The sequence below is a fragment of the Nocardia sp. MH4 genome (genome assembly GCF_019266065.1).
GTDB classification, from domain to species: domain Bacteria; phylum Actinomycetota; class Actinomycetes; order Mycobacteriales; family Mycobacteriaceae; genus Nocardia; species Nocardia canadensis.
On sequence record NZ_LPNR01000123.1, the window covers coordinates 247 to 44,200 of the forward strand.

At 68.9% G+C, this 43,954-nt stretch carries 39 protein-coding genes and 3 tRNA genes; 14 read left to right on the forward strand and 28 right to left on the reverse strand.

What is annotated here, in order from left to right; all coding sequences use genetic code 11:
* Positions 1-191: 191 nt before the first annotated feature.
* The 23 genes from murA to argS form a co-directional block, all read right to left on the reverse strand.
* Entirely contained in the window at positions 192-1,472 is a 1,281-nt protein-coding gene (murA, locus tag ATM97_RS27905; protein WP_218721179.1) for a UDP-N-acetylglucosamine 1-carboxyvinyltransferase, read from the reverse strand.
* Between the two features lie 79 nt (positions 1,473-1,551).
* The gene (locus tag ATM97_RS27910; protein WP_218721180.1) at positions 1,552-2,130 is read right to left on the reverse strand and encodes a cob(I)yrinic acid a,c-diamide adenosyltransferase; all 579 of its coding nucleotides are present in this window, start codon (positions 2,128-2,130) and stop codon (positions 1,552-1,554) included.
* The gene (locus tag ATM97_RS27915) at positions 2,127-2,555 is read right to left on the reverse strand and encodes a DUF2550 domain-containing protein (protein ID WP_218721181.1); all 429 of its coding nucleotides are present in this window, start codon (positions 2,553-2,555) and stop codon (positions 2,127-2,129) included. Before ATM97_RS27915 ends, ATM97_RS27910 begins: the two co-directional genes overlap by 4 nt.
* Positions 2,556-2,729: 174 nt before the next feature.
* Complete coding sequence (locus tag ATM97_RS27920; protein WP_218721182.1) at positions 2,730-3,107, reverse strand: F0F1 ATP synthase subunit epsilon; 378 nt, start codon at positions 3,105-3,107, stop codon at positions 2,730-2,732.
* 6 nt (positions 3,108-3,113) lie between these two features.
* On the reverse strand, positions 3,114-4,562 hold the full coding sequence (gene atpD, locus ATM97_RS27925; RefSeq protein WP_218721183.1) for a F0F1 ATP synthase subunit beta: 1,449 nt from the start codon (positions 4,560-4,562) through the stop codon (positions 3,114-3,116).
* Positions 4,563-4,586: 24 nt separating this feature from the next.
* Entirely contained in the window at positions 4,587-5,558 is a 972-nt protein-coding gene (locus ATM97_RS27930) for a F0F1 ATP synthase subunit gamma (protein ID WP_218721184.1), read from the reverse strand.
* A gap of 62 nt (positions 5,559-5,620) precedes the next feature.
* Positions 5,621-7,261 carry a F0F1 ATP synthase subunit alpha gene (gene atpA / locus ATM97_RS27935; protein WP_218721185.1) on the reverse strand — a complete coding sequence of 547 codons (1,641 nt, stop codon included), beginning with the start codon at positions 7,259-7,261 and terminating at the stop codon, positions 5,621-5,623.
* A gap of 69 nt (positions 7,262-7,330) precedes the next feature.
* Positions 7,331-8,143: a F0F1 ATP synthase subunit delta gene (locus ATM97_RS27940; RefSeq protein ID WP_218721186.1), complete on the reverse strand. Its 813-nt coding sequence runs from the start codon at positions 8,141-8,143 to the stop codon at positions 7,331-7,333.
* A gap of 19 nt (positions 8,144-8,162) precedes the next feature.
* Positions 8,163-8,720, reverse strand: coding sequence for a F0F1 ATP synthase subunit B (locus ATM97_RS27945; RefSeq protein ID WP_218721187.1), 558 nt, complete (start codon positions 8,718-8,720; stop codon positions 8,163-8,165).
* Between the two features lie 5 nt (positions 8,721-8,725).
* Entirely contained in the window at positions 8,726-8,974 is a 249-nt protein-coding gene (locus tag ATM97_RS27950; RefSeq protein ID WP_019045404.1) for an ATP synthase F0 subunit C, read from the reverse strand.
* 78 nt (positions 8,975-9,052) lie between these two features.
* On the reverse strand, positions 9,053-9,907 hold the full coding sequence (gene atpB, locus ATM97_RS27955; protein WP_255588549.1) for a F0F1 ATP synthase subunit A: 855 nt from the start codon (positions 9,905-9,907) through the stop codon (positions 9,053-9,055).
* A gap of 287 nt (positions 9,908-10,194) precedes the next feature.
* Positions 10,195-10,653, reverse strand: a complete 459-nt coding sequence (locus ATM97_RS27960) for a hypothetical protein (RefSeq protein ID WP_218721188.1) — start codon at positions 10,651-10,653, stop codon at positions 10,195-10,197.
* A gap of 27 nt (positions 10,654-10,680) precedes the next feature.
* Positions 10,681-11,811: an MraY family glycosyltransferase gene (locus tag ATM97_RS27965; protein ID WP_218721189.1), complete on the reverse strand. Its 1,131-nt coding sequence runs from the start codon at positions 11,809-11,811 to the stop codon at positions 10,681-10,683.
* 13 nt (positions 11,812-11,824) lie between these two features.
* The gene (locus tag ATM97_RS27970; RefSeq protein WP_218721190.1) at positions 11,825-12,490 is read right to left on the reverse strand and encodes an L-threonylcarbamoyladenylate synthase; all 666 of its coding nucleotides are present in this window, start codon (positions 12,488-12,490) and stop codon (positions 11,825-11,827) included.
* Between the two features lie 211 nt (positions 12,491-12,701).
* Complete coding sequence (gene prmC / locus ATM97_RS27975) at positions 12,702-13,598, reverse strand: peptide chain release factor N(5)-glutamine methyltransferase (RefSeq protein WP_218721191.1); 897 nt, start codon at positions 13,596-13,598, stop codon at positions 12,702-12,704.
* A 70-nt stretch (positions 13,599-13,668) separates the two neighbouring features.
* Positions 13,669-14,748 (reverse strand): peptide chain release factor 1, encoded by a 1,080-nt coding sequence (prfA, locus tag ATM97_RS27980; protein WP_218721192.1) that lies wholly within the window; start codon positions 14,746-14,748, stop codon positions 13,669-13,671.
* 219 nt (positions 14,749-14,967) lie between these two features.
* Positions 14,968-15,198: a 50S ribosomal protein L31 gene (gene rpmE / locus ATM97_RS27985; protein ID WP_022567395.1), complete on the reverse strand. Its 231-nt coding sequence runs from the start codon at positions 15,196-15,198 to the stop codon at positions 14,968-14,970.
* Between the two features lie 213 nt (positions 15,199-15,411).
* Positions 15,412-17,493, reverse strand: coding sequence for a transcription termination factor Rho (gene rho / locus ATM97_RS27990; RefSeq protein WP_218721193.1), 2,082 nt, complete (start codon positions 17,491-17,493; stop codon positions 15,412-15,414).
* Between the two features lie 340 nt (positions 17,494-17,833).
* Positions 17,834-18,760, reverse strand: a complete 927-nt coding sequence (gene thrB, locus ATM97_RS27995) for a homoserine kinase (RefSeq protein ID WP_218721213.1) — start codon at positions 18,758-18,760, stop codon at positions 17,834-17,836.
* 25 nt (positions 18,761-18,785) lie between these two features.
* On the reverse strand, positions 18,786-19,880 hold the full coding sequence (thrC, locus tag ATM97_RS28000) for a threonine synthase (RefSeq protein WP_218721194.1): 1,095 nt from the start codon (positions 19,878-19,880) through the stop codon (positions 18,786-18,788).
* Positions 19,877-21,229, reverse strand: coding sequence for a homoserine dehydrogenase (locus ATM97_RS28005; RefSeq protein ID WP_218721195.1), 1,353 nt, complete (start codon positions 21,227-21,229; stop codon positions 19,877-19,879). The genes thrC and ATM97_RS28005 overlap by 4 nt, the downstream gene beginning before the upstream one ends.
* Positions 21,226-22,650, reverse strand: coding sequence for a diaminopimelate decarboxylase (lysA, locus tag ATM97_RS28010; protein WP_218721196.1), 1,425 nt, complete (start codon positions 22,648-22,650; stop codon positions 21,226-21,228). Before lysA ends, ATM97_RS28005 begins: the two co-directional genes overlap by 4 nt.
* A 34-nt stretch (positions 22,651-22,684) precedes the next feature.
* A complete protein-coding gene (gene argS, locus ATM97_RS28015) occupies positions 22,685-24,346 on the reverse strand; it encodes an arginine--tRNA ligase (protein ID WP_218721197.1) in 1,662 nt (553 codons plus the stop codon).
* A gap of 89 nt (positions 24,347-24,435) precedes the next feature.
* Here argS and ATM97_RS28020 point away from each other — a divergent pair, with 89 nt between their 5' ends.
* The 8 genes from ATM97_RS28020 (at position 24,436) to ATM97_RS28055 (ending at position 31,416) form a co-directional block, all read left to right on the forward strand.
* Positions 24,436-25,335: a DUF3105 domain-containing protein gene (locus ATM97_RS28020; protein ID WP_218721198.1), complete on the forward strand. Its 900-nt coding sequence runs from the start codon at positions 24,436-24,438 to the stop codon at positions 25,333-25,335.
* Positions 25,335-26,078, forward strand: coding sequence for a DUF305 domain-containing protein (locus ATM97_RS28025; protein ID WP_218721199.1), 744 nt, complete (start codon positions 25,335-25,337; stop codon positions 26,076-26,078). The genes ATM97_RS28020 and ATM97_RS28025 overlap by 1 nt, the downstream gene beginning before the upstream one ends.
* 111 nt (positions 26,079-26,189) lie before the next feature.
* Positions 26,190-26,262, forward strand: a tRNA-Arg gene (locus ATM97_RS28030).
* A gap of 514 nt (positions 26,263-26,776) precedes the next feature.
* Positions 26,777-26,839: transfer RNA gene (locus tag ATM97_RS28035), tRNA-Ser, on the forward strand.
* Between the two features lie 110 nt (positions 26,840-26,949).
* Complete coding sequence (locus ATM97_RS28040) at positions 26,950-27,567, forward strand: hypothetical protein (RefSeq protein ID WP_218721200.1); 618 nt, start codon at positions 26,950-26,952, stop codon at positions 27,565-27,567.
* 214 nt (positions 27,568-27,781) lie between these two features.
* Entirely contained in the window at positions 27,782-28,804 is a 1,023-nt protein-coding gene (locus ATM97_RS28045; RefSeq protein WP_218721201.1) for an iron ABC transporter substrate-binding protein, read from the forward strand.
* Positions 28,805-30,361 (forward strand): ABC transporter permease, encoded by a 1,557-nt coding sequence (locus ATM97_RS28050; RefSeq protein WP_374104914.1) that lies wholly within the window; start codon positions 28,805-28,807, stop codon positions 30,359-30,361.
* Entirely contained in the window at positions 30,358-31,416 is a 1,059-nt protein-coding gene (locus tag ATM97_RS28055; protein ID WP_218721202.1) for an ABC transporter ATP-binding protein, read from the forward strand. The genes ATM97_RS28050 and ATM97_RS28055 overlap by 4 nt, the downstream gene beginning before the upstream one ends.
* Before the next feature lie 39 nt (positions 31,417-31,455).
* Here ATM97_RS28055 and ATM97_RS28060 read toward each other — a convergent pair.
* Positions 31,456-31,527: transfer RNA gene (locus ATM97_RS28060), tRNA-Cys, on the reverse strand.
* A 117-nt stretch (positions 31,528-31,644) separates the two neighbouring features.
* Between ATM97_RS28060 and ATM97_RS28065 the strand changes: the two genes are divergently transcribed.
* Positions 31,645-32,232 (forward strand): MarR family winged helix-turn-helix transcriptional regulator, encoded by a 588-nt coding sequence (locus ATM97_RS28065; protein ID WP_255588551.1) that lies wholly within the window; start codon positions 31,645-31,647, stop codon positions 32,230-32,232.
* Between the two features lie 25 nt (positions 32,233-32,257).
* On the forward strand, positions 32,258-33,319 hold the full coding sequence (locus ATM97_RS28070; RefSeq protein ID WP_218721204.1) for a hypothetical protein: 1,062 nt from the start codon (positions 32,258-32,260) through the stop codon (positions 33,317-33,319).
* On the opposite strand, the gene ATM97_RS28075 is transcribed toward ATM97_RS28070, so the two are convergent.
* Entirely contained in the window at positions 33,316-34,110 is a 795-nt protein-coding gene (locus ATM97_RS28075) for an enoyl-CoA hydratase (RefSeq protein ID WP_218721205.1), read from the reverse strand. The genes ATM97_RS28070 and ATM97_RS28075 overlap by 4 nt on opposite strands.
* A 141-nt stretch (positions 34,111-34,251) precedes the next feature.
* Here ATM97_RS28075 and ATM97_RS28080 point away from each other — a divergent pair, with 141 nt between their 5' ends.
* Positions 34,252-34,803, forward strand: a complete 552-nt coding sequence (locus ATM97_RS28080) for a hypothetical protein (RefSeq protein WP_218721206.1) — start codon at positions 34,252-34,254, stop codon at positions 34,801-34,803.
* 1 nt (position 34,804) lies between these two features.
* Here the strand turns inward: ATM97_RS28080 and ATM97_RS28085 are convergent, their stop codons facing one another.
* Positions 34,805-35,761 (reverse strand): DUF2157 domain-containing protein, encoded by a 957-nt coding sequence (locus ATM97_RS28085; protein WP_218721207.1) that lies wholly within the window; start codon positions 35,759-35,761, stop codon positions 34,805-34,807.
* A gap of 135 nt (positions 35,762-35,896) precedes the next feature.
* On the opposite strand from ATM97_RS28085, the gene icmF reads away from it, so the two are divergent.
* The 3 genes from icmF to ATM97_RS28100 all read left to right on the forward strand — a co-directional run bounded on the left by icmF (position 35,897) and on the right by ATM97_RS28100 (position 40,730).
* The gene (icmF, locus tag ATM97_RS28090; RefSeq protein ID WP_218721208.1) at positions 35,897-39,118 is read left to right on the forward strand and encodes a fused isobutyryl-CoA mutase/GTPase IcmF; all 3,222 of its coding nucleotides are present in this window, start codon (positions 35,897-35,899) and stop codon (positions 39,116-39,118) included.
* An 81-nt stretch (positions 39,119-39,199) separates the two neighbouring features.
* Positions 39,200-40,288, forward strand: a complete 1,089-nt coding sequence (locus ATM97_RS28095; RefSeq protein WP_255588552.1) for an amidohydrolase — start codon at positions 39,200-39,202, stop codon at positions 40,286-40,288.
* 34 nt (positions 40,289-40,322) lie between these two features.
* A complete protein-coding gene (locus ATM97_RS28100; RefSeq protein WP_218721209.1) occupies positions 40,323-40,730 on the forward strand; it encodes a DUF3224 domain-containing protein in 408 nt (135 codons plus the stop codon).
* 1 nt (position 40,731) lies between these two features.
* On the opposite strand, the gene ATM97_RS28105 is transcribed toward ATM97_RS28100, so the two are convergent.
* Both ATM97_RS28105 and ATM97_RS28110 read right to left on the reverse strand, forming a co-directional pair.
* Positions 40,732-41,481: an SWIM zinc finger family protein gene (locus ATM97_RS28105; protein WP_218721210.1), complete on the reverse strand. Its 750-nt coding sequence runs from the start codon at positions 41,479-41,481 to the stop codon at positions 40,732-40,734.
* A partial coding sequence (locus tag ATM97_RS28110; RefSeq protein ID WP_218721211.1) for a DEAD/DEAH box helicase occupies positions 41,481-43,954 on the reverse strand: 2,474 nt, incomplete at its 5' end. The genes ATM97_RS28110 and ATM97_RS28105, both read right to left, overlap by 1 nt.

The window sequence follows — 43,954 nt, forward strand, 5'->3', positions numbered from 1 at the left end:
ACCCGCAACATTTCGTAGGGGCTTCCGCAGGGCAACTGTTCCAACCTAGCGCAGACAACCCGACCGAAGCAAATTCGGAAGGAGTGAGTCTGGCTAGATGATCAATCAGGCGCTCAGCGTCACCGCGTCGCTCTGACTCGAATAAAGTTACGCACCGACGAACGCGAAGTCAAATCGCCTGGTCAGACAGGCTATTTCGGCGTATCGACGCGCTCGACCTGTCCACCCAGCGCCTGCATCTGCTCGACGAACTTCGGGTAGCCGCGGTCGATGTGGAAGACATCGTGGACTTCGGTGACGCCGTCGGCGACCAGACCGGCCAGTACGAGACCGGCGCCGGCGCGAATGTCGGAGGACCACACCGGCGCGCTGGACAGCCGCGGGATACCGCGGACCACCGCGTGATGACCGTCGGTGCGGGCATCGGCGCCGAGCCGGATCATCTCCTCGACGAAGCGGAACCGCGCCTCGAAGACGTTCTCGGTGATCATCGACGTGCCGTCGGCGATGGCGGCCAGGCCGATCGCCATCGGCTGCAGGTCGGTCGGGAAGCCCGGGAACGGCAGCGTCGCGAAGTTCACCGCGCGCGGGCGCTCGGCCTGCACGACACGGAAACCGTTGGGCTCGTAGGAGATCCGCGCGCCGGCCGAGCGCAGCTTGTCCAGCACCAGCGCCAAGTGCTTGGGGTTGACCCCGGTCACCCGGACATCGCCGGTGGTCATCGCCGCGGCGATACCCCAGGTGGCGGCGACGATACGGTCGCCGATCACCCGATGCGTGGTCGGTGACAGGCTCTTGACGCCCTGCACGGTCAGCACCGAGGAACCGGCACCGTCGATCCGCGCACCCATCTGCACGAGCATGGTGCACAGGTCGACGATGTCGGGCTCGCGCGCCGCGTTGTCGATGACCGTCTCCCCCTCGGCCAGCACCGCGGCCATCAGGATGTTCTCGGTCGCGCCGACGGACGGGAAGTCGAGGCGGATGCGCGCGCCCTGCAGCTCGTCGGCGCGGGCGACCACGCATCCGTGCTCGATCTCGCTGGTCGCGCCGAGCAGCCGCAGGCCCTGCTGGTGCATGTCCAGTGGCCGCGAGCCGATCGCGTCACCGCCCGGGAGCGCGACGACCGCGCGCTTACAGCGCGCCATCAGCGGACCGAGCACACACACCGAGGCGCGGAACTGGGTCACCGCCGGGAAGTCGGCGTGATACTTCGGCTCCGGCGGGGTGACGATCGTGCAGACCGAGCGGTCTCCGCTCTCGTCGTCGGAGATCGTGACGTCGCAGCCGAGACCACGCAGCACCTCGGCCATCAGCGGGACATCGAGGATGTCCGGGCAGTTGGTGATGGTGGTCGTACCCTCGGCCAGCAAAGCGGCGGCCATCAGCTTCAGCACGCTGTTCTTCGCGCCGCCGACCGCGACCTCGCCGACGAGCTGATTACCGCCGGAGACCAGAAACCGTTCGCTCACCCCGCCAGCTTATCGACCGTTGCCCGACGACACGCCCCCCGACGCCAAACCGACCGATCCTGGCGCCACCGAGTGGCTTTCAGCGCTCGGCTCCGCCACCCGGCTGCCACAGCACGTCGCCCTCGGGATTGGTCGCACGGCTGAGGATGAACAGCAGGTCCGACAGGCGATTGAGGTATTTGGCGGGCAACACGCTGGTGTCGTCGGGGTGGGCCTCGACCGCCGCCCACGCCGCACGCTCGGCGCGCCGGACCACGGTGCGTGCCGTGTGCAACAGTGCGGCAATCGGCGTGCCGCCGGGCAGGATGAACGAATTCAGCGGTGCCAGGCCCTCGTTGAACTCGTCACACCACTTCTCCAGCCGATCGATGTAGGGCTGGGTGATGCGCAACGGCGGGTACTTCGGCTCGGCCACCACGGGGGTCGACAGATCCGCGCCCGCGTCGAAAAGGTCGTTCTGGACCTGGCGCAGCACCGCGAGCACCGCGGGCTCCGGCGCGCCGAGCGCGACCGCGACGCCGAGTGCCGCGTTGGCCTCGTCGCAGTCGGCGTAGGCCACCAGCCGGGGATCGGTCTTGGGGACGCGCGAGAAATCGCTCAGACCGGTGGTGCCGTCGTCGCCGGTCCTGGTGTAGATCCGGGTGAGATGGACGCTCATGCCTGGCCTCCCCTGGTCCGGCGGGCGCGATCGGACGGCCGCGACTCCACCCACGACAGAAAAGCCGCCATCGATCCGCGGTCGAGCGCGAGCTCGAAGCTGCTGTGCGGATCGGTGACGGCTACCACCACGATGTCCTCGCTCATGATGTCGAATTCGTCGCCCTGTGGCGCGCGGCGTTCGACGATCTCGAGGCCCTGCCGGTGCACGGTGGAGTCCGGACCGAACTTGAGGCTGGTCAATTTGAAGAAGACGAGGCGATCCTCGTCGTAGCGGATGAGACCGTGCCGCCAGCCCTGGCCGCCGCGCGCGGGCAATACCCGCAGGAGCGCGGCCGTGCCGCCCCGGCGCAGCATCACCAGCCGGTAAGTCGAAGCACCTGCTACGAACACGAGCGTCAGCACCAGAATGATCAGGAGAACCATCCCGGTTTGCAATGCCGTACGCCCTTTCGCTCAGCTGGTGTCGAAGACACCCCCGCCGTCATTCAATCACGCCCGTTGTGGGCCACTCCGGCGGGATCGGTAATACGGCCGGAAACAGCACTGTCGGCGACGAACCGGAGTTCGTCGCCGACAGTGTGTCGTTCGGTGAACAGATCAGGCAGTCACGGTCGCCTCGACCGCGCGCACCTGGCCCTGAGCGACCCGCAGCTCCACCTCGGTGGCGCTCGCGTCGGCCAGCACCTTGCGCGCCGCGTCGACGTCGACCTCACCCGCGAGTTCCGCGGACTCGGCCAGCACCCGCACGGTGTCGGCGGTGACCGAGAAGAAACCGCCGTGCACCGCGGCCACGATCCGATCGCCGTCGGTCGACACGATGGTCACCGTGCCGCCCTCGACGAGCTGACCGAGCAGCGGCTCGTGGCCCGCCATGATGCCGATCTGACCTTCGGTGGTCTGCGCGCTGACGAACGTCGCCTGGCCGGACCAGAGCTTGCGTTCGACGGCGACGAGATCAACTGTCATTTCCGCCATGGTGGACTACTTCCCGGCGATCTTCTTCGCAGCGGCCTCGACGTCGTCGAGACCACCGCAGGAGTTGAACGCCTGCTCCGGGAAGTGGTCGAACTCGCCCTTGCAGACGCGATCGAAGTCGTCGATGGTCTGCTCCAGCGGCACGACCGAACCCGGCTGACCGGTGAACTTCTCGGCCACGATGAAGTTCTGGCCGAGGAACTTCTCCAGACGACGGGCGCGGCCGACGAGGACCTTGTCCTCTTCGGAGAGCTCGTCCATACCGAGGATGGCGATGATGTCCTGCAGCTCCTTGTACTTCTGCAGGATCCGCTTGACCTCGTTGGCGACCCGGAAGTGGCGCTCACCGACGATCGACGCCTCGAGGATACGAGAGGTCGAGGTCAGCGGGTCGACGGCCGGGTAGATGCCCTTCTGCGAGATCGGGCGCGAAAGCTCGGTCGTCGCATCGAGGTGGGCGAAGGTGGTCGCCGGCGCCGGGTCGGTGTAGTCGTCGGCGGGGACGTAGATCGCCTGCAGCGAGGTGATCGAGCGACCACGGGTCGAGGTGATGCGCTCCTGGAGCTCACCCATCTCGTCCGCCAGCGTCGGCTGGTAACCCACGGCGGAGGGCATACGACCCAGCAGGGTCGAGACCTCGGAACCGGCCTGGGTGAAACGGAAGATGTTGTCGATGAAGAGCAGCACGTCCTGGTGCTGGACATCGCGGAAGTACTCCGCCATGGTCAGCGCGGACAGGGCCACGCGCATACGCGTGCCCGGCGGCTCGTCCATCTGGCCGAAGACGAGGGCGGTGTCCTGGAGGACGCCCATCTCTTCCATTTCCAGGTGGAGGTCGGTGCCCTCACGGGTACGCTCACCGACGCCCGCGAACACCGAGGTGCCGGAGAACTCGCGAGCGATACGGGTGATCATCTCCTGGATCAGAACGGTCTTGCCGACACCGGCACCACCGAACAGACCGATCTTGCCGCCCTTGACGTACGGGGTCAGCAGGTCGATGACCTTGACGCCGGTCTCGAGCATCTCGGTCTTACCCTCGAGCTGGTCGAAGCTCGGGGGCTTGCGGTGGATGCCCCACTGCTCGCCGTCGCGGCCGAGGCCCGGCGAGTCGAGGCAGTCACCGAGGGCGTTGAACACGTGGCCCTTGACGATGTCGCCGACGGGCACCGAGATCGGCTTGCCCGAGTCGGTGACGCTCGCGCCACGGACCAGGCCGTCGGTCGGCTGCATCGAGATGGTGCGCACGATGTTGTCGCCGAGGTGCTGCGCGACCTCGAGGGTCAGGGTCTTGGCCACCGACGGGAGCTTGATGTCGGCGTGCAGAGCGTTGAACAGCTCGGGGATGGCGCCACGCGGGAACTCGACGTCCACGACGGGGCCGATGACACGGACGACGCGGCCGGCGGTTGCGCCCGCCTTGGTCGCGTTGTCCTGAGTGACAGCTGCGGTCATTAGATTGGTTCTCTTCCTGCGCTTCTAGTCGCGGTCCGAGCTCGACGCCAGCGCGTTCACGCCGCCGACGATTTCGCTGATTTCCTGCGTGATCTGGGCCTGACGCACCGAGTTCGCCTCGCGCTGGAGCACACTGGCCAGCTCGTTGGCGTTATCGGTCGCCGCCTTCATTGCGGTGCGCCGAGCCGCGGACTCGGATGCCGCTGCCTCGAGCAACGATGCGTAGATACGCGTGTTGACGTACTTGGGCAGCAGAGCGCCCAGCAGCACATCGGCGTCCGGCTCGAATTCGTACTGCGCCGTGACCACCGCGTTCGGCGAATCCGAGACGATGTCCTCGCCGAGCTCGTACTTCTCGTCGACGAAGCTCACCTGGATCGGCGCCAAGCGGCGCACCTCCGGGGTCTGGGTCAGCATCGAGACGAACTTGGTGTACACGATGTGCAGTTCGTCGACGCCCGCGATGGTCCCGGTGCCGTCCAGCGAGGGAACCTCGTTGTCGGAGCCGGCCATGAAGGCCTCGACCAGGTGCTGGCACGCGGCCGAGGCATCGGTGTACTTCGGCTGCTGGGAGAAGCCGGTCCACGACGCCTGGAACGGACGGTTGCGGAACTTGTAGTACGTGAGGCCCTTGTTGCCCATCACGTACAGCACCGGCTCCTTGCCGTCGCCACGCAGCGTGGTCATGAGCTCCTCGGCGCGCTTGAGCACGTTCGAGTTGTAGCCACCGCACATACCGCTGTCACTGGTGATCACCAGGACAGCGGCCCGACGAGCGTTGGGACGCTCGGTCAGCAGCGGGTGCGACAGGTTCTTCGAGGCGCTCGCCAGCTCACCGAGGACCTTGGTGATCTCCTCGGCGTACGGCTTGGCCGCCGCAACCCTGGCCTGGGCCTTGGAAATTCGCGAGGTCGCGATCAGTTCCTGAGCCTTGGTGATCTTCTTGATCGAATTCACACCACGAATGCGGGAGCGCAATTCACGCAAACTTGCCACTAGCGGTTCACACTCCCTTCATTCGCCAGATCGGAATATGCCGACATCAGTCCTGACCCGGCTTACTTGTCGACGTGCTTGCGGGTGACCGACAGCGACTCGACCTCTTCGTGGTCCAGATCGCCGGCAGCGGCCTCGTTCACGACACGGCTGCCGTCGGAAGCCAGGAAGCCTTCCTTGAACTTGTCGGTCTCCGACTTGATCGCGTCGGCGGCCTCGCCGTCGAGCGGCTTGCGGCCACCCTCGAGCGCGTCGAAGGACGACTGGGTCGCGCTGTGCAGGTGCTCCAGCAGCTCGGCGGTGAAGCGACGCACGTCGCCGACCGGCACCGAGTCGTAGTAGCCGGCGTCGACCAGGTAGATCGAGACGACCTGATCCTCGACGGCGACCGGGGAGTACTGGTTCTGCTTGAGCAGCTCCACCCAGCGGGCACCGCGCTCCAGCTGCGCCAGCGAGGCGGCGTCCAGGTCGGAAGCGAAGGCGGAGAACGCCTCCAGCTCGCGGTACTGCGCCATTTCCAGACGCAGCGAACCGGCGACCTTCTTCATGGCCTTGGTCTGGGCGGCGCCACCGACACGGGAGACCGAGGTACCGACGTTGATCGCCGGGCGGACGCCCTTGTTGAACAGGTCGGACTCGAGGAAGACCTGGCCGTCGGTGATGGAGATGACGTTGGTCGGGATGAACGCCGAGACGTCGTTGGCCTTGGTCTCGATGATCGGCAGACCGGTCATCGAGCCGCCGCCCATCTCGTCGGACAGCTTCGCGCAACGCTCCAGCAGGCGGGAGTGCAGGTAGAAGACGTCACCGGGGTACGCCTCGCGGCCCGGCGGACGACGCAGCAGCAGCGAGATGGCGCGGTACGCCTCGGCCTGCTTGGTCAGGTCGTCGAACACGATCAGGACGTGCTTGCCCTGGTACATCCAGTGCTGGCCGATGGCCGAACCGGTGTACGGAGCCAGCCACTTGAAGCCGGCGGAGTCGGAGGCCGGGGCCGCGACGATGGTGGTGTACTCCATCGCGCCGTGCTCCTCGAGCGCGGTCTTGACGCCCGCGATGGTGGAGCCCTTCTGGCCGATCGCGACGTAGATGCAGCGAACCTGCTTGCTGGGGTCGCCCGACTCCCAGTTCGCCTTCTGGTTCAGGATCGCGTCGACGGCGACGGCGGTCTTGCCGGTCTTACGGTCGCCGATGATCAGCTGACGCTGGCCGCGGCCGATGGCGGTCAGCGCGTCGATCGCGGTGATACCGGTGGCCAGCGGCTCTTCGACCGGCTGGCGCTCCAGCACGGTCGCGGCCTGCAGCTCCAGCACGCGGCGGTCGTCGGCCTCGATCTCGCCCAGGCCGTCGATCGGCTGGCCGAGCGGGTTGACGACGCGACCGAGGAACTTGTCGCCGACGGGAACCGACAGCACGTCGCCGGTGCGGCGGACCTGCTGGCCCTCTTCCAGCGAGGCGTACTCGCCGAGGATGACGGCACCGATCTCGGTGTCCTCGAGGTTCAGCGCGACGCCCAGGACGCCGCCCGGGAACTCGAGCAGCTCGTTGGCCATCGCCGAAGGCAGACCGCTGACGTGCGCGATGCCGTCGCCGGTGTCGGTCACGAGGCCGACTTCTTCGATGGAGGTTTCCGGGGTGTAGCTCTGGGTGTAGCTCTCGATCGCGCTACGGATCTCGTCGGAGGAGATCGTCAGCTCCGCCATGTTGTTCCTGCTCTCGCTGTGGTCTCGAATGTCGGGGGTTGGAGAATTACTGCGGTGAGCTGTCCTTGATCAGGACAGCGCCCGGCGCAGCTTCTCCAGTCGGCCGGTGGCGCTGCCGTCGATGACGTCGTCTCCGACGCGCACGACGACGCCGCTCAGCAGCGTCGGGTCGACCTGCACGTGCACGGTGACCGCCTTGCCGTAGATCCGCTGCAGGGAAGCCGAGAGCTTCTCCTTCTGCTGATCGGACAGCTCGACCGCGGCGTGCGCGTGGGCGACGATCTGGTCACGACGGGCCGCCGCCAGATCGGACAGGGCGCCGAAGGCGACGCCGATGTTGTTGGTCCGCAGTCGGGTCACCGCCTGCTCGGCCAGCGTCAGGGTGATCGGCTCGGCCTTGCCGGTCAGCAGCCGCTCGATCAGCTCACGCCGCGCCGCGGCCGGCTTGCCCTGATCGGACAGTGCCTGCTCCAGCTGCGGGTTGTCGGCGATGATGCGACCGAGCCGGAACAGCTCGTCCTCCACCGCGTCCAGCCGGCCGCCGTCGGCAGCGGACTCCAGCAGAGCCTCCTGCCCGAGCAGCACCAGGGTGTCGACCAGATCGCGGGTGCGCGACCAGTTCTGGGCCACCGCGGTGGTCAGCACTGCCTGCGTGGCAGCGCTGACCTTGCCGCCGAAGATCCGCTCACTGAGTTCAGCGCGCGCCGAACCCGGCACCGACACGTCCGCGAGCGCCACACGCAGCGAACGCTGGTCGTCCAGCACGGCGACAACGGCGAACAGTTCCGACCCCGTTGTGGCCGCAACAGTTTCGCTTCCGGTCAGAGCGGCCCGAAGCGCCTCCCGGGACCGGGAGCTGGCCTCGCGGCTCGCTGCGTACATGCTTCTCACTTTCGCGTCGTTACCTTCCGACCCCGATGGCGTCGGTGTCGTCGAGTTCGCTGAGGAACTTGTCGATCGACGCCGCCTGCTTGGCCTCGTCCGAGACAGACTGGCCGATGATCTTCTCGGCCAGGTCGACGGCCGTGCGGCCGACCTCGGAGCGCAGCTCGGTCAGGATCTGCTGGCGCTGGGCTTCCAGCTGGGAGTGACCGGCGGCGACGATACGGTCGCTTTCGGCCTGGGCATCCGCGCGCATCTGCGCGAGGATCTGCTGACCCTGGGTGCGCGCATCCTCGCGGATACGTGCGGCCTCGAGCCGGGCGTCGGCAAGCTGCTGCTGGTACTGCTGCAGCGTCTGCTGTGCCTCTTCCTGCGCGGCTGCGGCCCTGGCGATACCGCCTTCGATCTTGTCGGCACGCTCATCGAGTGTCTTGGTCACACGCGGGATCACGTATTTCCAGAAGAGCACGCCGATGATGGCGACGCAGACGATCGACCAGACGATGTCGTACGTTTCGGGAATGAGAGGATTCACATCCTCTCCCCCTTCGGCAGCGAGCGTGATGAGTTCGCGCATCGGAATCAGAAGATGAAGCCGGCGACGAGGCCGATCAGCGCCAGGGCCTCGGTGAACGCGATACCGAGGAACATGTTGGTACGGATCTGGCCGGCCAGCTCGGGCTGACGGGCGAAGCCCTCGATGGCCTTACCGACGACGATACCCACGCCGATGCCGGGGCCGATCGCGGCGAGACCGTAGCCGATGGCGCCGAAGCCCTTGAAGGTGCTCTCGGTGGTCGCGGCTTCCTGGGCCAGGTAAGCGAGGCTCATGAGTCTTCTTTCCCTTTCTGTTGCTCACCCGCCGGTCGGCGTGTGTAGCAGGTTTGGCAGTACTGGTGTGGATTCAGGTCAGTGGTCGGCGGCGTGCTGCGCGAGGCTGATGTACACCGCGGTCAGCAGGGCGAACACATACGCCTGCAGGAAGATGACCAGCAGCTCGAACAGCGTGAAGCCGATGCCTGCCAGCAGCGAGAAGGGCGTGAAGACCTTCATCCACGCGGTGGCATCGAAGAGGAAGAACCAGGTGGCGCTGAAGAACAGCACCAGCATGATGTGGCCGGCCAGCATGTTCGCCATGAGTCGGACGGTCAGCGTGAACGGGCGCAGGATGAACGTCGAGACGAACTCGATCGGGATCAGCAGCACGTGCAGGGCGGGCGGCACATCCGGAACGACGATGCTGGAGCGCATGTACTTGAAGAAGCCGTACTTGCGGATGCCCACGTAGTTGAACGCGATGTACGCGATCGCGGCGAGCACCAGCGGCATGCCGACTCGCGCATTCGACGAGATGTTCAGGAACGGAACAATGCTGGAGAAGTTCAGGAACAGAACCGTGAAGAAGATCGTCGCGATCAGCGGGAGGAACCGCTTACCGGTTTCCTTACCGAGTACCTCGTCGGCGATCTGCTCCTTGACGAAAACCACCGCGGTTTCCATCACGTTCTGCAGGCCGCGCGGCACGATCTTCGGCGAGCGGAAAGCCAGCACGAAGACGAGCACCACAACGGCGGTCATCAGCAGCCGGATCAGCATCAGGCGGTCGAGTTCGAACGGCGTACCCTCGAACAGCACTGCTGGAGGGAAGAAGTCGGACAGCGATGGCGCGTGGAACTCGCCCGCCGCCAAAGTGATGACGCTCAGCGTTCTCTCCCGTGTTCGGGCCGCGGGTACGACGGTCATTCCCGCGGTTCGATCGGACATTGACGATCAATGGGGTCGACTCTGGTCGGCTCGAAATTCGACAGTTGCTCGTACGGTGTAACCCCGTAAAGCTTCTGTTCGGGCGTCGGCGACATCGTCGACATGCTTCAACCGGGCACATTCCACCCGGATCGGCAGTAAGCATAGCGGCACCGGGCAGGATCTTGGCGATCCCCCCTGGTAACCCGAGGCAATGCCCCGAGTCATCCTGGGCAGCGCCTCCAGCTTGGGTGCTTGCTTACCAACACTTTACCAAGCTATCTACGACAGTGTGTAGCTGGGTGGGATTATTCCTGCTCGGAAGCCGTTTCGTCGTCTCCCGCGCGTGTCGTGACATACGGAACCTTCACGCTCACAACGCCATACGTCTCCGCCCCCAGCACGATGAGCAGGGCTCCGACCACGGTGAAGAACAGCGTGGGCCTGCTGTAGAAGTCGAACTGGTTCAGCACGCCGACGATCACCAGCGCGATCAGCAGCTTGCCGACCCAGCTGACCAGCATGACCAGGCCCGCCGTGCTCGGCGGCAGCTTGGCGCCCAGCAGCACGGCCACCACGGTGGTGAGGATGAACCCGCCGCCGATCGCCGCGCCCAGCAGCGCGCCCCACAGACCCGGCATACCCGCGACGAGGGTGCCGATCACCACCGAGACGACCACGAGGACACCGAGCCCGATCAGGCCGTAGCGCAGCGCGGTGCGCAGGGGGGCGTCGGGTCCGGGCACGGGGGTGGGTGTAAAGCTCACGGGCCGTACTTTACCTTCGGCCGCTTCTCAGCGATTGGCCGACTCCATCCGGCGCATCGACGGGATCGCGGTCACTACCAGGGCGAACACCAATCCACCCGCCACCAGCAGCACCACCAGGCGCCGATCCATCAGCGAGGTCCCCACCGCGCCGAAGGCGAGCACGCCGACCCACAAATAGATCAACAGCACAACGCGTCGCTGTGAATGTCCGATCTGCAGCAATCGGTGATGAAGATGCATTTTGTCCGGTGTGGAGAAACTCACGCCGGCGCGCACGCGGCGCACGATCGCCAGCAACAGATCGAGCACCGGAATGAACATCACCGCACCCACCAGCAACAGCGGCGAGAGCAAACCCACAATGTCGCGCGGGCCGTAGCCCTGCAGCGGAATTCGACCCGAGGCACCAGTGGAAACCGCGGCCAGCATCAATCCGATCATCATCGAGCCGGAATCACCCATGAAGATTCGGGCGGGCGAGAAATTGTGCGGCAGAAATCCCAGGCAGGCACCGGCCAGCGCGGCGGCCAGCAACGCGGGCGGATAGGTGTCGACCGAACCGCCCTGGTCATAGAGCAAACCGACGGAGAACACGAAAACCGCGCCGGCGCAGATCAAGCCGAGGCCCGCGGCGAGACCGTCCAGGCCGTCGACGAAGTTCATCGCGTTCACAAGGGTGACGGTGATTCCCACCGTCACCAGGCCGCCCTGCAGCGCGTCCAGGACGACGGTGGTGTCGTTGAACGGGTCGTAGATCACGTACCAGCTCAAGCCCATCACGGCCATCACGCCCGCGGCGGTCACCTGCCCGGCGAATTTGGTGAGCGCGTCCAGGCCCCACCGGTCGTCGACGATGCCGACCAGCACGATGATCGTCGCCGCGACCAGGACCGCCGGAATATCGGGGGCGTAATCGAAACCCCGCCGCAGTGCGGGCAATTGGTGTGCGAACAACACCGCGGCGACCACGCCGACATACATGCCGACACCGCCCATCCGCGGAATCGGCGTGACGTGCACATCGCGCTCACGCGGAATCGCGACCGCGCCGAACGCGATGGCGAGCACCCGGATGCCGCCGGTGGCCAGGAACGTCACCGTGGCGGAGACGAGCAGCACGAGCACCAGCTCGCGCAGGGGAACGACCGTGCTCATCGGATGCGTGCGATCACCGCTGCGCGGGGCTGATCAGGGCATCCGGCGCCATACCGAGAACCTCCGCGACATCGGCCACCGCCACCGCACCTTCCCGCAACACCCGCGGCTGATCCGCGGTCAGATCGACGATCGTCGACGCCACCGCGTGCTCGGCGGGACCGCCGTCGAGATACACACTCGCCAGCGAACCCAGCTGCTCGCGCGCCTGCTCGACGGTGCTGGCCGGGGGCTGCCCCGACACATTGGCACTCGACACGGCCAGCGGACCGACCTCGCGCAGCAGTTCCAGCGCTACCGGATGCAGCGGCATCCGCAGCATCACCGTGCCCCGGGTATCGCCCAGGTCCCACGCCAGCGAGGGCGCGGCCTGCACGACCAGGCTCAGCGCGCCCGGCCAGAACGCCCGGATCAGCTCGCGCGCCTGCGGGCGCACCGAGAACACCAGTCCATCGATGGTGTGCCACGACCCGACGAGCACCGGGACGGGCATATCGCGACCGCGCCGCTTGGCGGCCAGCAGCGCGCCCACCGCGTCGGCGTCGAACGCGTCGGCCGCCAGGCCGTACAGCGTGTCCGTCGGCATGACCACGAGCCGCCCCGACTTCAGCGCGCTGGTCGCCGCGGTCAGCCCAGCGGCCCGCGAATCCTGCTCGGCACAGTCATAGACGGTACTCACGGCTTGTCCGCCTCTCCGCGTTTCTTGCTGGTCTGTGGATGCGGCAAGAGTCTAGCTGTCGGGCCGACGGCGGAATGTGGGGGGACTTTTGGGCGTCCCCGGGATACGCCCGCGGCGCATGCGCGAGCACGGAATTCGTTTCCTGCTGGAAGTGTGCTGCCGGGACTCGGGGGCCGACCTCGTCGGCCCTGGCACGTCGTTCGATCAGGACTCAGGATTTGCTGGGCATTGTCGCGACGACGAAGCGGGGCTTGTCGGCGAGGTCGGCGTGTTCGACGATGCCGGTGAAATCGGCCGCGGCGAGCAGGGCCGCCACTCCCCCGCCGTTGGTGTCGTCGTGTTCGATCGCGGTGGCGCCGCCGGGGCGCAGCAGGCGGGCGATGGTGGGGACCATCCGGCGGATGACATCGAGGCCGTCGGGGCCGCCGAAGAGGGCGCGGTGCGGATCGTGGTCGGCGACCTCGGGGTCGAGGACCGCCGCCTCCGGGATGTAGGGCGGGTTCGACACGACCAGGTCGACGCGGCCGGACAGGGCCGTGAGCAGGGCCGGGTCGGTGACGTCGTCGGCGTGCAGGGTGATCGGGGTGTCGCCGTCGGCGATGCGGTCGTCGACGTTGCGGCGGGCCCAGGTCAGGGCGTCGGGGTCGAGTTCGACGGCGTGGACCTCGGCATCCGGGCGGGCGTGCGCGATGGCCAGGGCCAGCGCGCCCGACCCGGTGCACAGGTCGACGACGAGCGGCGCGTGGTCGTGGGGCAGCGTCTCCAGCCAGGCCAGTGCCCAGGCGAACAGCAGCTCGGTCTCCGGGCGCGGCACGAACACCCCGGGACCCACGGCCAGGTCGATCTCGCCCATCGCGGCCGTGCCGGTCAAGTGCTGCAACGGGATTCGCGTGGCCCGCCGATCGACCAGCGCGGCGAATCGCGCGGCCTCGTCCGGCTCGACCATCGGATGCAGCGCCAACCGCATCCGGTCGATCCCGAGCACGTGCGCGGCCAGGTTCTCCGCATCGGGCAGGGGCGAGGCCACGCCCGCCGCGGCCAGTCGCTCGGCGGCCGCGACGATCAGCGGACGCAACCGGACCCGCTCGGTCACCGTGTCGTCCGGCATGCGCGAGCGTCCTCCCTGGTGGCGAGCGTGGCGCGCGTTGCCCGGTCCGGGCGCTGAGCGCTCATCCCGGCTACTCGGCTGCCATCCGGGCGTCGCGGTCGGCCTTGCCGAGCGCGTCGAGTAGCGCGTCCATGTCACCGTCGAGCACGGCGTCGAGGTTGTGCGCCTTGAAACCGATGCGGTGATCGGCGATCCGGTTCTCCGGGAAGTTGTAGGTGCGGATCCGCTCGGAACGGTCCACCGTGCGGATCTGGCTGGCCCGACCGGCCGCCGCCTCCTGCTCGGCCTGCTCCTCGGCCAGCGCCTGCAGCCGAGCCCCGAGCACCTGCATCGCGCGCGCCTTGTTCTGCAGCTGCGACCGCTCGTTCTGGCAGGTCACCACGATGCCGGAGGGCAGGTGGGTGATGCGGACCGCGGAATCGGTGGTGTTGACGCCCTGGCCGCCCTTGCCGGAGGACCGGTAGACGTCGATGCGCAGGTCGGTCTCGTCGATCTGCACCTGCTCGACCTCGTCGGGCTCGGGGTAGATCAGCACGCCGGCGGCCGAGGTGTGGATGCGGCCCTGCGACTCGGTCACGGGCACGCGCTGCACGCGGTGCACCCCGCCCTCGAACTTGAAGCGCGACCACACGCCGTCGCGGGCCGCGTCCTTGCTCTTGATCGACAGCGTCGCGTCCTTGTAGCCGCCCAGGTCGGAGTAGGTGACGTCGAGCGTCTCCACCTTCCAGCCGTGCCGCTCGGCGTAGCGGATGTACATGCGGGCCAGGTCGGCGGCGAACAGCGCCGATTCCTCGCCGCCCTCACCGGACTTCACCTCGAGCACCACGTCGTCGCCGTCGTGCGGGTCGCGCGGAGCGAGCAGATCGGCCAGTGCCTGCTCGAGCTCCACCAGCTGGGTTTCCAGGCCGGGCACCTCGGCGGCGAACGTGGCGTCGTCGGCGGCCAGCTCACGGGCCGCCTCGAGATCGTCGCGCACCGACTCGAGCTTGCGGTAGGTCGACATCACCGGCGCCAGCTCGGCGAATCGCTTGCCCACCCGCCGGGCCGCACCGGCGTCGTTGTGCAACGACGGATCGGCCAGCTGCGTCTCCAGGCCGGCGTACTCGGCCAGAATGTCGTCGATGGCGGAAGGGGCCGTCTGATCGGCCATGTCGGTGAACTCCTACTGGGGAGGTAGCGGCTGCGGAGTCTGGTGGGCCGAAGGCCCGTCTCGGCCGCCTCGATTCTGGACTGACGGAGCGAAGGAGCGAAGCGACTGAGCGGAGGAGGGAAGAATCGAGGCCGAAAGGCCGAGACCCCGCGGCGCCCGCGCCGCCGAAAATACCGACGCCCGGCCTGCGAAAGCAGAACCGGGCGTCGGGTGAGGCAACTAGCTGGCGTCGGCCTTCTTGCCCGCGCGCTTGCCGTAGCGAGCCTCGAAGCGAGCGACGCGGCCGCCGGTGTCGAGGATCTTCTGCTTGCCGGTGTAGAACGGGTGGCACTGCGAGCAGACCTCGACGGTGATCTGGCCGGACTCCTTGGTGGAGCGAGTCTGGAAGGTGTTGCCGCAACCACACACAACGGTGGTGTCGACATACGTGGGGTGGATTCCTGCCTTCATGGGCGTCCTCTCGATAATGGTCGCCGGGTCGTACACCGCTGGAGCGCGGGATACGTGAACCGGAACCGACTAGGCGGGATGTCTGCGAACTCGCAGACACACAGCGATCCAGTATGCCAGACCTGGCCGCACCCTCCGAAAACACCCCCGGCCACAGGTTTGTTCCCGGCCGGGAAACGCAGCGGGGGCCCGCCGTAGCGGGCCCCCGTCGCGTCACTCGTCGAGTGCGCCCGGTGCGGTCTTGGAGACCGTCATCAGGAACTCGAGGTTGTTCTTGGACTTGCGCAGCCGATCCATCAGCAGATCGATCGCCTGGTGCGAGTCCAGGCCCGAGAGCACGCGCCGCAGCTTGTGCACCACGGCCATCTCGTCGGGCGACATCAGCAACTCGTCGTGGCGGGTGCTGGACGGGTTGATGTCCACCGCCGGGAACACGCGCCGCTCGGCGATCTTGCGATCGAGCTTGAGCTCGGCGTTGCCGGTGCCCTTGAACTCCTCGAAGATCACCGTGTCACCGGTGGAGCCGGTCTCGACCATCGCCGTGGCGATGATGGTGAGCGAGCCACCGTTCTCGATGTTGCGCGCCGCGCCGAGGAACCGCTTGGGCGGGTACAGCGCGGTCGAGTCGACACCACCGGAGAGGATGCGGCCCGAGGCGGGCGAGGAGTTGTTGTACGCGCGGCCCAATCGGGTGATCGAGTCGAGCAGCACGACAACGTCTTTGCCCATCTCCACCAGGCGCTTCGCCCGCTCGATGGCGAGCTCGGCGACCGAGGTGTGGTCGGCCGGCGGCCGGTCGAAGGTGGAGGCGATGACCTCACCCTTCACCGAACGCTGCATGTCGGTGACCTCTTCGGGACGCTCGTCGACCAGCACGACCATGAGGTAGCACTCGGGGTTGTTGATCGCGATCGCGTTGGCGATGTCCTGCATGATCGTGGTCTTACCCGCCTTGGGCGGGGACACGATCAGCGCGCGCTGGCCCTTGCCGATCGGCATGATCAGGTCGATCACACGCGTGGTCAGCTTGTTCTGGGTGGTTTCCAGACGCAGACGCTGGTTCGGGTACAGCGGCGTCAGCTTCTGGAAGTCGGGACGACGCTTGGCCGCCTCCACCTCGCCGCCGTTGACGGTGTCCAGGCGGACCAGCGGGTCGAACTTCTGGCGCTGGTTGCTCTGCTCGCCGTCGCGCGGGGCGCGCACCGCACCGGTGATCGCGTCACCGCGGCGCAGGCCGTTCTTGCGCACCAGGTTCATCGAGACGTACACGTCGTTCGGGCCGGCCAGGTAGCCGGAGGTCCGCACGAACGCGTAGTTGTCCAGCACGTCCAGGATGCCGGCGACCGGCTGCAGGACGTCGTCCTCGCGGATCTCGAAGTCGCGGGCCTCGCCGCCACCGCCACCGGCGCCACCGTCGCGGTCACGACCACGACGACGCTCACGGAACCGGCGACCCCGGCGACCGCGGCCGCCTTCCTCGTCGTCGCCACCGCGGTCGTCGCGGGGACCGCGATTCCCGGCGTTGTTGCCGTTCTGGCTCTGGTTGCGCTCGTTCTGGTTGCGCTCACCACGGTCGCCACCGGTGCGCTCACCACGGTCGCCACCGGCGCGTTCGCCCCGGTCGCCGCCGTTGCGCTCGCCACGCTCACGCCTGCGCTCGCCCTGCTCGCCACCGTCGGCCTTGTCGGCCTGCTTGGTCTCCTCGGCGCGGTTCTCGGCCTGGGCGTTCTCGCCACCGCCGGAACGGGCCTGGTCACGGCCACGACGCTGCCTGCCACGGCCACGCTGACCGCCCTCTCGACCGGAATCCTCGGTCGACTCGGCGGTCTTGGTCTCGGCCGTCCCCTGCTCGGCCGGGGCCTGCTCGGTCACGACCGCGGCGGCCTGCTTCTCGGCGGGCTCGGCCTTGTCGGCCTTGGCCGGCTTGTCGGCCTTGGCGGGCGCCTCGGTCTTGGCGGGCGCTTCCGCCTTGGCGGGCGCTTCGCTCTTGGCGGCGGGCGCGTCGGCCGTCACGGCGGCGGCCTCGGCGGGCTTACCCGCCTTCGCAGGCGCTCCGGCCTGGTTTTCCTTGATAGCGGCGATGAGATCGCCCTTGCGCATACCGGAGGTGCCTCGGATACCGAGCTCCCCCGCCAATGCGCGCAACTGCGGCAACAGCATTCCAGTCAGCCCCGATCGTGCGACGTCGGTGTGTTCGCTCATTTTCGAAATCTGTCCGGATTCACTTTCGCGGCCGCCCGAGTTCGTAGGGTTGGATTCCACCCCGGGTGTCGCGAGCAGGTCCGTATCTGTCACGGAAATCCTTTCCTTCCCTCGAATGCCGTGTGCTGAATCGAGGGTTCGTTCCGTAGACCCGGCACCCTGTGCCGAGCTCGGATTATGCGTCCGACCGGACGCCTGTGCCGTACTACCCGCCCCGCCGGACCGGAGGCTTCGCCACCAGAAGACAGTGGTGAGGAGAGATCATTCCAGTTGAGCGGCTTCTCGGCGTCGCAGCACCTCCATGGTGTGGAGGCTCGAGCCTGGAGCCTGCTGGAGCGATTGCCCTGATGAAGCACCGGCGTCTGATGCGCACGATGTACGGACTTGCACAGAATAGCTGCCAATTGCGAACAACGGCAAGGCAGGCACGCCGTCAGTCGATCGCGACGCCGTCGGCGATGCCGGGTTCGACCACTCGCAGCCCGTCCGCTTCCGCCTGTTTGCGCAGGTCATCAGGGAAATCCTCGGTGGCGAGCGCCAAAATCGTCGGACCGGCGCCGGAAACGGTGGCCGGAATTCCCGCGGCCCGCAGTCGCTCGATCCAGGTCGTGGTGAGCGGTAGCGCGGGAGCACGCTGAGTCTGGTGCAGCCGGTCGGCGGTGGCGGGCATCAGCAGATCGGGGCGCTCGGTGAGCGCGACGACGGCCAGCGCGGCCCGGCTGACGTTGAACGCGGCGTCACCGTGCGGCACCTGCTCGGGCAGCAGCCCGCGGGTGTGCGCGGTGGACGAGCGTTCCTGCGGGATCAGCACCACCGGGCGCAGCGCCGCGGCGGGGGTCAGCCGCACGGCCCGATAAGCGCGATTCTGCTCGGCATCGGATTCGGTCCACGACACGACGATTCCACCGAGCACGCTGGCCGCGGCGTTGTCGGGATGACCCTCGAACTCCGAGGCCAGCTGCACCAGCTGAGCGCCGTCCAGCCGCAGGTCGGGATCGAACTTGGCGGCCAGCCCGGCGCCGGCGGCCAGGCCGCCGACCACGGCCGAGGCACTGGAACCGAGGCCGCGCGAGTGCGGAATCACGTTGCGGCACACCACGTCGAGGCCGTCGGCCCAGACACCGAGTGATTCCAGTCCGCGCTCGATCGCCCGCACCACCAGATGCGTTGGGCCCCACGGCACGTCGTCGGCGCCCTCACCCTCGACCCGGATCTCGAGACCCGAATCGGTGGTGCGCACCACGATCTCGTCGTAGAGACCCAATGCCATTCCCAGGCAATCGAATCCGGGACCGAGGTTGGCCGTGGAAGCGGGAACGCGCACGGTCACTTCGAGACCGGCGGGCAGGGTAGCGGTCATCAGCCTGCTCTCGCGTGCGCTCAACTCAGGCCAGCTCGAGCTCGTGGGCGATGGCCACCGGGTCGACGGCGATCGGCTTGACCTCGGGCATGCCGGCCAGCGCGTTGTCGGGGTCCTTGAGACCGTTGCCGGTCACCGTGCAGACCACGGTCAGGCCCGAATCCAGCCAGCCCTCCGCGCGGGCGGCCAGCAGACCGGCCACGCTCGCCGCCGACGCGGGCTCGACGAACACGCCCTCGGTCGCCGCGACCAGCCGGTACGCGGCCAGGATCTCCTCGTCGGTGGCCGCGCGGAACGCGCCACCGGACTGCTCCTTGGCCTCCATCGCCCCGTTCCACGACGCCGGGGCGCCGATCCGGATCGCGGTGGCCACGGTCTCGGGGTCACGCACCGGCGCGCCGTTGACCAGCGGGGCCGCACCGGCGGCCTGCACGCCGAGCATGCGCGGCAGCCCCGAGGTGATGCCGTCGGCGTGGTACTCGCGGTACCCACGCCAGTAGGCGGTGATGTTGCCCGCGTTGCCCACCGGCAGCACGTGCACATCGGGCGCCTTGCCCAGCACATCGCAGATCTCGAACGACGCGGTCTTCTGCCCCTCGATTCGCGCCGGGTTCACCGAGTTCACCAGCCCGACCTCGGGGAAGTCCGAGGTGACCTTGCGGGCCAGCTCGAGACAGTCGTCGAAGTTGCCCTCGACCTGGATGATCTTCGCACCCAGCATCACGGCCTGGGCCAGCTTGCCCATCGCGATCTTGCCCTGCGGGATCAGCACCGCGCACTCCATGCCCGCGCGGGTGGCGTAGGCGGCAGCCGAGGCCGAGGTGTTGCCGGTCGAGGCGCACAGCACGGCCTTCTGGCCGCGGTACTTCGCGTCGGTCATCGCCATCGTCATGCCGCGGTCCTTGAAGGAACCGGTCGGGTTGGCACCCTCGACCTTGAGGTACACCCCGCACCCGGTCAGCTCGGACAGGTGCGTCGCGGGGACCAGCGGGGTACCGCCCTCGAACAGGGTGACCGGCTCCCAGTCGGCCGCACCGGCCAGCCGGTCGCGGTAGGCCGCGATCAGACCCGGCCAGCGCGAGTGCACGCCGAGCTGGGGGGCGATGCCAGTGGTGCTCATGATTCTTCGGTGCCTTCCAGTCTGAGAACGCTGGTCACGGAGGTGACGGAATCCATGTCCGCCAATGCCGCGACAGTATCGGCCAGCGAGGACTCCACCGCATGGTGGGTGACGACCACGAGCCGGGCGCCGTCGCCGTGCCCCTGCTGACGCACGGTGGAGATGCTCACCCCGTGCTGAGCGAAGGTGTCGGCCACCGCGGCGAGCACGCCGGGCCGGTCCGCCACCTGCAGGTTCACGTGGTAGCGGGTGGGGGTGTCCCCGATCGGCGCGATCGGCAGCTCAGCATAGACCGACTCGCCGGGAGCGCGGCCACCGTAGAACTTGTTGCGGGCGGCCATCACGAGGTCGCCGAGCACGGCCGAAGCGGTCGGCGCGCCACCGGCGCCCTGACCGTAGAACATCAGCCTACCGGCGTTGTCGGCCTCGACGACGACGGCGTTGAACGCACCGTTGACCGAGGCCAGCGGGTGCTTGCGCGGGATGAGCGCCGGGTACACCCGCACCGAGACGCGGTCCTTGCCGCCCTCGGCGGAGGTGGGCTCGCCCGGACCGGCCGCGACGCGCTCACAGATGGCGAGCAGCTTCACGGTGCAGCCGACGGCGGAGGCGGTTTCCAGATCCTCGGCGGTGATCTTGGAGATGCCCTCGCGATACACATCGGCCGCGGTCACGCGGGTGTGGAAGGCCAGCGAGGCCAGGATGGCGGCCTTGGCGGCGGCGTCGAAGCCCTCGACGTCGGCGGTGGGGTCGGCCTCGGCGTAGCCCAGCTCGGTCGCCTCGGCGAGCACGTCGTCGTAGGCGGCGCCGGTCTCGTCCATCGCGGAGAGGATGAAGTTGGTGGTGCCGTTGACGATGCCGACCACGCGGTTCACCCGGTCACCCGACAGCGACTGGATCAGCGGACGGACCACCGGAATCGCGCCGGCGACGGCGGCCTCGAAGTACAGGTCGGCGCGGCTGCGCTCGGCGGCGGCGGCCAGCTCACCGGTGTAGTCGGCCAGCAGCGCCTTGTTGGCGGTGACGACGGACTTGCCCCCGCTCAGGGCGGCGCCGATCAGCGCACGGGCGGGATCGATGCCGCCCATGACCTCGACCACCAGGTCGACATCGTCGCGGGCGACCAGCGCCTCGGCGTCGGTGGTGAGCAGTTCGGCGGGCAGGCCGCGGTCCTTGCTCAGGTCGCGGACGGCCACGCCGCGCAGCACCAGCGGCGCGCCGACGCGCGAGCGCAGGTCCTCGGCGTGGTCGCGCAGCACGCGGACGACCTCGGTACCCACGGTGCCCATGCCGAGCACGGCGACACCCAGCGGGCGCCCCGCGTCTTTGGTCCCGTTGTTCACGGTCATCCTTCCACCTCCAGGCTGAGCAGGTCCGCCACCGTTTCCCGGCGCAGAATCAGTCGCGACGCACCGTCGCGCACCGCGACCACCGCGGGCCGGGTGAGCTGGTTGTAGCGGCTCGACATCGAGTAGCAGTACGCGCCGGTCGCCGCGACGGCGACCAGGTCACCGGGGCCCGCATCGGCAGGCATCCAGGTGTCACGAATGACGATATCGCCACTCTCGCAATGCTTTCCGACCACACGCGCGACGACCGCATGGGCGTCCGACGAGCGCGAGACCAGACGGCAATCGTAATCGGCCTGGTACAGCGCGGGACGGATATTGTCGCTCATGCCGCCGTCGACGCTGACGTAGCGACGACGCGCGCCACCGTCGAGCTCGACGTCCTTGATGGTGCCGACCTCGTAGAGCGTGACGGTGCCCGGCCCCGCGATGGCGCGGCCCGGCTCGACGGCGATGGTCGGCTCGGGCAGCCCGGCGCGGGCGGCCTCGGCGGCGACCAGACCGCGCAGGTTGGCGGCGAACTCGTCCAGCGGCGGCGGGTTGTCGCTCGGCAGGTACGAGATACCGAGGCCACCGCCCAGATCCAGGGTGGAGATCTGTGCGGTGCGCTCGATACCGAATTTGTCGATGGCCTCGCGGAGCAGGCCGAGCATGCGGCGCGCGGCGATCTCGAAGCCGTCGAGCTCGAAGATCTGCGAGCCGATGTGACTGTGCAGACCGACCAGGCGCAGGTTGTCGGCCTCGAAGACGCGGGCCAGCGCCTCCATGGCGTCGCCACCGGCGATCGAGAAACCGAACTTCTGGTCCTCGTGCGCGGTGGAGATGTACTCGTGGGTGTGCGCCTCGACACCGACGGTGACCCGGACCAGCACGTCCTGCACCACGCCCGCGGCACCGGCGACCGCTTCGAGCCGCTCGATCTCGTAGAGCGAGTCGACGACCACGTGGCCGACGCCCGCGGCGACCGCGGCCTCGAGCTCGGGCACCGACTTGTTGTTGCCGTGCAGCGCGATGCGCTCGGCCGGGAACCCGGCGTGCAGGGCGATGGCCAGCTCGCCACCGGAGCAGACGTCCAGCGACAGCCCCTCGTCGCGGATCCAGCGCGCGATCTCACCGCACAGGAACGCCTTGGACGCGTAGTGCACGCGGGCGTTGGGCCCGAAAGCGCGCACCATGTCGCGGCAGCGGGAGCGGAAATCGTCCTCGTCGACGACGAACAGCGGGGTGCCGTACTGCTGGGCCAGCTCGGTGATCGGCACCCCGGCCACCCGCACGACGCCGTCCTCGCCACGAGCGGCGTTGCGCGGCCACACGTTGGCGGGCAGGTCGATCATCTCGCGCGGATCGGTCGGGCGCTCGGGCAGGCTCGGGGCGTGCGGGATCTCTGCGTGCCGGGGACCGGCCGGGTGTGCACCACTCACAGTTGTGCGTCCTTCCTGAAAAGCTTGCCGGTGGTCACATGCGCTCCGGTGCGCTGACGCCGAGCAGGGCCAAACCGTTGGCCAGCACCTGACGGGTGGCCTTGACCAGTTCGAGCCGGGCGGCGTTGAGCGGGGTGACGGCGTCGTCACCCTTGGGCAGCACGCGCATGTCGTCGTCGGACTGGAAGGGGTGGTAGACACCGGCCAGTTCTTCGAGGTAGCGGGCGATGCGGTGGGGTTCGCGGGTCTCGGCGGCGGTGGCGACCACGCGCGGGAAATCACCGAGGGTGCGGATCAGGTCGCCTTCGCGCGCCGAGGTCATCAGCGCGAAATCCGGTGCGACGGTGGCGAACTCGGCGTACTTGGCGGCATTGCCGAGGATGCTGTTGGTCCGTGAGTGCGCGTACTGCACGTAGTAGACCGGGTTCTCGCTGCTCGCCTTGGTCCACAGGTCGAGATCGATGTCGATGCTCGAGTTCACCGAGGAGCGCACCAGCGAGTAGCGGGCCGCGTCGACGCCGATCTGCTCGACCAGGTCGTTGAGGGTCACCACGGTGCCGGCGCGCTTGCTCATCTTCACGGCCTGGCCGTCGCGGACCAGATTCACCATCTGCCCGATCAGCACCTCGACGGTGTCGGGGTTGTCGCCGAAGGCGGCCGCGGCGGCCTTCAACCGGCCGATGTAGCCGTGGTGGTCGGCGCCGAGCATGTAGATGGCCAGGTCGAAGCCACGCGCGCGCTTGTTCTGGAAGTAGGCGATGTCACCGGCGATGTAGGCGGCGTTGCCGTCGCTCTTGAGGACGACACGGTCCTTGTCGTCGCCGTATTCGGTGGACGCGATCCACCAGGCGCCGTCCTTCTCGTACAGGTTGCCGGAGTTCTTGAGCTCCTCGACGGCCCGCTCGACGGCGCCGGAGGCGAACAGTTCGCTCTCGTTGAAGTACACGTCGAAATCGGTGCCGAAGTCGTGCAGATCCTGCTTGATCTGGGCGAACATCTGCTGCACGCCCTCGCGCCGGAACAGTTCGTGCCGCTCGTCGGCGGGCAGGGTGAGCGCATCGGGGTGCGCGGCGACGATGCTCGCGCTGATCTCCTGGATGTACTCGCCCGCGTAGCCGTCCTCGGGGGTCGGCTCGCCGAGCGCGGCCGCGACCAGCGACTTGGCGAAGCGGTCGATCTGGGCGCCGTGGTCGTTGAAGTAGTACTCCCTGGTCACGTCGGCGCCCTGCGCGGCCAGGATGCGGCCCAGCGCGTCACCGACGGAAGCCCAGCGGGTGCCACCGAGGTGCACGGGGCCGGTCGGGTTGGCGGAGACGAACTCGAGGTTGATCTTGGTGCCGGCCAGGGCGGCGCCGGTGCCGAACTTCTCGCCCGCGGCCAGGATCTGCGCGACGATCGCGCCCTGCGCCGAGGCGGCCAGGCGGATGTTGAGGAAGCCGGGACCCGCGACGTCGGCCACATCGATGCCATCGGTCGCCGAGAGCGCCTCGGCCAGCCAGCCCGCGAGTTCGCGCGGATTGGTTCCCACGCGCTTGGCCACCTGCATCGCCACATTCGTGGCATAGTCGCCGTGTTCGGGGTTGCGCGGACGCTCCACTGTGACCTGCTCGGGCAGGACCGACGAGTCCAGTCCGCGTTCGACAAGCACCTTCGCGGCGGTGGTGCGAAGGAGATCTGCAAGGTCAGCTGGAGTCACGAGTCTCTATCCTATTGGCTGGGCGCCTCGCAACCACGACCGCCCGGTACGAACGTCCCGATCCACACGTCGAAAGAGCACAACGAGCGATGCCGAGCAGGACCAGCGCCACATCAGCCAAGGCCGTCCGGGCCGCGGGGAAGTCGTCTCCGTCCCGCAAACCCGGCAAGGGCAACCTTCCGCACAAGAAGCGCGACGTGCCCTGGGCCCTGCTGGGCGCCGGTGTCGCGATCGTCGCGCTGATCGGCCTGCTGGCCTACAGCCTGGTGCCCAAGTACCTGGACCAGGCCGCGATCCGGGAAGCCCAGACCGACCTCAAGGAATGGGTGCCGTCCAAGGAGAACCAGGACCCCTCGGCCAAGATCAGCGGCGTCGTCAAGCAGGAGTACCCGGCCGGTCTGCACGTGACCGCGGCCCAGCGCGTCGCCTATGACAAGGCGCCCGCCTACGGTGGCCCGCACGACGGCGCGTGGGCCAACTGCACCGGCACCGTCTACGCCAAGCCGATCCGGATGGAGAACGCGGTCCACTCGCTCGAGCACGGCGCGGTCTGGATCGCCTACAACCCGGACAAGGTCGACGCGGCGGGCGTGGAGAAGCTGTCGAACTACGTCAAGGGCCGCCAGTACTCGCTGATGTCGCCCTACCCGGGCCTCGACGCGCCGATCGCGCTGCAGTCGTGGGGTCACCAGCTCAAGCTCGATTCCGCCGACGACGCGCGGATCAAGCAGTTCATCTCCGCCCTGCGCGAGAACCCCTACGCCTACCCCGAGGTCGGCGCGAGTTGCTCGAACCCGATCTTCGACGCCAACAACCCGCCGCCGTTCGACCCGGCGCCCTACGGCCCCGAGGCCGTGCCGATGGACGGCAAGGGCCTGACCCAGGACCAGTCCGAGCTCGGCGCGGGTGCCGGTCTGCCCGGCGGCGCGGGTCTGCCCGGTCTGCCCGACGGCTTCCAGATGCCGGGCACCCAGCCCGCGGGCCAGTAGTGGGAACCGACAGCGCGGTCGACCCCGACCACACCGCGCCCGAGCCCGAGGACGCCGCGGCCGAGGCGGGCGCGCGTCGCCCGGCCGGGGCGATCCTGGTGCTCGGCGCGATCGGCCTGCTGCTGCTGGGCGCCGTCGCGGGCGTGCTGCTGCGGATGCCGCTGAACGAGGCCGATACTCCGGCGCCGGGCCCTGTCGACGTGGGGTTCAGCCAGGACATGTCGGCCCATCACGCGCAGGCCGTCGACATGGCGGGCGCGGCGCTGATCGGCTCGACCGACAACGACGTGCGCAGGCTCGCCTACGACATCCTCACCACCCAGCAGAACCAGATCGGCCGGATGCAGGGCTGGTTGCAGCTGTGGGGCGAGCCGAACCAGAACGTCGACGGCTACATGGGCTGGATGACCGACCACGGCGCGGGCGCGCACGGCCACGGTGCCGCGACGACCACCGGGCACGCGATGGCGGGCCCGATGACGTCGATGCCCGGCATGGCCAGCCAGGAGGAGATGACGACGCTGCGCCGCTCCACCGGCGCCGCGATGGACACCCTGTTCCTGCAGCTCATGTTGCGCCACCACCAGGGCGGTGTGCCGATGCTCGACTACGCCGCCGAGCACGCCGACACCACCGAGGTGCGCACCCTGGCCGCGCAGATGTCCAAGACCCAAGCGGGCGAGTCCCAGTTGATGGAGAGCATGCTGGCCGCCCGCGGCGCCAGCCCGCTCCCACTGAGCTGATCGAGTGCCGGACCGGGTCAACCGCCCGGTCCGGCACCGTTTTTGGCGCACCGCACTCGATGCGATACGCTGTCGCTGCCCGATCGCCTCACCGCGACCGGCATCTATCCCGCCCTCGTAGCTCAGGGGATAGAGCGTCTGCCTCCGGAGCAGAAGGCCGCAGGTTCGAATCCTGCCGAGGGCACACACGAGAAAGGCCCCCGACCAGCACACAAGCGGTCGGGGGCCTTTCTGATCTGCATCCTCAGCTCGCTTCGATGTCACGAGTTGTCACAACCTCACCCAAAGTCCTCGAAGCAGGCGGTGAACCAGCCCCGGGATACGCACCCCAACCCAGACCAGGGCCGACGCGGTCCAGTCAGCGGTCTACCGGCCCTTGCTCATCTACGGTCGCGTCAAGCACCGCGATGCCGTTCTCATCGACTGAGGGATCTCCCGCATACGGGCCTAGCTGTGGGGGTGCGCAGCCACTGTCACCGGCACGCGCGTCCTCGGCGAACTCCTCCCAGGTGGACGGCTTCCCGTCCGCAATGAGCGGGTCAGCTTCCCAGTCTTGGCCGGAGTCGCGTTCGTGCACAGGAAGGGACTGTACGCCCGGGACTGAGTGTCACCACGCTGTCACAAGCAGGGCAGACAACCCCGGACCCCGCCGAACCGAACCAGCAGGTGACGGTACGCTGTCGACGTTCGCAGGACTCGCCTGGACGGGCCGGGGCTGCTTCCGGAGCAGAAGGCCGCAGGTTCGAATCCTGCCGAGGGCACATTTCGAGGCCCCGTCCGTTCGGTCGGGGCCTCGTTCGTTTGAGATCAGGTTGTTCACGCACGGTTCCACAGGTTTCGGGGCCTCGCCCCGATGACATAGGAGCGAGGCTTGACGAATCCGCCAGAAGGACAGCAACCGCCGTTCGGGCAGCAGCCGCCCGGGATGCCCTCGGGGCCGCCCGGGTACCCGCACGCCGGGTTCGGGCCGGGACAGACGCCGCCCCCGGGGCCGCCCGGAGCGCCGGACGTATTCCCGCCCCAGCAGCCGCCGAAGAAGAAGCGGACCGGGTTGTTCATCGCGCTGGGCGTGGTCGCGCTGGTGGTGATCGGCGCGCTGGTCGCCGGGGTGGTGCTGACGCTCCAGGGGCGCACCCCGTTGTCCTCGGACGAGAAGAAGATCGAGGTCGCGATCCGCGATTTCTACGACACGCTCGACGCGGACGGGTTCATCGCCGCGGCGGAGCTGGCCTGCGAGGCCGACCGGGCCGAGATCGCCAACCTCTCGCCCGAGCAGCGGCAGCAGTTCGATTCGGCGACGGTCTCGGTGATCATCGACAACGTCGAGGACATCGTCATCACCGGTGACACCGCCAAGGCGACGGTGGTCGGCAAGCTGACACTCTCGGTCGCGGGCGAGGAGCCCGACACCGAGGACAGCACCGAAGAGCATCTGAAGAAGGAAGACGGCACCTGGAAGATCTGCTCGGCGCCGGCCACCAAACACTGATCGAACCCCCGGTGGCGCCGCCCGCCATCGGGGGTATTCCGGCGCGGCGTGGGGCTGCCCGCTCAGCATGCTCGACGACCGGAACCGCACTGCCGCACGGGATTTCTCCGGTTTGCCCTGAAACGCCGGTCGATCGCATCCACGCATTTCACGCGGGGTATCTTGCTTAGGTAAGCCTCATCATAGGATGGGGACCCTGTGTGGAAGGACGCCGATGACGTCGCGTAGTTGGAAACCCCTGGCCGGGCTGATGGCGATCGCGGTGGCGGCGCTCGGTGTGAGCGCCTGCTCGTCCTCCTCGGGCGACGCCGACGAGATCACCGTCTACAACGCCCAGCACGAGTCGCTCACCAAGGAGTGGGCCGCGGCGTTCACCAAGGAGACCGGGATCAAGGTCGTCCTGCGCCAGGGTGGCGACACCGCGCTGGGCAACCAGCTGGTCGCCGAGGGTGCCAACTCCCCCGCCGACGCCTTCCTCACCGAGAACTCCCCGGCCATGGCACTGGTCGAGAACGCGGGCCTGTTCGCCGACGTCGACAAGGCCACCCTCGACCAGGTCCCCGCCCAGTACCGCCCGTCGACCGGCAAGTGGACCGGTGTCGCGGCGCGTGCCACGGTCTTCGTCTACAACAAGGACAAGCTGCCGACCGCGGGCCTGCCCGCCTCGCTGCTCGACCTGGCGCAGCCGCAGTGGAAGGGCCGCTGGGGCGCGGGCACCTCCGGCGCCGACTTCCAGGCGATCGTCGCGGGCCTGCTCGCGCTGAAGGGCGAGGACGTGACCCGCTCCTGGCTGCAGGGCATGAAGGCCAACGCGACCTCGCTGCAGAACAACGTCGCGACCATGAAGGCGGTGAACTCGGGCAATCCCGAGGGCGGCGTGATCTACCACTACTACTGGTACCGCGATCAGGCCAACACCAAGGAAGGCAGCGCGAACACCGCGCTGCACTACTTCAAGAACCAGGACCCGGGCGCCTTCGTCAGCGTGTCCGGCGGCGGCGTGCTGAAGTCGAGCAAGAAGCAGGAGGCCGCGCAGAAGTTCCTGGCCTACATCACCGGCAAGCAGGGCCAGGAGATCCTGCGCGACGGCACGTCGATGGAGTACCCCGTGGCGAGCGATGTCGCCGCGAACCCCGCGCTGCCACCGCTGGCCGACCTGCAGGCGCCGGCGATCGATCCCAGCAAGCTCGATTCGAAGAAGGTCACCCAGCTGATGACCGAGGCGGGACTGCTGTAAGTGGCCCTGCGGACCGCATCGACGACAGCACCCCGGGTCGGCAGGCCCGGGGTGTTCGTCACGCTCGTCGCGCTGACATTGACGGCGGCGACCTTCATTCCCCTGGGCTACATCGTCTCGGTGCTGTTCGACACCGGCCTGCGTGAAGCCGCCGCGCTGGTGTTCCGGCCACGGGTCGGCGAGCTGCTCACCAATACCGTCGCGCTCGTGCTGTGGACGGTTCCGGTGTGTGTGGTGCTCGGGGTCGGGCTGGCCTGGCTGGTCGAGCGCACCGACGTGCCGGGCCGGGCGTGGTGGGGTCCGGTGCTGGTCGCGCCGCTGGCGGTGCCCGCGTTCGTCAACAGCTACGGCTGGGTGAGCGCGTTCCCGTCGATGTACGGGCTGTCGGCGGCGGTCATCGTGGCCACGATGTCGTACTTCCCGCTGGTATATCTGCCGGTGGCCGCCACGCTGCGCCGCCTCGATCCGGCCGTCGAGGAGTCGGCGCGCGCCCTCGGCTCGGGGCCGGTGGAAGTGTTCTGGCGCATCGTGGTGCCGCAGTTGCGGCTGGCGATCCTGGGCGGCGCGCTGCTGATCGGTCTGCACCTGCTCGCCGAGTACGGCGCGTTTGTGATGCTGCGCTACGACACGTTCACCACCGCGATCTTCGAGCAGTACCAGAGCAGTTTCGCCGGACCCGCGGGCAGCATGCTGGCCGGTGTGCTCGTCCTGTGCTGTCTGACGCTGCTCGGCGGCGAGGCGCTGCTGCGCGGGAACGCGCGCTACGCCAGGCTGGGCGCGGGCGCGCAGCGCGCGGCGCGGCCGATCGCCCTGGGCTGGTGGCGGATTCCGCTGTTCGGCGTGCTGGTCGCGGTGGTCGGCGGGGCGCTCGGCGTGCCGCTGTGGACGATCGGGCGCTGGTTGTGGCTGGGCGGCGCGGCGGTCTGGGACACCGCGGTGATCGGGCAGGCGCTGGGCCAGACGATCGGTCTGGCGGCGGCGGCCGCGCTGATCACCACCCTGTGCGCGTTCCCCGTCGCGTGGATCGCGGTGCGCTCGACCAGCAGGTTCGCCCGGGTGATCGAGGGCGCGAACTACATCACCAGCTCGCTGCCCGGCATCGTGATCGCGCTCGCGCTGGTGACGGTCACCATCCGCTGGACCCCGCCGCTCTATCAGACGGTGACGCTGGTCGTGATCGCCTACGCGCTGATGTTCCTGCCCCGCGCGCTGGTGAGCGTGCGGGCCGGGCTGGCGCAGGTGCCGGTCGGACTGGAGGAGGTGTCGCGCTCGCTGGGCGAATCGGCCTCGGCCACGTTCTTCCGGGTGACCCTGCGGATGACCGCGCCCGCCGCCGCCTCGGCCGCGGCGCTGGTGTTCGTCGCCGTGTCCACCGAGCTCACCGCGACACTGTTGCTGGCGCCCAATGGAACTCGCACGCTGGCCATGCAGTTCTGGGGCCTGTCGGGCGAACTCGACTACGCCGGCGCCGCACCGTACGCACTGATCATGATCGTCGCCGCGATCCCGGTGACCTATGTGCTGTTCACCCAGTCCAGAAAGGCGGCCGGGGTATGAGTCGGCTTCTCGTGCGCGCGGTGTCGAAGACCTTCGGCTCGACGCGGGTCCTCGACCACATCGATCTCGACGTCCCCGACGGCACCGCCGCGGCCGTCGTCGGCGCGTCGGGCTGCGGCAAGACGACGCTGCTCCGGGTGATCGCCGGCTTCGAGGCGCCCGAGACGGGCACCGTGCAGCTGGGCGCGGAAACCGTTGTGCGCCACGATGTCTGCCTGCCACCACAGCGCAGGCGGATCGGCTACGTCGCGCAGGACGGTGCGTTGTTCCCGCACCTGAGCGTCGCCGACAACATCGCCTACGGCCTGCACACCGGCTGGCGCGGGCTGGGCGATCGGCTGCGCCGTCACCGCGACCGCGACCGCGTCGTCGAACTGCTGGCGATGGTGTCGCTGGATCCCGGTTACGCCGATCGCACGCCGCACCAGCTCTCCGGCGGCCAGCAGCAGCGGGTGGCGCTGGCCCGGGCACTGGCCCGCAAGCCCGACCTGATGCTGCTCGACGAGCCTTTCAGCGCCCTCGACACCGGCCTGCGCGCCACCACCCGCCAGGCGGTCGCCGACACCCTGCGCGCCGCGGGCATGACCAGCATCCTGGTCACCCACGATCAGGAGGAGGCGCTGAGCTTCGCCGAACAGGTGGCCGTCATGCGCGACGGCCGCTTCACCCAGGTGGGCCCGCCCGAGCAGGTCTATCACCATCCGGCCGACCTGTTCACCGCCCGCTTCCTCGGCGACTGCATTCTGCTCGACGCACTCTGCGAGGCCGACGTCGCCAAGTCCGCGCTCGGCGCGGTCCCGGTCCAGCGCGACGCCCCCACCGGCGAGACCACCCTGATGCTGCGGCCCGAACAACTCACCGCCGAGGTCGTCACCGCCGAGCACAGCGGGACGGTGACCGAGGTCGACTTCCGCGGTCCCGATGTCATCCTGACCATCGAGCTGGCCGAGGGCGCCGGGACCGTCACGGTCCGCCGCACCGGCATCGCGGCACCCGCGCGCGGCGATCGCGTGCGCCTGACCGTGCAGGGTTCCGGGACGGCCTACGAGAAATAGGCGCTCCACCCGTGCGGGTGAAACGCCTATTCCGACCAGAGCGAGCGGCGGGAATCGAACCCGCGTGAACGGCTTTGCAGACCGTTGCCTCAACCACTCAGCCACGCCCGCCTCGTCCTAGAGAGTGCCCGGTTCGGCCCACGTTGCCCAGGGTTGCGCTCGGCATGAGCGAAATGCCGGTTCGCCGACTGGGCGGCAGCGACCTGGCCCTATGCGATGATCAATGCCATGTCTCGGCCACGACCGCTTCCGCATGACCCGATCGCCGAAGCGCACCGGCAATGGACCGGGCACGGCTGGGGCGCGGTGGCCGACGGAATGGCCGCGGTGACGTCGCTGGTGCGGGCCCAGCAGATCGTGATGGCCAGGGTCGACGAGGCGCTCAAACCGTCGGGGCTGACGTTCTCCCGCTACGAGCTGCTGCAATTGCTCAGCTTCAGCAAGACGGGCGCGCTGCCGATGGCCAAGGCCAGCGCGCGCCTGCAGGTGCATCCGACCAGCGTGACCAATACCGTGGACCGGCTCGAGGCGGCAGGCCTGGTGGTCCGGGTGCCGCATCCGAGCGACCGGCGCGCGACGCTGATCGAAATCACCGATGCGGGAAGGACATCGGTCGCCGAGGCGACCGCGGCACTGAACGCGCAGGTGTTCGCCGAGCCCGGCCTGCCGCCGGACCGGATCCGCGCCCTGCTGACCCTGCTCGCCGAATTCCGGCACGAGGCGGGCGACTACGAGGCTCCCGACACCGAAAACCTCGCATTCCACGCGACCTGGCAACCGACGGGCGAATCACCGCGCGACTCGCTTGGCAGCTAGCCGAAATTGGTCCACGATGTAGCGCATGGTGCTGGTCCTGGGGGTATCGGCGGGTGCGGGTGGTGCCCGCGCCGTGCTGACCCACTCCGATCAGCCGCACCTGCCACCGGTGGACCGGCTCCGGCTACCGCGCAGGGCGGGCGGCTCGGTCGACGAAGCGGTGTTGTCGGTGATCCGCCGGATGCGGGTCGCGGCACTGGCGCGCGGTGAGTGTGTCACCGCCACGGCGGTCACCTGCCGCAGTGAGTCGCACGCCGACGCGATCCGGGCGGCGGTCGGTAAGTCCGAGGTCGGCATCGTCGACGAGCCGCTGGCGCAGCTGCGCTATCTGCGCTTCACCGGCATGCTGCCCGACTCCGACTCGGTGATCCTCTACGACCTGGGCTGCTCGGGCCTGACTGTCACCCATGCCGATTGCCGCACCGACACGATCCTGGCGAGCAGGCGCAGCACGGTACTCAGCGGCGACGGCTACGACGCGCTGCTGCGCTGGCAGCTCGCGCGCGGCGGTGTGCTGGCCGACGCGCGCACCACCAGGGAGCATCGCGAGTCGCTGAGCCGGGCCAGGGTGGTGACGGCGACCGACGCCGATACCGGCGGCCGCGCCGTGGTGACCCGCAGCGATCTGGCCGAGCTGTGCGAGGCGGGTCTGCATCATTCGGCCTCGTTCGTGCGTCAGGTGGTCGAGGAGACGGGGATGCGGCCGGGTGCGCTGGTGCTGCTCGGCGGCTGTACCCGCAATCCGTCGCTGCGCGCCGATCTGGCCCACCGCATCGGGCTGCCGATCGTCTACGACCCCGAGCCGGATTACGTCTCGGCGCGCGGCGCGGTCCTGCTGGCCGCGCAGCGCCCCGCTCGCCTGCGGATGCCGCGGCTGCGGCCGGGCAGCGCGGTGGTCACCCGCGAGGCCCGGCCGCGACCCGGCCGGCGAAAACTCCTCGCCGCGATGGCGGTGACGGCCACGCTCGGCGGCACGGTCGCCGGACTGCTCGGCACCGACGACTCGTCGGCGCGGTCCCCCGAACCGGGAACCGCGCCGACCACTGCCCAGCTCACCGATGGTTCGCTGCGGCTGAGACAGAACTAGCTGTTGGTGAAGTTCGGTGTGCGCTTCTCGACGAAGGCGGCCATGCCTTCCTTCTGATCGTCGGTGGCGAACAGCGAGTGGAACACCCGGCGCTCGAACAACACGCCCTCGGTGAGGGTGGTCTCGAAGGCCCGGTTGACCGCTTCCTTGGCGATCATCGCGACCGGCAGCGACATCGAGGCGATGGTCTGGGCGGTCTCGAGCGCGGCGTCGAGCAGCTGGTCGGCGGGCACGATCCGCGACACCAGCCCGGCTCGCTCGGCTTCCTCGACACCCAGGGTGCGGCCGGTCAGGATCAGATCCATGGCCTTGGCCTTGCCGACCGCCCGGGTCAGCCGCTGCGAGCCGCCGATGCCGGGGATCACGCCGAGCTTGATCTCGGGCTGACCGAACTTGGCGGTGTCGGCGGCGATCAGGATGTCGCACAGCATCGCCAGCTCACAGCCGCCGCCGAGGGCGAAGCCCGCGACCGCGGCGATGGTCGGCTTGCGGAAGTTGGCCAGCCGGTCCCAGCCCGCGAAGGCGTTGGACGCGAACATGTCCATGTAGGACTTGTCCGCCATCTCCTTGATGTCGGCCCCGGCCGCGAAGGCCTTCTCCGATCCGGTGATCACGACGGCACCGATCGAGTCGTCGGCGTCGAGCTCGTCGAGCGCGGCGATGACGTCCGCGAGGACCTGCGCGTTGAGCGCGTTGAGTGCCTTGGGCCGGTTCAGCGTGATCCAGCCGACCCCGCCTTTGCCCTCGCCGCCGCCCTTGCGCTCCAGCAGAATCGTCTCGAAATCGGTCACCAGGCACCCTCTTGTTCTTCAGTGGTCACGGATGGTGCAGACGATACCGAGCCCGGCCGCCCACCGGCCACGCGGGCAAACCCGCAAGTAGGCGTGGCGCAGTGCCCGATATTCCGGATCCGCTGCGGCACAATCGGGGGCATGGGCACCGACCATTTCGCGCGGATCAGCCGCCTGCGCGCGCTGATCGAGCACGAGAACACCGGCGCGGACGAGCGGGCCACAGCCCAGCGCATGCTCGACCGGATTCTGCGGAAGACGCACGGCGACACCGTGTCCGCCGCGGCGCCGGATCGGGTGTACGGCGCCAGGCATCACCGGCCGGGCAGGCACGCGAGCACCGCGTCGATCGTCGAGTCGGTCCGCGACGACATCGCCTTCGCCCGCACGTTCGCCGTCATCGGCGGTCCGGGCGAGCTCACGGTGCACAGCCCACGCGCGGCCGCGCCCGCCGAGCTCACGGTGGCGGTGAGCACGCTGTTCGCCGATCAGATCGTCGTCACCATCACCGACATCCCGCCCGCGTGGGGCTGGGAGTCCGACGAGTTCGACCGCACCACCGCGACCGCTGACCTGCGCCGCCTGGCCGACGAACTCGCCGAGATCATCGACAGCTACAACCACAACGGTTCCGACGTGGGCCCGCGGTTCTTCCGCACGATCCGCGCACAGGAGACCACGCTGATCCGCTGACTCAGTCCGGCTGTTTCGATCCGGCGAGCAGCACGACCACACCGACGGTGAGCACGACAGCGCCGATGGCCAGCACCACGCTCGCGGCGACCGGCCCGCCATCGGTCCGCTCGGCCACCGTCTGCCCCACCGCGATCGCCACCGCCGCCGCGCCGCCGAGCACGAGAACGGGCTCGCGCCGCAGCGCGTACAGCAGCAGGCATGCCACACCGACCAGCGCGGTCAGCGCGGGCCGCCACAGCGACTCCCCGGGCGTCACCGACTGCGCCCCGCTCACCAGGATCACGCCGCCGATCAGGTACCCGGCCCAGTCGGCGACGAACAGCCGGGCCCAGGCGAGCCCGACCCACACCGCGCCGAGCAGCATCAGCACCACGCCGGGCCAGGCGGAGCGGTAGTCGAGCACCGCCGAAGCCGTGGTCACCACGCTCGCGACGCCGAACCCGCCCATCGCGACCATGCCGAGCACGGTGGGCACCAGCAGATATCCGAGGATCGCGACGAGCAGTCCCGCGATCGCGGCCGCGATCTCGGCGTCGTCTCCGAAGGCCGTGACCACCGCGCCGCAGACCATGACCGCGGCCAGCACCAGCAGCACCGCCGCGAGCCTGCTGCGCCCCGCCGACGCGATCGGCACCCGTCGGAAGATCCCGTCGCACCCACCGGCCAGCAGCACCGCGCCGGTGACCGCGCACCCGGCCACGACCAGCAGCAATACCACCCGCCCGGTCTGCGCCACGTCCGACCAGGCCAGCCCGAGGAACAGCGCCACCCCGGCGGCCACCAGGCCCGCCCCGAGATAGGCGACGATCTCGGCGATCATCCGGCCCGCACTCGCCCGGCCCGCCCGCTCCTCGGCTTCCACGGCCCGCAATACCGCCCCGCGCTGGTCGCCGCTGATCACGCCCGCCGCCACCAGCCGCTCCAACGCCACGCCCACCCTGTGTTCGCGAACCATCCGTCGAGTATGTCGACCGGGGTGCGCGATTCGGCCGAATCCCGCGGGCCGCGTTTCGCGCCGGAGTGACGCAGTTCATACTACAATTAGTTGGACGTCCTAGTATTGGTCGTACTATCTGCTGCGGAGGCAGTCATGAGCGAGTCCAGCGCCCTGCATGTGCCGGTCCATCCCGTGCGATTCGTGACCTCGGCGGCTCTGTTCGACGGGCACGACGCGGCGATCAACATCATGCGGCGCATCCTGCAGGCCCAGGGCGCCGAAGTGATCCACCTCGGCCACAACCGATCGGTGCGCGAGATCGTCGACGCGGTGATCGAGGAGGACGTCCAAGGCGTCGCGGTCAGCTCGTACCAGGGCGGGCACATCGAGTTCTTCGAGTACCTCGCCACGGCCCTGCGCGAGGCGGGCGCGGGCGACGTGCGGATCTTCGGCGGGGGCGGCGGCGTGATCGTCGCCGAGGAGATCGAGCGGCTGGCGCGCGTCGGCGTGCGGATCTTCTCCCCGGAGGACGGCCAGCGCCTCGGTCTGCCCGGCATGATCAACGAGCTGGTCCGGGTGTGCGATGTCGACCGGGCCGCCACCCCGCCCGACCTCGATGCCCTCTACACCGGCGACCGGAATGCCCTGGCGCGCACCATCACCTGTCTGCAGCAGGGCGCGCTGTCCACGCCGGACCGGGCGGCGATCCTCGCGGCGGCGAGCAAGCGCCGGGTGCCGGTGCTCGGCATCACCGGCACCGGCGGCTCCGGAAAGTCCTCGCTCACCGACGAATTGGTGCGCAGGCTGCGGACCGACCAGCAGGACAAGCTGCGCATCGCGGTCCTCGCCGTTGACCCGACTCGGCGCCGGGCGGGCGGCGCACTGCTCGGCGACCGCATCCGGATGAACGCGCTCGACGGCGACCACGTGTATTTCCGTTCGCTGGCCACCCGCGGCAATCACGAACTGCCCGACGACATCGACACCATGATCGCCGCCTGCCGCGCCGCGGGCCACGACCTGGTGATCCTGGAGACCCCGGGCATCGGCCAGGGCGACGCGGGCATCGTCGACCACGTCGACGTGGCGCTGTATGTGATGACGCCCGAGTTCGGCGCCGCCTCCCAGCTAGAGAAGATCGACATGCTCGACTACGCCGACGTGGTCGCGATCAACAAGTACGAGCGCCGTGGCGCGGCCGACGCGGTCCGCGACGTGGCGCGCCAATTGATCCGCAACCGGGCCGAATTCGGCGCGCAGCCGGCCGATATGCCGGTCTTCGGCACCAGCGCGGCCACCTTCGACGACGACGGCGTCACTGCTCTCTATCAGCACCTGACCGTGCTGCTCGCCGAACACGGACTTCCGCTCGAGCAAGGCGCGCTGCCCCGCGTCGACACCAAGGTCTCCACCCGGTTCGCCCAGCTCGTGCCGCCGGCACGGGTCCGCTACCTGGCCGAGATCGCCGAGACCGTGCGCGACTACCACGCGGACACCGTCCGGGACGTGGCCGCGGCCCAGCGCATTCAGCGCCTGCGGCTGGTGCACGACGAACTGCCCGACGACGCCGCCGTCGCCGACCTGCTGACAGCCGCGCGCAGCGACCTCTCCCCCGCGTCGGCCGCGCTGCTGGCCGAATGGCCCGCCGTCACCGCGAGTTACGCGGGCGAGGAGCAGATCGTGCGGGTCCGCGATCGCGAGATCCGCACCCCGCTGCGGCGCGAGTCACTGTCCGGCTCGAGCATCCCCCGCGTCGCCCTGCCCCGCTACACCGACGACGGCGAACTGCTGCGTTTCCTGCGTGCGGAACATCTGCCCGGCCGATTCCCCTTCACCGCAGGGGTTTTCCCGTTCAAGCGCGACAACGAGGACCCGGCCAGGATGTTCGCCGGCGAGGGCGATCCGGCGCGCACGAACCGGCGGTTCAAGGTCCTCAGCGCCCACGCCGAGGCGACCCGGCTGTCCACCGCGTTCGACTCGGTCACCCTCTACGGCCACGATCCGGCCGAGCGCCCCGATATCTACGGCAAGGTCGGCACCTCGGGAGTCTCGGTGGCCACCATCGAGGACATGCGCACGCTGTTCGACGGTTTCGACCTGTGCGCGCCGACGACCTCGGTGTCGATGACCATCAACGGACCGGCCCCGACCATCCTCGCGTTCTTCCTCAATACCGCGATCGACCAGGCGCTGGACCGCTTCACCGAGGCCGAGTGCAGGCCGCCGACCCCGGACGAAGCCGCCGAGGTCAGGGCGCGCACGCTCGCGACCGTGCGCGGCACCGTGCAGGCCGACATCCTCAAGGAGGACCAGGGGCAGAACACCTGCTTGTTCTCCACCGAGTTCAGTCTGCGGATGATGGCCGACGTGCAGGAATGGTTCGTGCGCAACGACGTCCGCAATTTCTATTCGGTGTCGATCTCCGGGTATCACATCGCCGAAGCGGGCGCGAACCCGATCAGCCAGCTCGCCTTCACGCTGGCCAACGGATTCACCTATGTGGAGACCTATCTCGCCCGTGGACTGGCGATCGACGACTTCGCGCCGAATCTGTCGTTCTTCTTCTCCAACGGCATGGACCCCGAATACACCGTGATCGGCCGGGTCGCCCGGCGGATCTGGGCGGTCGCGATGCGCGACCGCTACGGCGCGGGCGAACGCGCGCAGAAGCTGAAGTATCACGTGCAGACCTCGGGCCGTTCGCTGCACGCACAGGAAATGCAGTTCAACGACATCCGCACCACCCTGCAGGCGCTGATCGCGGTCTACGACAATTGCAACAGCCTGCACACCAATGCCTTCGACGAGGCGGTGACCACGCCCACCGAGGATTCGGTGCGGCGCGCGCTGGCCATCCAGCTCATCATCGCCAAGGAATGGGGGCTGGCGGTCAACGAGAATCCGCTGCAGGGCAGTTTCGTCATCGACGAGCTCACCGACCTGGTCGAGGAGGCGGTCCTGCTGGAATTCGAGCGCATCAGCGAACGCGGCGGCGTGCTCGGCGCGATGGAGACCGGCTACCAGCGCGGACGCATCCAGGACGAGTCGATGCGCTACGAACAGCGCAAACACGACGGTTCCCTGCCGATCGTCGGAGTGAACACCTTCCGCGGTCACGGCGACGACGCCGCGCACGGCCCGCTGGAATTGGCCCGCGGCACCGAGCGGGAGCGCCGCTCCCAGCTGGACCGGTTGCGCACGTTCGTCGAGGAGAATGCCGAACAGTCCCATCGCGCGCTGGCGCGATTGGCCGAGGTCGCCCATACCGACGGCAATATCTTCGAGGTGTTGATGGACGCGGCGCGGGTGTGCACCCTACAGCAAGTCACCGATACGTTCTTCGCTGTCGGTGGTCAGTATCGACGGACCGTCTGAAGCGATCGCCGCGAGCACGAATCCAGCCACACCCGGCACCCGCGTGTGACAATTGCCGCCAGCACACTGCCAGCGGCGGCGATGGGACGTACAGCAATGGACCTGACCGACCTCGACATCATCGATGCGCACATCCATCAGTGGGACCCGCGCACGACCCCGCGCGAATTCAGCAAGCTCGCCACCCTGCTGCGCTATCTGCCGCTGTCGATCGATATCGCGGCGAAGCTGGCGCCCCGCCGTGACCGGGAATTCGTCGGCGATCCCACCGCCTATACCGGCCCCTATCTGCCCGCCGATTACCGCACCGACCTGGGGACGACGGCGGTGCGCGGCATCGGGCACTGCGAAGTGGAATGGACCGGCTGGAAGCCCGACGAGACCCGGTGGGTGGCCAGCCTGCCGTTCGGCGTCGACACCCCGCCGCTGAGCCTCATCGTGGGGGCGGCCGATCCGGCCGCCGCGGACTTCGGCGCGGTGCTCGACGCGCATCAGTCGGCCTCGCCGCTGCTGCGCGGCATCAGGACCATGGTCGCCCACCACCCCGACCCGGCCGTGAAGTCGTTCGCGGCGCACGACGGCCACCTGACCGCCCCCGCCTTCCTGAACGGCTTCGGCCTGCTCGCCGAGCGCGGCCTGTCCTTCGACGCCTGGGTCTATTCGGGACAGCTGGCCGAGGTGACGGCGCTGGCCGAGCGATTCCCCGAGGTCACCATCGTGCTCGACCACCTGGGCACGCCCGCGGGCATCTTCGGGCCGGTCGGCAAGGACACCGGGCACACCGCCGCCCAGCGCGGCGCCCTGTTCGACCGCTGGCGCGACGACCTCACCGATCTGGCCGCCCAGCCGAATGTGGTGGCCAAGGTCAGCGGCCTGATGATGCCGGTCCTCGGGCACCCGGTGCCGCCGCGCGGGGTCCCGACACCGGTGCCCACCCTGATCGACCGGGTGCGACCGCTGCTCACCCACGCGCTGACGGCCTTCGGCGCCGACCGGCTGATCTGGGGCTCCAACTTCCCGGTCGACAAGCCGATCACCAGCATCACCGGCGCGGTCGAGACCGTGGCGAGCGTGCTCACCGACGCCGGGGCGAGCACCGAGGACCTGCGGAAGGTGTTCGGCGGCAATGCCGTCCGGATCTACCGCATCGACACGACAGCGCAGCGGTGACCGCGGTGTCGGTGGCCCGGTTTAGCATCGCCGCATGAAAGCAACCGGCACGTTCGAAGTCACCGCGTTCGACCCCACCGACCTGCAGCCCCAGCCGCCCATCGGCACCGGGCTCCCGGTCGGCGTCACGCTCATGACGAAGGTCTACGCCGGCGAGATCACCGGCACCTCGGCGACCCTGTTCACCGCGGCGTTCGACATGTCCACCGGCGCGGGCACCTACATCGCCATGGAGTCCTTCGAGGGCACCCTGGCGGGCAAATCCGGCGCGTTCAACTTCGTCCACTCCGCCACCACCGGCGGCACCGATCGCACCGACGAGTTCTTCCACATCGTCCCCGCCAGTGGCACCGGCGAACTCACCGGCATCACCGGCACCGGCGCCCTCTACGTCGATTCCACCGGCGGCCACCACATCTGGTTCGACTACGACCTGCCCTGACTCAGCTGTCGAATTCCTGGTACAGGGAACGTAATTCGCGCAGGCCGGTCGCCGCGGTCTGTTCGTCTTCGGTGGACATGCGCAGGGCCCGGCGGAGGGGGACCGGGTCCAGGTCCTCGATGACGGCGCGGAATTCGATGCGGGGCAGTTCGGGGAGGTCGAGGTCGTCGCCGTAGGGGTCGGCGGATTCGGTGGTGCGGGTGGACTTCTCGACGCCGCCGATAAGGGTGTCCAGGTCGAGGCCGCGCAGGGTGAGGATTTCGCTGGGCTGCTCGTCGAGGCGTTCGGCGAGCAGGTAGCAGACCGCGGCGACGTGTTTGCACGGCCAGCCCATGTCCGGGCAGCTGCAGGAGAAGTCGAGTTCGGACGCCGTGGTGGGCAGCAGGTGCGGGCCCAACGCGGGCGGCAGTGCGCCGGAGGCGATCTCGGCGAGCATGCCGGGTGCCTCCCTGATCTCGGCGAGCAGCAGCTCGATCTCTTCCGCACGCAACGGCCGCAGCGCCAGCACCGAGGTGAACGGGCTGGGCTGGCTGCCCTGCACCTCGGCGGTGACGGCACCGCGCTCGATCCGGTAGTTCACCACCTGGCCGACCCTGGCGTAGGTGCGCCCGCGCGAGAGCCTGCCCGCGTCGGCGACCTTCTCCACCGCCTCCAGCAGGGACCGGCCCCACCAGGTCCGGCCGAACCCGCCGCGCGCCTGGGCGCCGCCGGTGACCGGTCGGCGCGGTCCGAACTGACTGAAATCGGCCACTAGTCGCCCACCGCCTCGGCACCGAGGGTGAACAGGTCACGCAGTTCGTCGGTGCTCAGTTCGGTGATCCAGTTCTCGCCCGCACCGACGGCCAGGTCGGCCAATTGCTTCTTCCCGCTGATCATCTCGTCGATGCGCTCCTCGATGGTGTCGACGCAGACCAGCTTGCGGACCTGCACCGCGCGCTGCTGACCGATCCGGAACGCGCGGTCGGTGGCCTGGTTCTCCACCGCCGGGTTCCACCAGCGGTCCAGGTGGATCACGTGATTGGCGGCGGTGAGGTTGAGCCCGGTGCCGCCCGCCTTGAGCGAGAGCAGCATCAGCGGCGGCCCGTTCTCCCTCTGGAACCCGGTCACCATCTCGTCGCGTCCCTTCTTGGACACTCCGCCGTGCAGGAACGGGATGGGGGTACCGAAGCGCTCGGTGAGGAACGGCAGCACCAGGTCGCCGAATTCCCGGAACTGGGTGAACAGCAGGGCCTTCTCACCGTCGGCGACGACCGCGTCGAGCACGTCCTCGACCAGGGCGAGCTTGCCGGAGCGGTGACTGCCGCGACGCAGGATCGGCGAACCGTCGCCGAGGTAGTGCGCGGGATGATTGCAGACCTGCTTGAGTCTGGTCAGCGCGCCGAGCACCGCGCCCTTGCGGGCCATGCCCTTCGCGTCCTTCAACTTGGCCAGCATGTCGTCGACCACCGCCTGATAGAGCGCGGCCTGTTCGACGGTGAGGTTGGCCCGCACCGTCATCTCCAGCTTCTCCGGCAGATCGCTGATGACCGCCGGATCGGTCTTGAGCCTGCGCAGCACGAACGGGTCGGTGATCAGGCGTAACCGCTCGACGGCCTGCTGATCGCGTTCGCGTTCGATCGGCACGGCGAACCTGGCCCGGAACGACTGCGGACTGCCCAGCAGTTTCGGCATGGCGAAGTCGAACAGCGCGCGCAGTTCCTCGAGGCGGTTCTCCACGGGGGTTCCGGTGAGCGCCAGCCGATGTCGCGCCGTGAGCGCGCGCGCCGCGCGCGACTGGCGGGTGGCGGCGTTCTTGATGTGCTGGGCCTCGTCGAGCACGATCCGCTCCCACCGCTGCTCGCCGAGCAGGGTCGCGTCGCGGGCCAGCAGGGCGTAGGTGGTCACCACCAGATCAGCGTCGGCCACGGCGGCAGCGAATTCCGGGCCGGTGAGCCGCGAAGGGCCGTGGTGGACGAGCACTCGCAGATCGGGGGTGAACCGTTGCGCTTCCCGCTGCCAGTTGCCGACCACCGACATCGGGCACACCAGCAGGGTGGGGCCGACCCGATCTCCCGGGTCGGCCCGTCCGGTGCCGACCGCGGCCGATTCGCGCTCGTGCGCGAGCAGAGCCAGCACCTGCACCGTCTTGCCCAGGCCCATGTCGTCGGCCAGGATCGCACCGCAGTTGAGCCTGCTCATCGTGGCCAGCCAGCTCAGCCCGCGCTCCTGGTAGGGCCGGAGCTCGGCCTTGAGGCCGACCGGCACCGGGACCGGCTCGGGTTCGCCTTCCCCGGCGAACAATTCGGCCGCCCAGCCGACGGCGGTGACCTCGGTGACCGGCACATCGTCGACGCGTTCGGCGGCCAGTTCGCCGATCATGTCGGCCAGGGTGATCGGTGTGTCGTCGGCGTGCAGGGCCACATAGCGGGCGGCCGCGGCCAGCGCCCGATGGTCGGCCTGCACCCATTCCCCGCGCAGCTGCACGAGATCGGACTTGCTGCGGATCAGCCGCTCCATCTCGGCCTTGGTCAGCACCAGGTCGCCGAGCGCCAGTTCCCACCGGTAGGACAGCAATCCGCTCAGCCCGACCGTGGTCTCGGCGGCGGCCGGACTGCTCACCCGCAGCCGCATGCTCGGCTCGGCGATGTTCCAGGCGCGCGGCAGCAGCAGGCGGATACCGGCTTCCTGCAGAGCGTGCGCACCGTGCGCGACCAGGTCGGCGACGACCGCGGTGGGCAGCAGCAGGTCGAGTCCGCGCGGGTCGGTGGGCAGGTCGCGCAGGCGCGGATACGCCTTGCGTGCGTGCCCGAGTTTCTCCGCGGCGGTCCGGACCAGGACCGGGTCATCGTCGAGGACAACGGGTTTGGGCGCGTCGTCGACCGGGCGCAGGCACACCTGCAAGCGCCACAGCGCCACCGATTCGTCGACGGCGCCGAACTCACCGTCGGGTTCGCACAGGCGCAGCACGAGTTCCGGCTCGTCGGCGGCGTAGCCGGCCCGCCACTGCCCCAGGGTCTCGGCCAGCCGGTAGGAGCCCGCCTCGAGCGGGGTGTCGCCGACCAGCGCCCGCAGCATCGGGTGGGTCATGGTGCGGTGGGCGAGGTACTCGCGCGCGATCGGGTCGGTGAGCTCGGTGACGAGGTCGTCCAGCACGGCCGACGGCGACCCGGCCACGCGCAGCGCGGCGGGCATCGCGGCGGCCAGCTCGGCCAGCCACGCCCGCTGCCGCTGCCCGCCGACCAGCC

What these genes read in the sequence shown, in the direction of transcription:
- ATM97_RS28080 (WP_218721206.1), top strand. Translation starts at nt 34,252, where the DNA reads ATGGGCACCGACCATTTCGCGCGGATCAGCCGCCTGCGCGCGCTGATC.
- ATM97_RS28095 (WP_255588552.1), top strand. Translation starts at nt 39,200, where the DNA reads ATGGGACGTACAGCAATGGACCTGACCGACCTCGACATCATCGATGCG.
- ATM97_RS27920 (WP_218721182.1), bottom strand. Translation starts at nt 3,107, where the DNA reads ATGGCGGAAATGACAGTTGATCTCGTCGCCGTCGAACGCAAGCTCTGG.
- ATM97_RS28045 (WP_218721201.1), top strand. Translation starts at nt 27,782, where the DNA reads ATGACGTCGCGTAGTTGGAAACCCCTGGCCGGGCTGATGGCGATCGCG.
- prfA (WP_218721192.1), bottom strand. Translation starts at nt 14,748, where the DNA reads ATGGCCGATCAGACGGCCCCTTCCGCCATCGACGACATTCTGGCCGAG.
- icmF (WP_218721208.1), top strand. Translation starts at nt 35,897, where the DNA reads ATGAGCGAGTCCAGCGCCCTGCATGTGCCGGTCCATCCCGTGCGATTC.
- rpmE (WP_022567395.1), bottom strand. Translation starts at nt 15,198, where the DNA reads ATGAAGGCAGGAATCCACCCCACGTATGTCGACACCACCGTTGTGTGT.
- ATM97_RS28100 (WP_218721209.1), top strand. Translation starts at nt 40,323, where the DNA reads ATGAAAGCAACCGGCACGTTCGAAGTCACCGCGTTCGACCCCACCGAC.
- ATM97_RS27915 (WP_218721181.1), bottom strand. Translation starts at nt 2,555, where the DNA reads ATGGTTCTCCTGATCATTCTGGTGCTGACGCTCGTGTTCGTAGCAGGT.
- atpD (WP_218721183.1), bottom strand. Translation starts at nt 4,562, where the DNA reads ATGACCGCAGCTGTCACTCAGGACAACGCGACCAAGGCGGGCGCAACC.
- ATM97_RS27945 (WP_218721187.1), bottom strand. Translation starts at nt 8,720, where the DNA reads ATGCGCGAACTCATCACGCTCGCTGCCGAAGGGGGAGAGGATGTGAAT.
- ATM97_RS28020 (WP_218721198.1), top strand. Translation starts at nt 24,436, where the DNA reads ATGCCGAGCAGGACCAGCGCCACATCAGCCAAGGCCGTCCGGGCCGCG.
- atpA (WP_218721185.1), bottom strand. Translation starts at nt 7,261, where the DNA reads ATGGCGGAGCTGACGATCTCCTCCGACGAGATCCGTAGCGCGATCGAG.
- ATM97_RS27965 (WP_218721189.1), bottom strand. Translation starts at nt 11,811, where the DNA reads ATGAGCACGGTCGTTCCCCTGCGCGAGCTGGTGCTCGTGCTGCTCGTC.
- thrB (WP_218721213.1), bottom strand. Translation starts at nt 18,760, where the DNA reads ATGACCGCTACCCTGCCCGCCGGTCTCGAAGTGACCGTGCGCGTTCCC.
- ATM97_RS27910 (WP_218721180.1), bottom strand. Translation starts at nt 2,130, where the DNA reads ATGAGCGTCCATCTCACCCGGATCTACACCAGGACCGGCGACGACGGC.
- ATM97_RS27940 (WP_218721186.1), bottom strand. Translation starts at nt 8,143, where the DNA reads ATGTACGCAGCGAGCCGCGAGGCCAGCTCCCGGTCCCGGGAGGCGCTT.
- ATM97_RS28055 (WP_218721202.1), top strand. Translation starts at nt 30,358, where the DNA reads ATGAGTCGGCTTCTCGTGCGCGCGGTGTCGAAGACCTTCGGCTCGACG.
- atpB (WP_255588549.1), bottom strand. Translation starts at nt 9,907, where the DNA reads ATGTCCGATCGAACCGCGGGAATGACCGTCGTACCCGCGGCCCGAACA.
- prmC (WP_218721191.1), bottom strand. Translation starts at nt 13,598, where the DNA reads ATGCCGGACGACACGGTGACCGAGCGGGTCCGGTTGCGTCCGCTGATC.
- ATM97_RS28005 (WP_218721195.1), bottom strand. Translation starts at nt 21,229, where the DNA reads ATGACCGTGAACAACGGGACCAAAGACGCGGGGCGCCCGCTGGGTGTC.
- ATM97_RS28065 (WP_255588551.1), top strand. Translation starts at nt 31,645, where the DNA reads ATGTCTCGGCCACGACCGCTTCCGCATGACCCGATCGCCGAAGCGCAC.
- ATM97_RS28085 (WP_218721207.1), bottom strand. Translation starts at nt 35,761, where the DNA reads ATGGTTCGCGAACACAGGGTGGGCGTGGCGTTGGAGCGGCTGGTGGCG.
- ATM97_RS27950 (WP_019045404.1), bottom strand. Translation starts at nt 8,974, where the DNA reads ATGAGCCTCGCTTACCTGGCCCAGGAAGCCGCGACCACCGAGAGCACC.
- thrC (WP_218721194.1), bottom strand. Translation starts at nt 19,880, where the DNA reads ATGAGCACCACTGGCATCGCCCCCCAGCTCGGCGTGCACTCGCGCTGG.
- ATM97_RS28070 (WP_218721204.1), top strand. Translation starts at nt 32,258, where the DNA reads ATGGTGCTGGTCCTGGGGGTATCGGCGGGTGCGGGTGGTGCCCGCGCC.